Origin of the sequence: Algoriphagus aquimarinus (genome assembly GCF_900112005.1) — a bacterium.
In the GTDB taxonomy this organism is placed as follows: Bacteria; Bacteroidota; Bacteroidia; order Cytophagales; family Cyclobacteriaceae; genus Algoriphagus; species Algoriphagus aquimarinus.
Genome location: NZ_FOKK01000007.1, coordinates 115,344 through 173,014, shown reverse-complemented (window position 1 = coordinate 173,014; position 57,671 = coordinate 115,344). Strand labels below are relative to the sequence as shown.

Sequence of the window (57,671 nt, the reverse complement as noted above, 5' to 3'; positions counted from 1 at the left end):
CGCTTTGACTTCAAGGAATATAAATTCAGGAAAAATCAGATGGACCACAAATCTGATATTCACTACCTTAAAAAATGAGGTTACTGATTTAGGTGGAATTGAAAGAATTGTTACTGGTAGTGCTGGAGCGACTAGTCAAATCGCAATCATTGAGGAAGGAATTCCTCTGGAATCATTCTATGGATACGAAGTGCTAGGTATCTGGCAGACTGGTGATGATTTTAGTTCTACGCTGGATAATGTCAAGCCTGGTGACATAAAATATAGAGATATAAATGGGGATGGTAAAGTCAACACTGAGGATAGGACAATACTTGGCAATTCCTTTCCAAAATTTATCTGGTCTGTAGGCAATACAGTAAGCTACAAAGGGTTTGATCTTTATGTCTTTATTGAAGGAGTGGAAGGTGCGAAAATGCTCAATAATGGGTTAATCGATACATACTTTCCAGCCGGTGTTAGAAGAAACAGGTATGCAGAACCTCTGTTAAACAGATGGACACCTGAAAACCCTTCTAACGAATATCCATCTTTTGTAAATACAAGTAGTCAAGGTGAAAAACGTGTGAACAGTATCACTGTGGAAGACGCATCTTATTTGAGACTTAATACAGTTAAGCTTAGCTATCATTTTCCAGCTAAAAGTGGAATTTTTAGTGCAGCTACCATCAACTTAACTGGCCAGAATTTATTCACCATCACTAATTATAGTGGTATGGATCCAGCGATTAACCCTAATGGTGGTGCCAATTTTAGAATTGATTGGAATGCATTTCCAGTGTCAAGGACATTTTTGGCAGGAATCAGTTTCACACTATAATTTATTGAAATCATGAAAATCAAGAATATATATAAATATTTTGCTGTTACGATGACCACATTGTTGACAGTAGGGTGCTCAGATTACTTGGAAGAAAAGCCCTTTTCTCAGTTAGCACCGGAGAATTTCCTAAAAACCAAGGAAGGAATAGAGTCATTAATGGGAGCTGCTTATGCGAATGCTTCCAACATGGTTTCCAATAATTCAATCTATGTTTTCGCTGCTGATGAGTGGATCACTGATTTTGCTTATCAATCCGGAGATGGAGTCAATGCAACTGCCTTACAGTATATCAATTTCACATGGGATGCGTCAATTGGTCTGTTGCAAGGTGAAAATTGGGACTATCCATACAGAGCCATTAGAGATGCAAATTTAGTATTAGAAAATTTGGATGCCTTGGAAGTTTCTGAAAGTCAAAAGACTATATATAAAGCAGAGGCTCGCTTTATCAGGGCCACATGTTACATTAAATTGTTTTGGAAATTTGGGCCCGTTCCCTTACGAACATCAACTGAAGATGAGGTACAATTACCAAGAGCTTCAACCGAAGAACTTTCCAGCTTCATTGAAACAGAATTGATCGCGGCCTTAGCAGATTTACCTGCTCCTGGACAAGAAGCAAATTATGCTAGAGCTCATAAAGCGGCAGCACAGGGCTGGTTGTCCAACTTTTACTTAAATAATAAGGATTGGCAAAAATCCGCTGACTTTGCAAAGCAAATCATGGATCAATGGAATTATGATTTGTTTCCAGTGTATGAAGATTTGTTTAAAGTGGAAAACGAACGAAACAGTGAATACATCTGGGTTCGACCAGCTAAGACTAGTGCTGATAGAAGAGCATCAAATAGTTGGATGAATACGGCATTTCCTATAGGTTTTGCTAGTGATCCTAGAACAGGTTTGCAGTTCTCAAATGCCTGGAGAAATTGGCCAAATGAATCCAGAATTAGGGATAAGTTTTATTTCTCTTTTGGTGAAAACGATAAGAGAAAGGACCTGATCTTACACGAATATATCAATACAGATGGAAATTTAATTTCGCTGTTAGATGAAGTGGATAATACTCGCTCCTTTAAATATTGGCCGGATCCAGAAGGGGTGAATGCTTCTTTTGGTAATGATATACCTGAAATTAGATTTGCAGAGATTTTACTGAATAGAGCGGAAGCTCTTAATGAGTTAAATGGTCCTAATCAAGAGTCAGTTGATCTAATCAATAGAATCAGAGCTCGTGCTGGTATCGAAACTTCTTTGAAACTAAGTGATTTCGCTTCTAAGGAAGAGCTTAGAATGCAAGTTTTGGACGAAAGAGGCTGGGAGTTTTATTCCGAAGGAAAAAGACGACTGGATTTGATCCGAATGGATAAGTTAATAGAGTTTGCACATGCTAGAGGGGCTACCAACGCTAAACCCTTTCATAGGTTATATCCAATCCCATTTGCTACAATGGATGCGAATCCACTGCTTACTCAAAATGAAGGATATTAAATTACTTGATAGATTGGGTAAATTGATTCTTCTGAGCTTTTGTTTCCTTGGCACCTTCTTAGGTGTCAAGGAAACAAAAGTGAGTCTATCCAAGAAGAGTTTAATAACTCTATATTTATTTAATATTAATTTAGTTATACAGTTACTAAATTAATCGGAAACCATTTTGAATGAATTGCCTCATTTTCAAAAAATCAAATGAAGGTCTGGTATAAGACTTACTGTAGTCAAGTAGACTATACCTATACTAAGCGGCATATAAAACTGCTTAATAAATTATCATGCTGCTAATAATTGAAAATCAATTAATGCTAACCCCAAAACCATATTAACATGAATGTAAGACTACCTTATTTTAGGAAGTGTTCATTTGTATTACTACTGCTCATTGGAGTAATGGTATTATCGAATGTTTCCTATGCACAACAGAGCACCGTCAAAGGAACGGTGATTACAGCGGATGATCCTATGGGGCTTCCAGGAGTGAATGTTTTGCTGAAAGGCACAACAGTAGGTACAGTTACCGATATTGATGGTAACTATTCAATTAATGTTCCTAATGGTAATGGGATATTGGTTTTTTCAATGATTGGATTTGAAAAGCAAGAAGCTGAAGTCGGAAGCAGAACCATTATTGATATAACATTAGCAGAGGATATTAGTGCTCTTGATGAAGTCGTGGTCGTAGGCTATGGTACGGTCAAGAAAAGTGATCTCACAGGCTCTGTTGGAGTTTTAAAGAAGGCGGACTTTAACGCAGGTGTTATTACTTCCGCAGAACAACTACTTGCTGGAAAAATACCTGGAGTTCAGGTGGTTCAGAATAGTGCTGAGCCTGGAGGGGCGATCTCAGTAAATATTAGGGGAGTAGGGTCTGTCAATTCTGGGAATTCACCTTTGTATGTAATAGACGGTTTACCCATGGATAATAGTCTTGCTGTTTCGGGCTCTGGATCTAATTTTGATCAAAAAACATCTAGAAATCCACTATCATCCTTAAATCCAGGAGACATAGAATCTATTGAGGTACTAAAAGATGCTTCTTCCACAGCTATCTATGGAGCAAGAGGAGCTAATGGTGTAATATTAATAACAACAAAAAAAGGTTCTACTGGTGCGTTAAAAACTAATTATGATTTTTATTTAGGAGTTCAAAATGTTGCCAAAAAGCTAGATGTTTTAAACCCAACCGAATATCAAAGCATATTGAATAGTATTATTGAAGACGGAGGTGGTTCTGAGAGTGAAAGAGTCAAAGATTTGCAGGGGACTGGCACGAATTGGCAAGATCAGGTTTATCAAGATAATGCATTGGTTCAAAGTCATAATCTTTCCTTCACAGGAGGGAATGACAAAACACAATTCTATGCCGGTTTAAATTATTTTGATCAAGATGGAGTTGTCAAAAACTCTTCTTACGAGAGGTTTGGGTTTAGGCTTAACCTTGAACATAAGGTTACAGATAAATTTGTACTAGGTACAGCACTAAACAGTACTTACACAAAGGATACGTATTTCCCTTCAGGTTTTAGCATAAATGAAGGGGCTGGAGTCTTGTACTCTGCTTATAATTACGACCCTACTATCAGCCCATACAATGCAGATGGATCATATAATCGTTCATCATTTATGACCATGGATAGCCCTTTGGCTTTAATCAATGGAAAGACAAGTTCATCCAACGGATATAGGACATTTGGTACTTTTTATATGCAATATTTCTTAACCAAAGAGTTGTCCTTTCGAGTGAATTTGGGTGGGGATATAAATAGCCAGCAACGTGACACTTTTGTGGATAGATCTACAATAGATGGTTCTGCAAACGGAGGGATAGCCTCAGTTTTAACAGGTAGTAGAAGTAATTATCTTTTTGAAGGATTACTAAATTATAATAAGGTTGTAGGAGAACACTCCATTAGTAGTGTTTTTGGGGCAACAACACAAAGATTTGTTTCAACTAATTTCAATGGGACTGCCAGAGGTTTTCCTTCTGATGTTCTTAAAACCAATAACTTAAGCCTGGGGGATCCGCTTCTTTATACGTTGTCAAATTCTAGATCCTCTAACCAACTTTTATCTTATTTAGGAAGGGTGAATTATATTTATAAGAATAAATATTTATTAACTGCTAGTATTCGAGCAGATGGTTCCTCTCGATTTGGTGCTAATAACAGGTTTGGTTATTTCCCTTCAATCGCAGCAAGTTGGAAGATTAATGAGGAAGCTTTCTTCTCCGGTATTGAAGAAACGGTAAGTACATTGAAATTGAGAACCAGCTGGGGTAGAACTGGTAATCAGGAGATTGGGAATTATCAAGCAATTACAACTTTCGGCAATGGTCCAATTGCAGTAATGGATGATAAACAAGTCAAAACGTTAGACCCTACACGTATAGGTAATGAAGATTTGGTTTGGGAGACGACCGAGCAATTTAATGTCGGAATTGACTATGGTTTTTTTCAGGATAGGCTTCAGGGTAGCATAGACTATTACAAGAAAAACACATTTAATATGTTGTTGAATCTCCCTATACCTACAGAAACTGGATTTACTACTCAGACTCGAAATGTAGGAAGTGTTCAAAATTCGGGATTTGAATTTGGATTGACTTCTACCAATATAAATAGTAACAGTTTCAAATGGACCACAAATCTCCTCTTTAATGCGTTAGAAAATGAAGTTACTGACTTAGGAGGTATTCCTAGAATTGTCACTGGTAGTGCAGGGTTTTCCAATCAAATATCTGTAATAGAAGAGGGGCTTCCTCTCAATAGTTTCTATGGTTATGAAATCCTTGGGATTTGGCAAGAAGGAGATGATTTTGATCTTACGAATGATAATGTGGCCCCAGGAGACTTTAAATACAGAGATGTAGATGGTAATGGAGTAGTTAATTCAGATGACAGAGTAATTCTGGGTAATTCATTTCCAAAATTTATTTGGTCAATTGGAAATACATTGACTTATAAAGGGTTTGAATTGTATGCATTTTTTGAAGGACAGGAGGGATTGCAGATGTATAATGGGAACTTGGCTGAAACCTATTTTCCAATTAGTTTCCGGAGAAATAAATTAGCAGAACCCATGCAAAATAGATGGACTGCTGAAAATCCTTCTAATGTTTATCCTTCCTTTATAAATCCATTAGGACAAGGTCAGAAATCAGTTAATAGCTACACGGTAGAAGATGCCTCTTATGTACGATTAAACACAGTCAGATTAAGTTATAATTTAAATGTGAAATCGAAACTTATCAATTCTGCTAAGGTGTATGTAACAGGGCAGAATTTGGTAACCTGGACTAGTTACAGTGGTTTAGACCCTGCAGTTAATCCCAATGGTGGAGCAAATCTTAGAATAGACTTTAATGCCTATCCTATTGCTAGAACCTTTATGGGTGGAGTTATTTTACAATTTTAATCAGGCCTACTATGAAAACGATATATATTAAAAATTTGATAGTTGTGATGTTGGCTTTTAATATGACATCCTGTGTAGATATGCTTGATGAGCCAGTATATTCTCAACTTGCTCCAGATAACCTACTTACTACTGAAGAGGGGATTAAAAATGTGCTCTATTCAGCTTATGCTCACACAGCAAATATGAGTGGAGCGAGCTCTAAAGCTGTAATTGCCATGGAAGAATGGCAAACTGATTTGATGTGGCAAACAGGCGGAGGAGAAAATGGAACTGCAGTTCAGTTTATTAATTTTACTTTAGATCCTGGACTAGGAATATTGTTTAGTGATCTATGGGCTCCAAACTATAGAGCTATAAGAAACGCCAATATTATATTGGAAAATATAAATAATTTAAAGTTATCAGATCAAAAGAAAAATGAATATAGTGCAGAAGCTCGTTTTATAAGAGCAATAAGTTATATCAAACTTTATAACTCATTTGGACCTGTTCCAATTCGGCGAAGTACTACTGATGAGTTGGAGGTTAGTCGACCTTCAATTGATGAGATGAAGTTGTTTATTGAGGAAGATCTTCTGTTTGGACTAAATTTTCTTCCACAGCCTGGGTCGGAAGATGAGTTTGGAAGAGCGAATAAGGGGGCTGCTTTAGCATTTTTAAGCAAGTTTTATCTTCAAGAAAAGAATTGGCAAAAAGTTGTTGATTACACTAATCAGCTTGTTGCTCTGGGCTACTATTCCCTTTATCCTGTATATCAGGAAATGTTCAAGGTAGAGAATGAAAGAAATTCAGAAATGATATGGGTGAGACCGGCTTATGCTGATGCTACTAGATCTTCTGCTAATGATTGGATGAATGGTGCATTTCCAGTAGGTTTTCAAAAGGATCCTGTATCTGGACTTGAATTTCAATCTAATTGGGTGGTTTTCGCTTCAGAATATAGGATGAGGGATCAGTTTTATAACACATTTTCTGAAGATGATAAGCGAAAAGATTTAATTATTACCTCTTTTATTAATAAAGCAGGTGATACTATTCAATTATTAGGGGATGATAATACCAGATCTTTCAAATATTGGCCTGATCCAAATGCAATACAACAGGCGCATGGGACGGATATACCTGTCATTCGATATGCTGACATCCTGTTATCAAAAGCAGAAGCATTAAATGAGATTTCAGGACCCAACGAAGAAGCATTAAATTTAATTAATCAAGTTAGAGAACGGGCTGGACTGAACGATTCTCCATTAGCATTATCAAATTTCCCGTCAAAAGAATCTCTTCGCGAGCATATTTTGAAAGAAAGAGGTTGGGAATTTTACTCTGAGGCAACAAGGCGATTGGATATGATTCGTATGGGCGTATTGATTAGCGATGCCCAAAAAAGAGGGATCTCCAATGCACAGGGTTTTCAAACTCTCTTGCCAATTCCACAGCAAGCAATTGATTCAAACCCTGTATTAATTCAAAATGAAGGATATTAAATTACTTGATAGATTGGGTAAATTGATTCTTCTGACCTTTTGTTTCCTTGGCACCTACTTAGGTGTCAAGGGCAAAAGTGAGTTTGTACAAGAAGAGTATATTAAGCCAAATATCCTTTTAATTTATGTCGACGATTTAGGTTATGGTGATATAGCGTCGTTTCCTGGGGGTCAAGGAAAATCTATTGCCGAGACCCCTAATATTGACCTATTAATCAAATCGGGGATGAGCTTTACCAATGCATATTCATCCGCACCTCTATGTTCCCCTGCTAGGGCGGCACTTTTAACGGGAAAATCTCCAGCCAGACTTGGATTTGAATTTGTAACCAAGTTTGAAAAAGACACCTTGGATTGGGATGATGAAAAATGGATTGCACTGTTCGAGAATAAAAAACTAATCTCTCCACCAATCACACTTAATCTTCCATTAGAAGAAGTGACTATAGCAGAGGGGCTTAAAGAGCTAGGGTATGAAACTGGTTTGGTGGGGAAATGGCACGTAGCAACACACCATAAAGTCTATAAAGGTTGGAGTCTTACTCATGGGCCAGCACAGCAGGGCTTTGACACAGCTAAGGAAACCTTTGGATCCCACCCATATAATGGAATTCAGTTTTCACCTGAACTAAATTATGGAGAATATCCAAATGACTTACTTACTAATGAAGCAGTAAGTTTCATCAAGAAAGAGCATAATGATCCTTTCTTTTTAATGGTAAGCCATTATTATGTTCATACCCCACATTTGAAAGGGATGCAATGGATAGAAGATAAATACAGAGCCAAATCAAAGGGTGAGCTCAGTGATGAGATGATTCGTTATGCCGCAAACATAGAATTATTGGATCATTATGTAGGTCAGGTATTAGATGCACTTGATGAATCAGGACTTAGAGAGAAAACTATGGTAATTTTTACTTCTGACAATGGGGGGCATCCTTCTTACGCACATCACGCTCCATTCAGAGGTAGTAAGTGGAATCTTTATGAAGCAGGAATTAGAATTCCTATGGTGGTTTCTTGGCCTGGTGTGGTGGCAGCTAATAGTATAAAAGAGGTGCCGGTAATTCAGACCGACTTTTTCCCCACTTTTATGGATATAGCAGGTGATGAAGAAATAGATATTAGTGAACTCGATGGACAGTCTATTCTGCCCTTATTGCTAGGGGGTGAAATTGACAGGTTTAAATCCTTATTCTGGTATTTCCCTTACTATCACCCAGAAGGCAAAGCATACGATGAAGCGCTCGTAGATATTGGGGTTGAAGATGGTGCAACAAGTCAGACTCGGCCTCAAGCAGCATTACGTCAAGACGCTTTAAAATTGATTTATTATTTTGATACTGATCGCTTTGAATTATACGATCTCAATTATGACCCAAGTGAATCAATCGATCTTAGTTCTTCTCGTCCTTGGGATGCCAAGCTTATGAAGGAAGAGCTCATGGAACGATTGTATTCTTCAAAAGCTAGATTCCCAAGAATAAACCCTAAAATAGATTGACCTTATGAAAAAAATCACAGCACTATTAATTTGCATGTTTATCTGTGTTTATGTGACTGCTCAGCAGTATGAAGATAGAAAGGTGCCAGGAAATGTGGTAGCATATAGTCCAGCGTCCTCTGGGAAGTATATAGGATCTCCAAGTTTGGCTATACTTCCTAATGGAGATTATGTAGCTTCTCATGATTTATTCGGTCCCGAATCTAATGAGCATGTAAGAGCTACTTCCAAGATATATACTTCGAAGAATAAGGGTAAATCTTGGGATGAGATAGCAGAGATTGATGGCGCATTTTGGTCAAAATTATTTGTGCGTCAAGGGAAATTATGGTTTATAGGTACAGATAGGCATCATGGTAATACGCTTGTAAGGCTTTCTGAAGATGGAGGAAAATCTTGGACGAGTCCTACGAATGGTTCTAATGGATTAATTCTAGCAGGTGAGTATCACTGCGCTCCTATGCCGATCATTGAGCATGATGGAAGGATTTGGAGAGCTATGGAAAGTGCTATGGGTCCAATTAAAAAATGGGGTAAGCGATATGGTGCGTTTATGCTTTCAGCTCCTATAGATGCGGATTTGTTAAATGCAAATAGTTGGACTTCCAGTAATATCCTCTACTATGATTCTACCTATCTGGATGGGAACTTTGGTGGCTGGCTAGAAGGGAATGCAGTGGTGGACAAGAATGGGCAGATGTGGGACATGTTGCGTGTTGATGATCGATCTACTTTAGAGGAAAAAGCAGCTCGAGTTAAGATAAGCGATGATGGTAAAACTGCGACATTTGATCCTCTGACAGGCTTTATAGCTTTTCCGGGTGGGAGTAAAAAATTCACTATCAGATATGATGAAACTACCGGGCTATATTGGACTATTGCCAATGTGATCCCGGAAGAGATAAAATTAGCTAATGAAGGGAAAAACCCTGCAGGAATCAGGAATACACAAGCTTTGTTTTCCTCTCCTGATTTGACTACTTGGGATCAAAGAAAAGTGCTTCTACAACATCCCGATGTTGTTAAACATGGATTTCAATATGTGGATTGGGTTTTTAACGGAAAGGATATTCTGTTTTTATCGAGAACAGCTTATGAGGACGGAATGGGAGGAGCTCATAATAATCACGATGCCAACTTCCTGACTTTTCATCGGATTAAGAAGTTTAGAAACCTACTTTAAGATAAGCTACTGTGAAATTATTACATAAAATTGGGAAGAAGTGGATTTTAGTATCCCTGTTATTAAGTGGTCTGGTTTCCCTAACCTTCGCCCAATCAAAAAAGCCTAATATTCTTTTTATCTATACAGATGATCAAGCCTATTGGACATTGGGTGCATCTGGAAACAAACAAGCATTTTCGCCTAATTTGGACCAGCTCGCTTCTCAGGGAGCATTCTTTGAGAATGCTTTTGTGACTACACCTGTATGTAGTCCTTCCAGGGTAAGTTTGATGACCGGTCAATATGCATCGGAGTATGGAGTATTGGACTTTATCGCACAGCCAGGACATAAGCTTTATGATCCAGAAAATCCAATTGGTCTAGATCCAGAAAGCATCACATTTCCTGAGGTGCTTGCTCAAGCTGGCTACCAAACAGGTTTAGTGGGTAAGTGGCATTTAGGCGATTGGACCGGAAAAGATTCAGATCATCGATATCATCCTACCAATCAGGGCTACGAGTATTTTATGGGTATTACTGGGGGGGGAGAATCACCGATTGATCCCATGCTTGAAGAGGATGGGGTTGTTAAGAAATTTGATGGTTTGACTGTTGATATTTTGACAGATAGGGCTATGAAATTTTTGGAGAGTAATCAGGAGAAACCTTTTCTTTTGAGCCTCCATTATCGATCTCCACACGGTAAATGGTTGCCTGTAGCTGATGAAGACTGGGCTCCCTATGAAGATATGGATATGCAGGTTCCGCATCCGGACTATCCTGATCTGGATATACCTAGAGTCAAGTCCAAAATGAAGGAGTATATGGCGAGCTCTTCTGGAGTGGATAGGAATGTAGGGAAGTTACTTAAGCGCTTGGAGGATTTGAGTTTGTCTGAAAACACAATTGTTATTTTTACCTCTGACCATGGCTATAATATGGGGCACAATGGAATTGAGCATAAGGGGAATGGGTATTGGATCACTAAGCAAGATCATCCGGCAACTGAAAACCTCGCCATAAATTCCCGACCAAATCTTTATGATCAATCGCTTCATGTCCCTGTAATAGTTCGATGGCCCGGTGTCATCAAAGCTGGTTTACGTGTAAAAGAAACCTTTACTAATATGGACTGGTACCCAACTGTGCTGGAAATGACGGATGCACCGATTCCCTCAGGTAAAATACTACGTGGTAGGAGCGTGCTACCTATTCTAAAAGGAGAGCGGGTGATAAATTGGAACAATGACCTCTATACGGAGTATAGCATGATCAATTATAGTACAGCCTTAATGCGTTCTTATCGCACAGCAGAATGGAAGTTGGTTAAGGATTTTCAGGATTCAAGTCGTGATGAGCTTTATCATTTGGCAGTGGATCCTGAAGAAAAAGTGAATCTTATTGATGGAAATTCATCTGATATAAAATTGATAATCAAAGAATTAACTGAAAGTATATATAATAAAATGAAAGAAGTCGAAGATCCTTTATTGGCTTCTTTTTCAAATAATTAACCCTAATAACATGAAACAACTTATTCCTAGTGCCATAATTCTAAGTTTTTTTGCCTTTGGGGCTTGCTCAAATAAAAAGGATTCTTCAGCTACTCAGGTAGCTACCCCAAAAGATTTTGAGATTGTAAAATACAACAACCCAAACACCACCTCTTTTTTAGGAGTAGGCCTTTGGGCTTGGCCTCTACCTATGGATTACGATGGGGATGGAGATATGGATATGCTGGTTTCCTGTCCCGACAAGCCGTTCAATGGGCTTTACTTTTTTGAAAACACTACGGGGGATGATTTTCCTGATTTCGCAGCTCCAGTTCGTATAGGGGATGCGATCAAGAATGTGCAGATTTCCCACATCGATGAAGGGATGAGGGTAAATGTCCCGGGAGTAGAGTTGGTGGATTTCAAGACTAAGTTGGCAAGTAATGAGCGGGTACTTTTTGATGCAGAGGAACTGAAGAAAGGCTTTGAGAAGGTTCGTTTCAACCAATGGAAAATGGTTGATTACGAGGGTGACGGAGACCTGGATGTGGTTGTCGGTATTGACGATTGGGCAGATTATGGATGGGACAATGCGTTTAATGACTCTGGTGTTTGGATCAATGGTCCTCTACATGGCTTTGTATTTTTGCTTGAAAATCAAAATGGTACCTATGTAAATAAAGGAAGGATTGAGGCAGGCGGGAAAATGCTCGATGTCTATGGAGCGCCATCACCTAATTTTGCGGATTTTGATGGAGACGGTGATCTGGATCTGATCTGTGGGGAATTTTTGGACCGGATGACTTATTTCGAAAATACAGGAACGAGACAGAATCCTGTTTACAAAGAAGGTGTTTTTCTGAAAAATGATGCTGGCCTGATCAAAATGGATCTGGAGATGATTATTCCAGTTGCGGTGGATTGGGACAAAGATGGTCATGTAGATCTGGTCGTCGGAGACGAAGATGGACGTGTTGCTTTAGTGAGGAACACGGGAAAACAAATAGGAAATGTCCCTCAATTTGAATCCCCAAGATACTTTCGCCAGCAGTCTGATAACCTGAAGTTCGGTGCTCTGGCTACGCCAGTAAGCGTGGATTGGGACAATGACGGGGATGAGGATATCATTACTGGGAATTCAGCGGGTTATTTTGCTTTTATAGAGAACATTGGTGGAGGTGAGAACCCAAGTTGGAATGAACCCAAACTTCTGGAAGTGGGAGGGAAGCCTATCCGTATTCAGGCAGATGAAAACGGATCTATTCAAGGTCCGGCCGAAGCCAAATGGGGTTATACCACGCTATCAGTGGCAGACTGGGATGGCGATGGGAATCAGGATATTATTTTTAACTCCATCTGGGGAAAGATAGAATGGATCAGAAACACAGGTTCGGGATTAGAAGCGCCCAAACCTATCCAAGTCAATCGAGGCAACGAAGTGGCTACTTCTCCCGCTTGGAACTGGTGGAAATCAGCGCAAAATGAATTGGTCACTCAGTGGAGAACCACTCCCTATGCGATAGACTGGGACAAGGACGGCGTGATGGATTTAGTCATGCTGGATTTTGAAGGATATCTGGCCTTTTATAAAGGAGTAAATGAAAATGGTCAGCAAGCTATTCTTCCAGGTCAGCGGATATTCTATGGAGACAAAGTTTCTGTTTATACGAATAGGGACAAAGCTGAAAATGACGAAGGTGGCCCGCTACGTCTGAACAACGCCGAAGCTGGAGGAAGTGGTAGACGAAAAATTTCTTTCGTGGACTGGGACAACGACGGTGATCTGGATCTGCTCGTGAATAGTGTGAATGTGACACTGTTTGAAAATATCAGTGAAGAATCAGGCAAAGTTACCTTCAGTCACAAAGGCCCACTATCAGAAAAAATATTGGCTGGACATACCACCAGCCCTACATTTGTCGATTGGAACAAGGATGGTGTCTGGGAGATTTTTGTAGGCGCGGAAGACGGTCATTTCTATCATTTTCAGAGATGATTTTTGACTGCAATGATTAAAAAATTAAAAGATTGGGAGTTGGGTTCCAGGGCATTTGGCTATGTATTGCTGAGTGGGCTGTGTTTTTCGATGATACATTGTAATCCCAGAAACTCAAACGTGAATAACATAAAAGAATCTCTTGATACAATAAAAACTGTGGAAATTCAGCTTACCAGTGATCCTTCAGGGCATTTTTTAAATCAACGTCAGGCATTTTCTCCCGACGATAAACTTCTTGTTTTCGACAATAGAAACGATGATTCCAAAATTGGGGAAAATGCCTCTATCCAAGTGGTGGATGTGGAAACACAGGAAGTTAAAACCATCTACCAATTGGAAAATCAAACTGTTTTCGGCCCTGGTACAGGTGCCGTAAGTTTTCATCCCTCAAGGAATGAAGTGGTTTTTATTCATGGTTTGATGAATGCTTCCCAGGAGAAGCCCTACGGATTTACGGCTAGGGTTGCCATGCAAGTTAGCTTGGATGAATCGAATAAATCTGAAGCTATGGAAGCTCGGGATGTGCAGGTTCCATTCACTAAAGGCGCACTGCGTGGAGGTTCACATGCTTATTCCTACAGTTCAGATGGGCGGTTTGTGAGCTTTACTTACAATGACCAAGTTCTGGAGCGTGAATCACTAGTAAATCCGACAATCAAAGACCTTCGAACGGTCGGTGCTTTTATCTTGGGAGAGCGAGTAGCTATCACTAGAAGAGTAGATGAGGAAAACTTTGATGGGACGAGTTTTGCAGTCCTGTTGGCAGAAGTGACTGCTGATCCTAAGCCAGGATCTGATCAGATTAACAAAGCATATGAAGAATGCTGGGTAGGTAATGCAGGCTATACCAAACTAGATGGCACTCAGCAAAACCAAGCATTGGCTTTTTTGGGGGATGTGATGTCTGAGACTGGGGAGAAGGTTACAGAGGTATTTATCGCTGATATTTCTTCCAGCATTTCTGAACTTATCTCGTCAGTAGATGGGGGAAGTCTTACCTCTTTGCCTGCTATTCCAGCCGGAGTCAACCAACGCAGGTTGACTTTTACAGCTGACCGGAAATATCCAGGAGTGCAAGGGCCAAGACAATGGTTACGCTCATCACCTGACGGGAATTCGATCTATTTCTATCAAAAAGATGAGGCAGGAATAGTACAGATTTATACAGTTTCTCCAAATGGTGGAGAGATCAAAGCGATCACTAAAAATACATTTTCCCCTGATACCAGTTTCAGCTTGAGCTCCGACGGGAAATACTTGGCCTATGGAGCAAAAGAAGCTATTTATATCACAGGAATCAGTGATGGTATAACTCAGCAGGTTTTAGCTTCTCCGGATAATGCAAGCACAAATCTTAGCAATATTAACTGGTCCAATACAGGGCACACACTAGCATACAATAGGAAAGTGGACTTAGCGGGTAAGTCTTACTTCCAAATTTTTACAATAAACCTATCAAGCGTAGTTGACAAATAACTTATGACATTACTTACTACTTCAAAAGAACCTCTGAGAGGGATAGTTCCTCCTATGATTACACCACTTCATGCCGATGGATCTCTGGATTCAGCAAGTGTAGAAAAACTAATTGAGCACTTGATTGCGGGAGGCGTCCATGGCATCTTTATACTGGGTACCACGGGTGAGTTTTCTGGTTTGAGTTATCAAACGCGTAGAGATTTGATCACGCAGACTTGCAGTCAGGTTGGTGATAGAGTGCCGGTATTGGTGGGAGTTACCGATGTGTCCATCGAAGAAAGCATAGCCTTGGCAGAGTTTTCAGCAAATGCTGGAGCCTATGCCGTAGTGGTGGCACCTCCATTTTACAATAACATTGACCAAAAGGAATTGACGCACTTTTACCTTCAATTGGCTGACGCGATCTCACTTCCGATGTTTCTTTACAATATGCCTTCACACACCAAACTGGTGATTGAAGTAGATACCGTGATAGAGCTTTCAGCCCATGAACGTATTATTGGCTTGAAGGATAGCTCGGCACACGCGGTTTATTTTCAGTCTTTATGCCATGCGTTCAGAAATCAGCCAAACTTTGTATTGATGGTAGGTCCGGAGGAAATGATGGCTGAAACAGTACTGATGGGAGGATTTGGAGGAGTTTGTGGCGGTGCCAATCTTTTCCCGGAGCTGTATGTAGCGCTGTATGTAGCGGCTGAAAATAAGGATTTTGAGACGATGAAGGTCTGTCAGGGAGCTGTGATGGAGATCAGCAGAAACATTTATCAGGTAGGACAATATAAGTCCAGCTACATGAAAGGTTTGAAAACTTCTATGTCGTTTTTAGGACTTTGCGAGGCGCAGTTTGCTTCTCCGCTTTATCCTTTTTCTGACTCAGAGGTCGAAGAGCTTAGGTCTCGTTTTGAGGTGATCGCAGCAGACCTGACCCAACTTTCTCTCTAAGAGAGAATAGTTATTAGGTAAAAATTAAAATCTCCACAACCCAACATACCCAAGAATTAATGGATTTACCTTTAATTGATTTAGTAGTTTTTCTTGTTTACATGGCTGCGATCGTGGCTTTCGGGATTTCATTTTCCTTTCGGAAAAGGACTGCCTTAGAGTATACCACAGGTGGTGGAAGGCTGCCAAGTTGGGCTATTGGCATGTCCATCTTTGCGACTTTTGTAAGTAGTATCAGCTTTTTGGCTCTTCCGGGAAATGCCTATCTGTCCAATTGGAACGGCTTTGTGTTTAGTCTATCCATTCCGTTGGCGGCTTGGATTGCGGTCAGGTATTTTGTGCCTCTTTACAGAAATCTGAAAAGCGAATCGGCCTATTACTATTTAGAAACACGTTTTGGCCCTTGGGCCAGAACCTATGCTTCTATCTGTTACCTACTGACGCAGCTGGCCAGAATGGGAGCAATTATGTACTTGCTTGCTTTGCCGATGAATGCACTATTTGGCTGGAGCATTCCTTTGATCATCATTTGCACAGGAATAAGCGTGGTCGTCTACGCTATGCTTGGAGGTATTGAAGCGGTGATCTGGACAGATGCTATACAAGGAATTGTGTTGATTGGCGGAGCATTGGTTTGTCTCTTGGTAATTATGTTTTCCATGCCCAATGGACCTGGAGAAGTGTTTACCATAGCAGCAGAGGCCGATAAATTCAGTTTGGGAAGTTTCGAGTTCAATTTTGTCGAGTCCACCTTTTGGATGATTCTGGTTTACGGCCTATTTATCAACCTTCAGAATTTTGGTATTGATCAAAGTTATATCCAGCGTTATATCACGGCTAGGACAGAGAAAGAAGCCGTTCGATCTACTTGGTTTGGAAGCTTGTTGTATGTGCCTGTTTCGCTTTTGTTTTTCTTCATCGGAACAGCCTTGTTTTCTTATTATCAGGCCTTTCCGGATTTGTTGCCTGCTGAATTGCAATTGACAGAGAATGCGGATAAGGTGTTTCCATACTTCATCGTGTCTGGGCTTCCTACAGGGGTGACTGGAATTTTGATTGCCTCCATTTTTGCGGCAGGAATGAGTACAGTTTCCACTAGTATCAATAGCTCGGCGACTGTTTTTCTGTCTGATCACTACCGAAAGTATATCAATAAAAATACAACAGAAAAGCAATCCATGCGGGTGCTTTTGATCGCCTCTTTCGTCATGGGAGGATTGAGTATCGTGGTTGGTTTGGCGTTCAACGGAGTTACCAGTGCTTTGGAATCATGGTGGGCACTTTCATCTATCTTCAGTGGCGGAATCCTGGGGTTATTTTTACTAGCTTTTGTAGTGAAAAAAGCTCCAAGTAAAGCGGCTGCTATCGGTGTGCTGTGCGGAGTAGTAGTAATTGGTTGGATGAGCCTATCACCAGTCTTGCTGACAGGAACTCCAATGGAAGGGTTTAAAAACACCCTGCATACTAATTTGACAATTGTGATGGGTACGCTTACTATTTTTATTGTAGGCTTTCTACTTACAGGTCTTTTTTCCAATCAAAAAAAACAGAGTATATGACATATGTTATTGGTTTAGATTATGGTACGGATTCCGTTCGTGCATTATTAGTAAAAGCTGAAAATGGAGAAATTGTCGCGACCTCTGTATTTACCTATCCAAGATGGGAGAAGGGTCTGTTTTGCGATCCGGCCAAAAATCAATTCAGGCAACACCCCTTGGATCATCTAGAGGGATTGGAAAACACGATAGCTGAGGTAGTGCGAGAGTCAGGGATAGCTAAAAGCCAGATCAAAGGAATTTGTGTTGATACTACTGGATCTTCCCCAATGGCTGTTGATCAAAATGGAGAATCTCTAGCGTTTAGCGAAGGCTTTCAAGAAAATCCAAATGCCATGATGGTGCTTTGGAAGGATCATACAGCAATTAAGGAAGCTGCTGAAATTACTGAGTTGTCAAGAACCTGGGGAGGGGAGGACTTTACTAAATATTCGGGGGGAATTTATTCTTCAGAATGGTTCTGGTCTAAAATCCTTTCTATTCATAGAAAAGATAAAGGAGTGGCAAATGCTACATTTTCCTGGATGGAGCATTGTGATTACATCACAGGAGTTCTTACTGGAATAGATCCTGTAAATCTGAAACGAAGCAGATGTGCAGCAGGGCATAAGGCATTGTGGCATCAAGACTGGGATGGTCTTCCTCCGGAGAGTTTTTTGAGTCAACTCGATAGCTCATTAGCTGGTCTTCGCAAAAACCTGTTTGCTAAATCCTATGCCTCCAATGAGGTGGCAGGTAAAATCAGTAAGCATTGGGCTTTGAAGCTTGGACTTTCAGAAGATACGCTGGTAGCGGTAGGGACAATCGATGCGCATGCGGGAGCGGTTGGCGCAGGGATTGTCGAGCATTCCTTAGTGAAGGTGATCGGTACATCTACCTGTGATATTTTGGTAGCTGCAACGGATGAAATTGGTAAAAATCTGATCAAAGGCATATGCGGACAAGTGGACGGCTCTGTTTTGCCAGGTTGTACTGGATTAGAAGCCGGTCAGGCAGGTTTTGGAGATGTATTAGCTTGGTTTAGCAAACTACTTTTAACTCCTTCCATTCAGCTTATCCAAAGCACTGATTTTTTAGATACCCACACGAAGGAGAATTTGATCCAGGAAATGAAGGATGGTATGCTGATTAATTTGTCTGAAGAAGCAAGCAAATTATCAATGGAGGATTGCAAGCTTGTTTCCTTGGATTGGATAAATGGACGACGCTCTCCCGATGTGGATGAATCTTTGGAAGGGGCAGTTATGGGCCTGAATATGGGCACTTCATCTGCGCATATTTTCAGAAGTTTGGTAGAATCTCTTTGTTTTGGTTCGAAATGTATAATTGATCGATTTGAGGAAGAGGGACTAAGGATTGATGAAGTAATCGCAATTGGTGGTGTAGCTAATAAATCCCATTTGGTGATGCAGACCATGGCTGATGTGTTAGGGAGAACCATTAAGATCACAGCATCTACTCAGACTCCTGCTTTAGGAGCCGCGATGTATGCAGCGGTTGCTGCGGGTGTTTTTGAAAATATGGAAATGGCTATTAAAGCAATGGGAGCTGGGTTTTGCCAAGTTTATATTCCGAACTTAGCACTTAAGAAAGATTATCAGGAGAAATATCAGCAGTATAGATTGTTAGGAGAGGTGTCTCACGAATTTAAGCACAGAAATAATTGATTTTTTAAATTGATAATTTGAGTATGTAATGGTAATTCAGTTATTTCAACGATTACCTGTTTTTAACAAATATACATGCGTTGAAAATCTTCAACTTTTTAGAGAAATAGTTTTTGATTTCATTTTAAAGTTAGACTCAACAAAAGAGATTAGAACAAAATGAAGATCTATCTGATAATGCTTGTTAACTGATATGTAAGAATGGGCTATAGATTAATGTTTTTTTAATAAATTGAGTCTAAACAACACCCAAAATGAAATCATAAAATGAATACAGAACCATCAAGAAGAAGCTTCATTAAAAAAACCGCAATTGCAGGTACAGCTGCACTTGTACTTCCTACCATCATTCCCGCTTCAGCTTTTGGAGCAAATGACAGAATTAACGCTGCTGTATTGGGGATCAACGGTAGAGGTAATAGCCATATTCAAGGCTTTATGGCGCAGAAAGATGTTCAGGTGACCACGCTTTGCGATCCGGACATGAACCTGTTGACAGCTGGTAAAAAGACATTCAAAGAGAAATACAATACAGATGTGGCCTTGGAGCAAGACCTACGAAAGGTGTTTGATAACAAGGATATTGATGTAGTAAGTCTAGCGACTCCTAATCACTGGCATGCATTAGCGACTATCTGGGCCTGTCAGGCGGGTAAGGATGTTTATGTAGAAAAGCCAGGTTCTCATAATATCTCTGAAGGACGAAAGATGATAGAGGCAGCCGATAAGTATGACCGTATCGTTCAGCACGGAGTGCAATTGAGAAGCTCCCCGTCCGTTCAGCAGGCGATAAAATTGATGCGTGAAGGCTACATCGGTAGAGTGTATATGGCGCGTGGCCTTGTGTTTAGAATGCGAGGAGACATTGGTGACAAAGGAGTTTCTCCAGTTCCTGAGGGATTGGATTACGACTTATGGACTGGTCCAGCACCTAAAAGGCCCTTTACACGTAACCTAGTACATTATAACTGGCATTGGAACTGGGACTATGGCAATGGAGATGTGGGCAACCAAGGAATCCATGAAACGGATCTTTGTATGTGGGGACTGGATGTTGGTTTCCCGACAAAGATTACTTCGATGGGTGGCAAATACCTTTGGAATGATAGCAAGGAAGTTCCCGAGGTGCTTACTTCTATCTATAATTATCCAGACGAAAATAAGATCATACAATTTGAAGTTCGCCCTTGGTATACCAATTCGGAAGGTGGAGCTACTGTAGGAAATATCTTCTATGGGGACAAGGGGTATCTTGTTGTTGATGGTTACGATAAGTTCCAGACTTTCTTAGGTGAAAAGGGAACTCCAGGTATCTCTGGAGATGATGGAGCAGCAGCATCTTCGGGTATGGATAGAGGAGCAGGCGGTACAGATGGACACTTTGCCAACTTCATCGATGCAGTTCGCAAGCATGACAAGTCAATCTTGAACGGACCTGTGGAAACAGCGCACCTTTCTTCCGGTTTGGCTCACTTGGGAAACATTTCTTATAGACTGGGACGAGTTTTAGACTTTGATCCAAAATCCGAGACTTTTGTCAATGATCCTGAAGCGGATAAAATGTTAACACGTGACTATAGACCAGGATTTGAAGTTCCTGATCAAGTTTAGAGTAATAGATATTGGGGTTAAACAATAGCTCCAGAATTTTTAGAGTATAAGGCAGTGGCCGTACTTGATGTGATCCTGTAGAATCAGGAGAATTGATAGTAGGGTCACTGCTTTAATTTTTTAGGCGAATTAGACATTCCATAGATTACCTACGAACCTTAAGAAGGTTGCTGTTGTTAATTTTGTCTGTCCCAAGTTTATCATCCTAGCGACTAATGTCTAGGACAAGGCTACCAGCCAATTTCCAACAAACATTCCAAGCTCGCTTGAGTAGACTTACGAAATTCTTAATTTGGCCTCGGCAGAGCGCCCAAGGCCTGAAAAAAGTTGGAATATCTAAGCCATTTGAAAAAGGGTTTTGGACAAGGCAATGCTAACTACAGAGTAAAGTATTTTATTCTGACATTATTGAAAAAATCAAACTTACTACCAAATCAGTCTATTATCGATGAAGATTTCTGAAGATAAAAAAATGCTAACCTTCGTTTCAGAGGTTTTGGAAAACATGCCTTCTGCATGGCTTAATCTAACGACCCATAGACTGGATATTTATGATGAGTCTTTGGCCAAAACTCAATTCTTAGATCAGTTTGAGAGCTTGTTCAATGAAAGTGTTGATTCCTCAGCTATTCCGCTCAGAACCTCGCTTAGTGAATTGCCAACTGCTTATGACTATATCCGACTTGGTCATCCTTTGTCCTGTGTGCTAGAATGGGTAATAGGAAATTTAGACCAGGTAAAATCAGAAAATGTAATCAGTTTTTCGTCTAAGACTGCTCCAGTTTTGGCTATTCTAAGAAAGAACTTGTTTGCCAATAAGAATACCCAAATCAATTATTCGGGTGACTTGTCAGCTTGTTTTGATGCTGAAGTACTCAGGAATGTTTATGGGTATAAGTTCGAATTAAAGCATGTTGAAAAAGCTTCAACAGTTTCCGAGTTTGACGGCAGTACTATATTCATATCAGAGAGAAATGAAATTGGTCGTTTTGATCTTATTCAAAACATCGATTTTTACATTGGTCTTCACCCTTCCCTAGGAAGTGTTTTGCTCGTAAATGGTGAAGAGAATGAAAGTTATATCTCAGAAATTCAACATGTAAGGAGAAGAGAGACTATCGCCATGACACCGGCTAATTGCCTTGCAGCTTTAAAGTCTCTAGTAGGGCAGTTATCTGAGTCCGCTCATAAAAGTCCTCAAAGCAATGGGGATGTGAAGACTAATAAATCTTTGGTCTTAGAGTCGATAGCGACTATTACAGGTTCGAATACAAAGGCACTTGTTGGTTCTAGTGGATTATCCATTCAGTATGCGATTATGATGGGGCTTGTGCATGATGCACAAGAAAATCATAAAGGAAAGGCTATCAAATTTGTGGTTCCTCCGAATTGTTATGGCGGTACAAATGATCAAGCAAGACGAGTAGCTGCTTGCTTGGATAATGTAGAGGTAGTGGACCTACCCGTGGATGGCGGAAACGACATGAATAGAAGTATTGATATCATACTCGATAAAATTGCTGGAGAGGATGCTATTCCGTATATCATCGCTGAAATCCCAACCAACCCTAGAGTGGAAGTGCCTGACCTGATACAATTGAAGGCAGTTTTGAGTAAAGTTCGTAAAACCAGTAGTGGCGAAGTTGCGACAGATCCAGTATTTATCTTGGATCAAACCTTTTGTCCGAATGTCCTCTTTTTGGGAGAAGGAGAAATACTCTCAACCGTAAGAACCATCTCATTTGCCAGCGGCTCAAAATTCCCAAGTGGCGGGCTATGCACGGCTGGGTACTGCGTAGGCAATACCAAAACGAAGGAGTTGATGGAGAAAATAGAGCGGCATCTAAACCTTTGCGACAATGAGGCTACAGCTCTGCAGTATGAAATATTAGCTAAGCAATTACCGTCAATGAACCAGAGAATTATTGATGCTTACCTTAATACCCGTGAGTTTGTAAACTTCATCCACGAAGTTTTGCCAGACGCGAAAATCAATTTTGTATCAGAAGAATTGGCACAGCAAGGATTTACGCCTTCTGTGTTTTCATTGGATCTTCCCACTAAGGGGGATTCAGACGAAGAAAAGGAATCCTATAAAAGAGCGCTGAATCATAAGTTGATCAACTTGATGATTACCCAAATCCCTAATGAGAGTAAGTATTGTGTGAGTTATGGACAGTTGAAAGGTTGCTATTGGACTATCCCTGCCACTTCTACTCAAGGCACCACTAAGGAAGGGGACAAGGATTACATAGCTAGGGTAGCACTTTCTGCTAACATGGATCTTGAACATCATAAAAAAGTCTTTTTAGATTTTGTAGAATCTATTTAAACAAATGGGGAGGCGATAAGAGCCTCCCTTTTTTTATGATCGAGTCGATTTTTAGAACTTTCTACATTCAAAATTTCCCTAGCTGAACTAAGTGCGCTGTCAGAAAAGATTGTTGCTGTTTTTAGATCTTGCAAATAAGTTTTCGCGCAGTTTATTAACTAGAGAAGCAAGCCTTTTCTCAAATGCAAAGGGCTATGTATTTTGGAATCTATAGGTTTGTCATTGAGGATTTTCATTCTGGTAAGGTGTTAGATGTCTAAAATTTTAAAAGAGATGGATTATGATAGTTTCTAAGAATTCTGAGGGGTGGAAAATATATTTTCATAAAGCACATGCTTTACTTGCTATGGATATTGGGTTAAGTATTGATCATCAGAATTGGCCGATCCGTAAATACCTAGCAGGAGGGCTAGAGAGTATTGGGGAACATGACAACGGACAGCCTAGGTGGAATGCGAGTGACAATTTAAACAGCTTAGGTGCACCATTGGATTATCGTGATCGAAAGGAGGTTGATCTAGAGCAAGCCCAATCTGTAGTCAGGAGTGCTCAGTATAAATCTTCTTTTATCGCCATCATGGTTTCCATGCACTGCCACAAGCTCTATTCAGACTCACAGGATGCTAAGGTCCAATCTTTTCTGTCTGAACAAGCTACCATGAGGGAGGGTTACATGAAACTTAATTCATTGAGTTCCAAAGTGATTTCCCAGTGTTATCAATTTCTTCGCTTTTGTGATGACCTTTCGTTAGCTCTTTGTCAAGATGAGTCGTGCAATAAAAAGGTAGTGTCTATTGATCCTATTCTAGGTGAGGAAGAAGTAAAATTGAGTCGAAACGATGATGGGAGTTATTCCTTGGATCCTTGGATATTCTATGAGGACAAGCTCATTTTTCCAATAGAGTATTTTCAAACTTCAAAAAAGGTATATAAAGATGATGAAGACCTGAAGAAGGATATAGATATCCTGAGGCCGTATAGGTCTGAATTTGTATTTGTCAGATAGCGTCTGATTTGCCTTGGTTAACCTGTTTCCATTACTGAATTTGTTTTTCCAGAAAAATGCCTCTTGACTGATTTTTGATTGGTATTTAATGATACAGATTGAGGATAATTATCCCTATAATTTACAGGTCCAAATTAGTTAAACTTCTGAATTTTAATTGAAATAGGCAGTTTTACTCCATTCAATTCGCCTTGGTATATATGGCTAACTTATTGGTTTCTGCTTAGGAAAGTGGAGATGGAAATGACTAGTCATATATCTTTAAAACATGAATGCATAGAGGCGCTCAAGGCTTGCATACAGAATTGCCTTGTGGTGATCGAAAGGCATAAGTCCGAGGAGGAGATGAGGCCAAGCGTAAAGCTATGCGAGCTCTGTATTGCTGCATGTGAAGACTGTATTGTTGCCTTTGAATCAGTTCAGGCTAATCGAGGCCCATTCATGCAGGTATGCGTGGAAATTAGTCATGCATGTATTGCAAATTATGAAAATCATATAAGCTTGGTGTTTCAAAAATTGGCTAAAGTGACCAATGATTGCGTGCCTGCTCTAATGACTAACAAACACTTGGGAATTCATAAATCAGCTTCTGTTCGAACTGATAAAATATTAGTCTGAATTTATAAGGCACAAAAAAAGCCTTTGAACTTAGTCAAAGGCTTTTGATGTCGGGGTGGCAGTCCCGATAGCTACCTTAGGTTTGATAGGTTGAAAAGTGTAAGGTTTTGAAGTATAATTGAAGCCCTGTCAGCGACCCAGCGATAGCTTTAGATGTCATAGATCTAACCCGATATTTGGGACTGACAGGTTTCAAGAACCAAGACCTGTATAAGATATCAGTCAAACCTGTTAAGGTTATTAGGTAACGGTTCTTTACTTCAATTATCTAACAACGAAAGTATGCAATTTGAATTATTTATTGGAATCGATGTAAGCAAATTAACCTTGGATATTGCTTTTCGAAACCAAGATGCAGAAGTGGAGAGTTTCAAAATTGAAAACAAACCAGTATCAATCAAGCGGTTTTTTAAAAAATTATCCAAGCAATTAAACCTAGAAAACGCCTTAGTTTGCGCAGAATTCACCGGACATTATTGCTATCCTTTACGTAAAGTATGTCTGGAAGAAGGCTATTCTCTATGGCTGGAAAGTGGCGCTGAAATCAAGCAACGCTCCGGAGTAACCAGGTACAAGAATGATAAGGTGGATGCCATCAGGATTGCTGATTATGCAAGAAGACATCAGGACAAAGCGAAAGTTCAAAGAATAGAGGATTACACGCTAGAGTCAGTCAGAGCACTATCTGCTGAGCGAGAGCTATTTATCAAAGAAAGAGCAAAGTATAAGTCCCAAATCAAAGACCTGAAGGGATTCATGGATGAAGCACTTTACAAGGCCAGAAGTAAGCGTTTAACGAAACAAGTAGAATCCTTGACCAAGCTGATCAAGGAAATCGATCAGCAGATCAAATTGCTATTGGAATCCAGCGAAAAACTGACAAACCAAAAAGCCATACTCACTTCAATAGACGGAATCGGTGACCAAGTTGCTATCCACACCATTCTAGCGACCAGTGCCTTTACTAAATTCAATTCAGGTAGAAAATTCGCCTGTCATGCAGGAGTTGCTCCCTTTTCTTTTGAATCAGGAACCAGCCAAAGATCCAGACGCAAAGTTTCACACAGAGCAAACATGGAGCTTAAGAAACTATTCCATATGGCGGCACTCTCAGCGATACAAATGAAAGGTGAATTCAAGGACTATTTTGACAGGAAAGTGGCAGAAGGCAAGAATAAAATGACAGTTATCAATGCGGTCAGAGCTAAACTGATCAACAGAATTTTTGCCTTAATCCGTGACAACAGAATTAATGAGAAAAACTATCTAATAACCCTTGCCTAATCCATAAGAATATCGGGAGAATCTACGACTTCTTTTTAATATTTTGAATTTTAAAATAAAGGCACAAAAAAAAGCCTTTGAACTTAATCAAAGGCTTTTGATGTCGGGGTGGCAGGATTCGAACCTACGACCTCCTCGTCCCAAACGAGGCGCGATACCGGGCTACGCTACACCCCGAGGTGTTATTTTTTCAATCTTTTGACCCCTGACTTGCTCATGAATCGGTTGCAAATGTAGCAAAATTTATTTCCGACAAACACTTTTTTTGAAATGATTATGAAAAAAATCGAGAATATTTTAGCTCCTTTTTGAAGCGTGTTGAAAATGAGTTGGATAGCTTTTTACAGATTTGTTTTACGAAAGAAATAATTGACGAATCGAGTAAAACCTTTGAGTAAGGAATGGAAGAGGTTTTCTTAATTGACGATTAACAGATCCAGTGTTAAATGAGGATTATTAGGATCAGAGGTATCCAGATTGAGTTTGTAAGTATAATAGCCTTTAGAAAGTGGAGTTTCGCCTACATAATCATAAGGCTGCATTCTTAATTCCTTTCCATTAGCTAGTAAGCTTACGAAGCCGTAGCGATAGGCTGATTCAAATTCTTTGTAATCAGATCTCTGTCCAGCAGAAATGTCTCCAAATTCTATGGGAGTAGATCCTGAGCTAATCAAGATATCCTTGAAATCTACTGCCGAGCCATTTTCCACTCGAATAAGAACGCCTTCAGGACTATTGTCCTCAGTACATGAAGTGATAAGGAATACTGTTAAAAAGAGGGTGAATAGATTTTTCATAAAGTCAAAATAAAAGGTGTTTAAAAGACGAAAACAGTTTAAGTAACGCTACTAATTTGATTTGTTATTTCTTTAGAATTCCTTCTCACCAAACTCACTCTTGATAAACTTGGAGTTGTTTTTCAATTTATTGAACGTATAGCTGATGTTGAACTGGATTATATCTACCTCATATACATAGTTTGTGGTAGTGTAGAACTCTCCGTCTCTCCAGGTGGTGATTCGTTGCTCATTCGTAGGAAGTAGACCCATATCGATGTTTAGCCATTGAAGTGTAGTGCTCAACCTTCCGTCAAGGAAGCTCTTTTTGATATTCAGATTGGGAGAAAGAAAGCTTGAATCTTCGCCCTGTGCGGTGTTGGTAGGAGAAATATAGTTCACTGCCAACTGAGCTTCCCAGTTTTTGCCAAAGCTAAAGCTGGTGTTTGCATTGATGGAGTATATCCAGCTTTGGGTATTGATAGGTTTGTCATCAAACTCACCGGAAATTGCATAATTATACACATTTGCGCCAGCAAAAACTTGCCACCAATCGGTTGGGTTTAACTCCAATCCTGCTTCCAAACCTATAGACTTTCCTGTGCCGACATTGGAATAAATTCGATTTAAAATGGTGTCGTTAAAGACTGTGTTCACTCGATTGACTAGGTTCTGTACATTTCTAAAGTAGGTAGTGGCAGTAAAAGAATTGTTGTTGAAATTTTTCACCAAGCCGACTTCCACCAGGTCTACAAATTCTGGTAGCAGGGTAGGATCACCTTGTTCCAAGGTTTCGGAGTGCTCTCTTTCTGGGAAGGGATTCATCTTAAAAGTAGTCGTTCTTTCTACTCTTTTGGAGTAAGATGTTTTGATTTGAAGGTCATCGTTTACCGAATATTGTAAACTTGCCGAAGGGTACAATTTCACAAAATCATATAGGTAAGTAGTATCAACTGTCCCGGCTTTGTCAGTCAGATCGAGCGTTCTATCCATGATCTCCATCCTTGCGCCAGCTGAATAGCTCCATTGCCCCTTCTTACCGCTCAATTGTCCATATCCTGAATGCAGAGATCTACTTAAATCCACGGCGCTTGAAAACTCTGGGATCAGCTCAAATACGCCTGTCTCGTTGTTTTTTCGCTCATAGACAAAATCTCCAGTATGGTTGAGATACCTGTACTGATAGCCAAATTCCAAGATTCCAAATGGTTTTGGAGCAGCCTTGTAGTCCACTTGTACTCTAGTGCCATGAAGCGGATTGTCGTTGGTATTGTACTCGTCCTGATAGATGAAGCTAGTGTTTGGATAGCCCAAATTCCTGTTGGTTGTAGGCCCACCCAGCATAGTGTATTCATATAAAAACGAGCCTGAGAGCTGGGACTTGTTTTGGAAAGTATGCTTGTAATCCAAGCTTCCCAATACGAAATCACCACGTCGAATTCTAAGGTTCTCGTTGTAATACTGCATGGTGTAAAGACGCTCTCCATTTACCTCAGCACGGTTGTCATTATAAAGGATGTCAGCAGTTCTGTCAGCAGTCTTTTTGCCGGCATAGAAACCCAAACTGAAGTCATTGGATTCATTCGGAGCATAGCCAAGCGTAAATCTGCCAGAGTAGGTTTTAGCATCTGTACTTCTTTCTCCGTCTGAAGGGAAATAGGTGGTGGTATCTCCACTTATGGTATAGACATTTCCTTCTCTTCTACCGTTGATGTCACTTCTTTGGAAGCTTCCACCGAGGGAAAGATCCCATTTGCCCTTTTTGTGATTGATAGTGAAGTCAGCTCCATAGCGCTGAGGGTTGTCCTTATTGTCATAAGGCTCTATACTCGGCATGCCGATCTTGGTATTCACTTGCACAAATGTGCCATCAGTCACCCCTTTCTTCATGATGATATTGATGATTCCAGCCTTTCCTTCTGGGTCGTATTTAGCAGATGGAGATGTGACCAACTCTATTTTTTCTACTGCATTCGCTGGAAGTTGTGAAAGCAAAGCTTCTGGGCTGGATTGGGTTGGTTTGCCATTTACCATCACCACAAAACCTGTAGTTCCCCTTACTGATATTTCACCTTGGGCATTGATGCTGACTGAAGGAAGGTTTCTCAACACATCGGTGGCTGTACCTCCTTGACTTGTCAGGAAATTCTCAGAATTGTAAACCTGTCGATCTACTTGATTCATGGTTGTGAATTTCCTGCCGGAGACTTCTACCTCAGCTAGTAATTTTTGATCTGGACTTAGAAAAATAGTGCCGAGATCCTGTATTTGATTCTTTAATATTACAATGTCTGAAATGACCTTGGTGTCATATCCTAAAAACTGCGCTAGTAGATAGTAATCTCCTGATTTTAAGTTGTCTAAAGCAAATGCGCCATCTTGATCGGTCACTACGCCAGCTACTAATGAACTGTCTTTAACTTGGTAAATGGCCACACTGGCATATTCCAACGGGTTGTTTTCGGACTTGTCAATTAGTTTCCCCTTTACGCCAGTTTGAGAAAAAGCTGTTCCGGTGAAAAAAGTAAGGAAAATCAGAGATAGTAATCGATTCATTTGAGGTTTGTTAATTTGTCACAAAGAACTAGTGCTTTTGTACTATTTTACGGTAGGAAAATACCAATAATGGTATAATCAGACTTTTATTTTGGATCTATACTCTAGCGGAGTCAGGTTAGTCTGTTGCTTGAAGAACTTCACGAAATTTGATGAATCAGTGAAATTCAGTGAATAAGCTATTTCTGTTACTTGATTATTGGTATGAGTAAGCAAGTTCTTAGCTTCTATCAAAATGCGTTCTTTGATGACTTCCCGTGCATTAGTATGTAGGGTAGTTTTGCAAATGGTATTTAGCTTTCTCACAGAAATTTTCATGAGATCGGCATATTCTTGTACATTTTTTAGCTGCGCAAAATGCTCGTTGATCAATCGTTTGAAAAGTGCCAGTTGGTCAATGACTGTAGAATCTAATTTCGGTGAGGAAGAAGGCAGGTTTAGCGTAGTTAGAATTAGAAGATTGAGATGAGCTGCTAGGACATGTAGAGAACTTCCTTTTTTATATTCTTTTTGAAACGTTTCTAATTGTGCAAATATCTGCTGTTCCGTGTCTGCTATTTCAAAAGTTTTAGTCAATTGAAAAAGGCTGTTGACGGCATTGGGGTATTGGGACAGGACTTCTTCTTTGAATAGAATTACATAGCCATCTGGGATTTTACTGAAATCCCAGCAATGAACCTCGCTAAGGCCGAGGTAATAACCTGTATTAGGAGTCACGTCAAATTTTTCATCTCCGATTGTATGAGAGCCAGCACCTTTCGAAAGAAAAATTAACTCATGGTAGCCAGCATGCCTATGAGGAATAGTCGGTTTGATGACAGGTTTCATCCGCGAGACTTTTAGAAGTGCCTCACTTTCAAGCTTTGACTTTACTCCAATTGACATGTCGATTTGGTGAACAGGGGGTTTTTGTGTGCAAAAATTGTAAAAAAGCAATAGATATGGGTTGCCTTTTAAATAATAAGCAATAGAAATAGCCGGATAAAAGAAAAAAAATATTTTTTAAAAGGTTTAAAGTCCATCTATAAAAAAATAAAGGAAGTGGCTTCATTAAAGTAAAGGAGCTTATTCGATAGTTGTACGGGCTTATATGCCTCATTTTATGCGGGAAATGGCGTTTATTGGGAAATAAGATAGATTTAATATGGGAATTAAAGCTTTTTGGATTGAGTCTGAATAGGAAAATCAGACGGTTTGGGAAGAAATAATTTTGTTATTTTAGGGTTAGAAGGATTGAGTTGTGTTAATACTAGAAATCGACCTCTCTTTTTAAAATTGAATCAGATCAATAAAGCAAATTCTATCTAATGAGTTTTCAAATCAAAAATTCCGGTGAAGCCTACGATGTTATTATTGTTGGTTCCGGAGCTGGGGGAGGCATGGCCTCCAAAATTCTATCCGAGGCAGGTCTTTCCGTAGCTGTTGTTGAAGCAGGTGGTGATTTTGATCCAGCCAAGGAAGAAGATCGGACACAACTTAGACCGCCATGGGAATCTCCTCGAAGAGGTGCAGGAACACAAATCCGTCCCTTTGGCGACTTTGATGCAGCTATTGGTGGCTGGGATATTGACGGTGAACCTTACACTAGAAAAAATGGAACTGAATTCGATTGGTTTCGCTCTAGAATGGTCGGCGGAAGAACAAATCACTGGGGAAGAATTTCACTTCGATTTGGGCCTAATGATTTCAAACGTGCCAGCATTGATGGATTAGGTCATAACTGGCCTATTGGATACGATGATCTAAAGCCGTATTACGACAAAGTTGATAAGCTAATTGGTGTTTTTGGCACCAAAGAAGGTATATATAATGAGCCGGATGGATTTTTCCTACCTCCTCCAAAGCCTCGACTGCATGAGCTTTACATGAAAAAAGGTGCGGACAAAATGGGTATCCCAATGATTCCTTCGCGTCTATCCATGCTTACCCGTCCTATTAATAAGGAAAGAGGAGTATGCTTCTTCTGTAGCCAGTGTAATAGAGCTTGCCAAGTCCATGCAGATTTCTCCGCTGGAACTGTCTTGGTTCACCCTGCTATGAAAAAAGGTAAAGTAGACCTTTACACGCACTCTATGGTTAGAAAAGTAACTACAGACGAAAGTGGTAAAGCAACTGGAGTTTCTTTTGTGAGCAAAATGGACATGAAAGAATACAAGCTCAAATCAAGAGTGGTTGTCTTAGGAGCCTCAGCTTGTGAGTCTGCAAGAATCATGATGAACTCCAAGTCTAAATCACATCCTGATGGGATTGGAAATAGCTCAGGAATGGTAGGTAGATACCTACATGATTCTACGGGAACAGATCGTATGGCAATTATGCCTAGCATGATGGATCGTGAGCGCTACAATGAAGATGGAGTAGGTGGTTTGCACATGTACACACCATGGTGGGGAGATAATAAGAAATTGAATTTTGCCAGAGGATACCATATCGAATACTGGGGAGGAATGGGCCAGCCAGCCTATGGAACCGGCGGAAGTATGGATTCGATGAGAAAATATATCACAGATGAATTTGGTGCGCCAAGTCCAAATGGAGGCTACGGAGCAGGTCTTAAAAAAGACATTAGAAAAATCTACGGTTCTACCATGGGTATGTCTGGCAGAGGTGAAAGTGTACCTATGTATGACAACTACTGTGAAATTGACCCAAATACAGTGGATAAATTCGGTATTCCAGTTCTAAGATTTAATTACAACTGGACAGATCAAGAAGTCAATCAGGCGAAACACATGCATGATACCTTTGAAGAAATCTTGACTGAATCCGGAGGAATTTTACTGGGTTCTAAGCCAGGTCCTGAGACCAAATATGGTCTTTTGGCTCCAGGAAGAATCATTCACGAAGTAGGAACCACCCGTATGGGAGATAATCCTGCTACTTCAGTATTGAATTCAAATTGCCAAGCACATGATTGCGATAATCTATTCGTAGTAGATGCTGGTCCATTTGTTTCTCAAGCTGATAAAAACCCAACTTGGACCATTTTGGCCTTGGCTTGGAGAACTTCCGATTACATTGTTTCTGAATTGAATAAGAAAAATATCTAAACCATGAACAGAAGAGAAAATCTCAAATTGCTCTTTACCGGCTCGGTCGGTACAGGTTTATTAATGACAGGCTGTTCACCAGAGCAGCAAAAATTACCAGCCAAAGATGTCTTGACTGGTGGTACTATCGGTGGTAGAACTGAAGAAGAAAAACAACGTGATCAAGCGTTGCTTTCAGATACGTTTTTCACAGATGAGGAGCGCAAAAAGCTAAGCACTTTGGTAGATATCATCATGCCAAAAGATGATGAGTCACCTGCAGCTACCGAACTCGGGGTTGTCGATTTCATGGAGTTTATGATGAAAGACCAGCCAGGCAATCAGACACGTATGCGTGGTGGCTTGATGTGGTTGGATTTCGAAGCTGATGAGAAATTCAGCAAATCATTCAATGAATTGAGCGAGTCTGAAGTGATCACTATAGTGGATGAGGTAGCTTGGCCAGATAAAGCAAAACCTGAATATGAAGGTGCTGTTCGTTGGTTTAATATGCTTCGTAATCTTACTTGCTCAGGTTATTTCTCTACCCCAGAAGGGTGGAAGTATATGGGCTACGTAGGTAATACTCCAAATGCCTGGGATGGAATTCCTCAGCAGGTAATGGACAAGCACGGCGTCAAACTAGAAGAAAAATACATCCCACAATACCTCAAGATGGAGGATCGTGGTACTATCATCGAATGGGATGATGATGCAAACATAATTGGCTAATTAATTAGCTTCAGTTAAGAAGAATATAAAAAACCAATGGGTGTAAGCTCATTGGTTTTTTTATTGGTATAAGTGAATTAATGCCATTTTCAGGGTAGAGCAGGAGACTGAAGTGATTTTTTAAAGTAAACTTATCATTTCGAATTCAGAAAATTTGTGCTGCATTCAAACCCCATCTACCCATGAAAACCCTAAAACTTTTATTAAGTCTGCTATTGATAAGTTTTGCAGTAGATTCTACGAGTTCTTTTGCACAAAACAACAATTCTGCAAGTTCTCCAAATATTGTTTTTATAGCGAGTGATGATTTAAATGATTGGATTGGGGTATTGAATGGTCATCCGCAGGTGAAGACTCCAAATATTGATAGACTAGCAAATAGAGGAACATTATTCACTAATGCACATGCACAAGCACCGCTTTGTAACCCTTCTCGGGTAAGTATTCTAACTGGTTTAAGGCCTACTACCACTGGGATTTACGGTTTGTCTCCTAGGCATCGGGAAGTAGAAAGGACAAAGGACGTCGTGACCTTGTCTCAGTACTTTGCTCAGAATGGGTATAGAACATTGTCTACAGGCAAGATTCTTCACGGTGGAATTACTGCTGCAGAGCGAGCCACAGAGTTTCAACAATGGGGTCCTAATGGAGGTCATAATCCTAGACCCTCGACCAAGTTGATGACAACTCCATTAGATATGGTAAACAATCCATTGATTGACTGGGGTGTTTATCCTGTAGCGCATGATTCGGTTATGGATGATTATAAGGTGGCTTCATGGGCTGTAGAACAATTGAATGTGTTTGGCAAAGAGAAGGGAGATGTGGATCCATTTTTTCTAGCTGTAGGGTTTAATAAGCCGCATGTTCCACTGTATGCCACTCAAAAATGGTTTGATCTTTATCCAAAAGATGAGCTTATTTTACCACTTGCTCCAAAGGGGGATCGTATGGATATTCCCGATTTTGCTTGGAATTTACATTGGTATCTTCCAGAGCCTCGACTCTCGTGGGTGATTGAGAATAAAGAGTGGGAAAATAAAGTAAGAGCTTATCTGGCAACCATAAGTTTCATGGATGCCCAGGTGGGAAGAGTTCTAGATGCCCTAGATGCTAATGGTTTAACAGAAAATACAATCATCGTCTTTTGGTCAGATCATGGATATCATTTGGGGGAAAAGGATATTACGGGTAAAAATTCCCTTTGGGAACGATCCACACATGTTCCATTGATTTTTGCGGGGCCGGGAGTTTCAGTTGGAGCGAAGTCTTCCCAGCCTGCTGAGCTATTAGATATTTACCCGACTTTACTTGATTTGGCAGGTCTAGCTGAGAATACTGAGGTGGAAGGGATCAGTTTAATTCCTCAGTTGGAAAATGCAAATACGCCAAGAGCTAGGCCTGCAATTACTACCCATAACCCAGGAAATAATTCTGTAAGGACAGAACGATGGAGATATATTAGGTATGCTGATGGCTCCGAAGAACTATACGATCACTACCGAGATGCTGGAGAGTGGTCAAACTTAGCTCAGGTGGCGGAATATAGTGAAGTAAAAGCTGAACTCGCAAACTGGATACCCCTTCAAAGTACCCCACATGCGGTAGGTAGTAAACATAGAGTTTTGTATCAAAAAGATGGGGTTTGGTACTGGGAAGACGAGCCTATAGTTTTGGAGAAATTGATAAAATAGAATAGTTGCATTTGGATAAGCTTTGTCCTTATTTTTTCATAGTCAAAAGACTTCAAGTCACATTAAGCAACTGACAAACACGGGGTAAAACTTTAAGAAATACAATTCAATAAATGATAAGATTTTAGACTGCGGCACTTTCCTCCAAGGGGTGATGATTTTTATAGGAAAGCGGTTAAATCTACTTTTTCCGCAGCAATTCAAGCGTAAAAGTGAAGTTTTATACTGTTAATATTCTTGTTTCAGGTTTCTGGAAAAATATTTTAGAATATTATGGGGTCATTTCGCTTGTTAACTTACTCTTAATTTTAGAAAGGAGAAGGAATTCCAATTTTCAATGAACAGAAACCCAAAAGAACAGCCCAATTCCACCTTTATCCCTTCAAAGCATTTAGAAACTGTCAAGGTTTTCGAAGAAAAATCTGATTGCGATATCTGGAATGCTTTTAATAAGGGGGATGAAATGGCATTTAATTATTTGTACAGAACCTATGTGCATGAACTCTACCAATTTGGTAGTCAATACTCCCGTGACTCAAGTTTGGTCAAAGACAGCATACAGAATCTCTTTATTTACCTGAGGAAAAAGAGAGGAGATTTGAAAGAGGTGACGAATATTAAAGGTTACTTATTCAGATCTATTCAACGGGAAATAATTAAAAACATTAAGGCTAATACATCAATAGAAGGGTTTGAGGAGAGTTTTCTCGATTCACATTTTCAGATAGTGGTGTCTCCAGAAGTTAGTTTCATCAAAAGTGAGTCAGAAACTGAGCGAAAAATACAGCTTCAGCGTGGCTTGAGCCAGTTGACAACTAAGCAAAGAAAAGCCATCCTTCTATTCTATGAAGAGGAGTTGAGCTACAAGGAAATTGCTGAAATCATGAACTTCAGTGAAGTAAAAACTGCCAGAAAATTGATCTATCGAGCCTTAGCTAGTCTTAAAGAATTTATTAAACCAACGAGTTATTAAAGCAATGTCTAATTATACAGATCATAAAAAATATGAGGACTACGAGTTCGAAGACTTTCTCTCTGATGAGTTTTTCGTACAGTGGGTGAAATCCCCTAGCGAGAATACCTTACATTTTTGGGAAAAGTGGTTGATTTCCAATCCCCAGAAAAGAGAGATGGTGACAGAAGCGGCAAGTTTCGTCAGGTCTATCCAATACAAAGAGAATTTTGAGTTTACTGATGAAGCATATATCCAGGTCTTTGAGAATATCTTAAAAGCAGACTTGGAAGTGCCAAGTCATAATACGATACCATCTAAGATGGATACATGGTATTCATTTTTTTCGGTTCGTAGGGCTGCAGCTATTTTATTGATTGGTTTTTCGTGCTGGGCCCTTTATGAGACGCAAAATTTTTCAGACTCAGAGAAAGCATCGATTGAATGGATTACCAAAGTGAATGAAGCAGGAAAGAAAACTGTCCTTCATTTGAATGACGGGACCGTTATTCACCTCAATTCAAACTCCAAAATATCCTATCCGAAGACGTTTACTGAATTTTCTCGCGTGATTTCTATGGAAGGAGAGGCTTTTTTTGATGTTAAGAAAGAAGGCCGACCATTCATAGTAGAAGTCAAGGATGCTAAAGTAGAGGTATTAGGCACGAGCTTCAATGTCAATAGCATTGTGAAGGGAAAGCTAGAAGTAGCGCTGGTGTCAGGTAAAGTGAAAGTTAACGACAAGCTTGGAAATCAAGTTATGCTGGCTCCTATGGAGATGATTGTGTTGGAGGATAACGGGAAAATACACAAGCAGGATTTTGATGTAAGATCGGTCACTGGCTGGAAGGATAAGTACTTAGTCTTTACTGACGATGACTTCGATACAGTGGTGCAGAAAATTGAAACTTGGTATGGAGTAGAGATCAATACTACTGGAAAGTTCAATGCTCAATGGGCCTACACAGGGCAATATTATGATGAGACCTTGGAAAATGTATTGGAAGGAATCGCTCAGACGTCAAAAATCAACTATAAAATCAAAGGTAAAGAAGTAGAAATAACTCATTAACCCAAAAAAACCATGGATATGATACATAGTCCTTAAAAAAAGGCAGAAGAAATTCTGGGGAGAATTCCTAACTGCCTAATTCAACTTGCCTGTAGTAGCGCTAACCATTTCAGGCAAAAATTCAAGCGAATCATCACTTAAACCATTACAATAGTATGAAAAAAAATATACGGGGACAACTCATTATGTTATCTAAAAGATTACTCTACGGGTTCATTCTTCAGCTGATTTTCTGCACTGTATTGCTCGCTAATACCGGCAATGCACAGCGAAAAAACATCGAAAAGATAAGTGTAGGCATGAGTGTGGAAAACACTCCTCTTGAGAAAGTATTTAAGGAAGTAGAGAAACAGACTGGTTTAGCTTTTACCTATAATACAGGAAATGTAGATGTAAAGCAGAAGGTGACTTTAGCAGTACAGAATAAAACTGTTTATGATCTTTTATTGGGTTTGAGCAAGGATACTGGCCTTAGGTTTATTCAAATCAATGATAATATCCATGTCAGACCATATCAATCTGGTACTACCAAGGGAGTGAGCATAGAAGATGCTAATGCAATTGAAGTGACAGGAAAGGTTATTGATCAAAGTGGCATTGGTATTCCTGGTGTAACGATCATTGTGGAAGGCACTACCAAAGGTACGGTGACGGATATCGATGGTAATTATTCAGTAGCTGCAGAGGAAGGTAGTGTATTGGTTTTTTCATTTATAGGGTATAAAAACCAAAAAGTGAGTATACAGAATCAAAGCACTGTGAATGTAACTCTACTTGAAGACGAGAAAGCACTAGATGAGATTGTAGTTGTAGGATATGGCGAGCAGAAGAAAGCTGATGTAATCGGCGCTGTGTCTCAGTTGTCTTCTAAAAACATCGAGAACAGACAGGTGACAAACACTTCCAGTATACTTACAGGACAAGTTCCTGGGGTAACTGTGATCCAACGAGGCGGCCGGCCTGGGGCAAGTGGTGGTACCATTAATATTAGGGGAGTAGGCTCGTTTGGAGCAGGTACGAATCCATTGATACTTATAGATGGAATCCCTACTAATAGCTTCAACGATATTAATCCAAACGATATAGAGTCTATCTCTGTACTGAAAGACGCCTCTTCCGCTGCAATTTATGGAGCAAGAGCTGCGAATGGAGTAATACTGGTGACTACAAAAACAGGAGGAAGTGAGAAAGTACAAATAACCTATAATGGCTATGTAGGCTTTCAGCGTGCGACAGAATATCCTGAATTTGTTAATTCATGGGAATTTGCTGCGCTATATAATGAAGCAGATGGTAATCAGGTTTATTCCGAAGCAGATATTCAGAAATATAGAGATGGATCGGATTTGGACAATTATCCAAATTCTGATTTCATAGGACAGATATTGACTGAAACTCCAGTTCAGACCTCAAGCAATTTTACTATTAATGGAGGCTCCAAAACAAGTAAGTATAATTTGTCTTTTGGCTACCTATATCAAGATGGGTTGGTGATCAAGAATGATTACTCTAGATACAATGTGCGCTTGAACATGGAGAATGATCTAAGTTCAAAATTGAAATTGACTTCAAGAGTATCGCTTATCAACTCGGTTACTAATGAGCCTTCGGCTCCTGCTACGCTTGATATTACAGATATGCTAGGCATAATAGGTCAATCAATCAGATTTCCATCTATTTACGTAGACAGGTACAGTAATGGAGACTATGGTTTAGGTGTAGTGGGTAAAGGAACACCAGTTTCTTACCTTAACAATGACTCTTTTTTTAAAGCTAAGAACATTGATATAAATACAAATCTTAAGTTGGATTACCAGCTTGCAAAGTCTTTCAAGATTTCTTTGATAGGAGCATATAACCAAACTTCATCGGATGATAAGCGTTTGCTGGCAACTCAAGTATTAAATCCGAATATTACTTTAGGCCCAAATGAGCTAAGTATAAATAGCGATAACAATTATTACAAGACTATTCAACTAGTAGCTAACTACGATAAGGTTTTTGGTCTTCATAAGCTGAGTGTTCTGGGTGGGTATTCCTATGAAGATAATTTGTATGAATTCACTTATGCGTACAGAAATAATCTAGCTAACAATGACCTGACCCAGCTTAATGTAGGTGCGCCTGATAATCAAAAAAACAATGGTAGTGCTTCAGAGTGGGCTTTGATGTCAGTTTTTGGTAGAATTAAGTACGACTTTGTAGAGAAATACTTATTTGAAGCTACCATGAGATACGATGGTTCTTCCCGCTTTCCTACAGATGAAAAATTCGCATTTTTCCCTTCAGCAGCAGTAGGTTGGAGAATATCCGAAGAAGGATTTTTAAAGGATAAAGCTTCTTGGCTCGATGATTTGAAATTGAAAGCCTCCTTTGGTATTCTAGGAAACCAGAATATTGGTAATTATCCTTATCAAAACACACTAAATCTTGGTCAGAATTACCCTTTTGGTGGAGTGATCAATACTGGAGTTACTCGTAACGTAATAACGGATCCTACATTACACTGGGAAAGTACTCGTACCACGGATGTCGGTTTGGATATGAGTTTGCTTCAAGGCAAGATCAATTTCGGAGCGACGTATTTCAATCGCTTTACCTATGATATTCTTAATAGTCCAAGCTCAAGTGTTTCTAGTATAGTTGGCTTTGGTTTGTCCCAGCAGAATTCTGGTGAACTGAGAAACTCAGGTCTTGAGTTGGTGCTGGATTATCGTCACTCAGGAAATGATTTTAATTTCCGAGCAGGAGGTAATCTTACTATAGTAAACAACGAGGTGATAGATCTAGGTGTTGGGAACATCGATCAGCCTAATGGGCTAGTAGGAAATGGAAGCTCGCTCTTTATTGGTCACCCAATGAATATCTATTATGGTTATCAAGCGGATGGATTGTTTGTAGATGCAGAGGACGTGGCAAATTGGGCTGACATGAAGTCTATCAATCCAAATACAAAACCTGGAGATATTAGATACAAAGATATTAGTGGCCCTGATGGTGTGCCTGATGGAATAGTAAATGCAACCTATGACCGAACTGTGCTGGGTAGTCAGATTCCTAAATTCAATTTTGGATTAAACCTTGGCGCTGATTTCAAAGGCTTTGATTTCAGTATGCTTATTCAGGGAGTTGCAGGAGTTAAAGGAAATCTTTCTGGTGATGCGGGGTATGCTTTTAATAACCAAGGAGGCGTACAGAAATGGCAAATGGAAGAGCGCTGGACTACTGAAAATCCTGACAGAAATGCTGGTTATCCAAGACTTGAGTTTATATCAAATTCGGGTACTCCTAACACGCTATTATCTTCATTCTGGACATTGGACGGTTCATACGTCAAGCTTAGAAACGTGCAATTGGGCTATAGTCTACCGCAGCCGGCACTGGATAGACTTAAGATATCTAGACTCAGAATGTATGTAAGTGCTGAGAATATTTTCACGTACAGCAATTACCGAAAAGGCTGGGATCCTGAGGTTAATACTGCCAGAGCGTATTATCCAATACTTGGAAATTACACCTTCGGCGTCAACCTACAGTTTTAACTTAAATACTAATCGTAATGAATAACATTAATTATATATATAGATATATCAGTTGCATTCTGCTTAGTAGCGTTCTGTTTTCTTGTGTAGATCAATTGGATAAGTCTCCCTTAGATAGCTTTGATAATGCTACATTTTGGAGTAATGAAGGTAATGCTGAATTAGCGTTAACCGGAGTGTATAGAGGTGGGATCGTCCAAAATGGTACCTCAGTAAATCCATCCAACTGGTGGGCTTATGATGGTTTGTTGTTTATGGAATTTGCTTCTGATAACGCGTACGATCGTCGAGGAGATAATTCTGCTTTTCACAGGTTATCCAACGGAACTCTAACTTCCAGTATCAATATTTTGAACTCTTACTGGTCTTCATCTTACAAAAATATCGCGAATTGTAACTTTTTCTTGGAGAACGTAGATCAAGTGCCAATGGATGATTTGAAAAAGGAGAGGATGAAATCTGAAGTTCGATTCCTTAGAGCAGCTCAATACTATTACATGTCCCAGTTTTGGGGCTCTGTTCCATTGGTCGAAAAAACGTTGAGTCCAGCTGAAGCAAATTCCGTTAAAAAGGCTTCTAAAGCTGAAATAGTTGCATTCGTAATGAAAGAGTTTGGTGAGATCGTAGATTATCTTCCGAGCCATGCTGGATTGCCATCTGCACAGAGAGGCAGAGTTACTCAGCAAACAGTGTTAGCTTTTACAGGAAGATTACAATTGTCAGAAAAGAAGTTCAGTGAGGCGGCAAAAACCTATGCGGAGATCATAGAAATGGGAGAGAATATCATCGATCCAGATTATGCAGGTCTTTTTCTCAAAACCAATGAAAATAGTGATGAAATCATTTTCAGCACTCAGTATATTGATAATCTCGCAGCTAATGGAATGTTACAGCACTTCTTTCCTGCGATTGCTGGAGGTTGGCACTTGTTCAATCCTCTCGGCAGCATGGTAGAAGCCTATGATTTTACAGATGGCTCGAAGTTTTCTTTTGATAGCCCTCAATATGATCCTAAGAATGTCAGTAAAAATAGAGATCCGCGTTTGAAAGCATCAGTTTTATTTGATGGATCTACATTCAAAGGCACATATGTCACTCATCCGGATTCGTCATCTTCTCCTGATCAATTAGGAGCGGGTAAGCAGACAACCCAAACTGGTTTTGGACTTAAGAAATTTGCTGACGAAAGCTTTTCTGGCAACCTAACAAATTATGGTGGTAACCTTCCAATCATACGCTATGCAGAGATTTTGCTCAGCTACTTGGAAGCTAAATTGGAAGCAGGCCAAGCAATCACTCAAGCTGATTTGGATCAAACTATAAATAAGGTAAGGGCAAGGGCTTCTGTAGGAATGCCTGCTATCACTACAACGGACCCCTCTGCTTTAAGAGAAATTCTTCGTAAAGAAAGAAGGGTTGAGCTAGCTTTTGAGGGTATCCGCTATTGGGATTTGCTAAGATGGGATATAGCCAAAGAGGTGCTTAACGCAGATTTTTATGGCGCATCATTTCCGGGTGCCAAAAAGCAACGACTAAAAGGTGGACAGGCAGATTCAAAAAGTAGATGGTATGTGACTTCAAGAAAATTTCGTGATGGCGTTGATAATACTTGGCCAATTCCACAGAGTGAAGTGAATATTAACCCTTCGCTTGAGTAGTTTTTATAAGCAATTCATTTACCATTTTTTCCTTTCAAGACAAAGCTGTTCCGTTTAGCTTTGTCTTGAAAGGCTTTAATGGATATCTAATCCATCTTTAAATTCCTTAACCACCTCTTATACTATGAAACGCAGATCCGCTGTAAAGGCTATGGCCTTAACTTCTTTTTCGACTCCTTTTTTCTTTTCACAAGGATTCACAAGTATCAAAAAGCTGCTTGCTACGGCTGATTCAGGCTTCAAAAGTAACTGGGGAAATTGGCCGGATATGAAGTGGGTTGGCCCTGAGTTTTGGGGAAATAGATTGCAGGATTGGGAAATCATAGGAGGTAAAGCAGTCTGCAATATTTCAGGCCCAAATAGAGCCTTGCATATTCTTACGCATCAGCTGGGAACTGAGAATAAAGATTTTCAGCAGTCGGTAAGCATAGCATGGGACAATAAAGAATTGATTGGGAATGCCGCTGCCTATGCTGGTTTTAGGCTTGGGGCAAAAGGCATTTTTGATGACTATCGCTCTGCTGCAGTTTTCGGCAAAGGATTGGATGTCGGGATTACTGGGTCTGGGCAATTGATGATCGGGGAGAAACTGAGTGATCAGAAGCTGGATTTAACCAAACCACTTACATTAACCTTGAAAGGTTCGTTTAAGCAAAGCAAGTACAGCTTGACGCTTTCTGCTTCAAATACCAAAACTGACAAGAATCCAATTACCCTAACTGCAGAAGGAATCGCTCCTCAGGATTTGCAAGGTAACCTAGCCTTGGTAGCTAATTGCCCAAAGAAGGAAGAGACCACGAGCAGTATGGTCGCATTTTCAGATTGGGTTTTTCAAGGAGATAAAATTGTCGAAAAAGCCGATCAGGTCTTTGGGCCGATCTTCTTTGCGCAATATACCCTGCACAAAAACACACTTAAATTAACAGCACAGCTTGCACCACTTGAGTTGATTTCAACTATGAAGGTGGAGCTTCAGCTCAAAAAAGGATCCGGCTGGGAGACAGTTCAGACCTCTGAGCTAGATCCAAATGGAAGAATAGCTAAGTTTAGAATAGATGGTTGGAAGCATGAGGAAATGATCCCATATCGGGTACATGTGAATGTTCCACTGAAGGATAAATCTCAGGAATTCTTTTACCACGGAGAGATCGCTGCACAGCCAAAATCTACTGATAACTTGAAAGTAGCAGTTTTTAGCTGCAATGCTGACCATGGTTTTCCAGATCAGGAAGTAGCTATTCATGTTGCAAAGCACAAACCTGAAATGGCCTTATTCCTCGGAGATCAGTTCTATGAGGGTACGGGTGGATTTGGGATTCAAACCAGCCCGCTGGAAAAATCCTATCTGGATTACCTGCACAAATGGTATATGTTTGGCTGGTCGTACCGCGATATTTTCAGAACGATTCCTGCAGCAATTATCCCAGATGATCATGACGTGTATCATGGAAATGTCTGGGGAGAAGGTGGCAAGCATGCACCCTCTGATGAGGGTTGGGGCTATGTAGCTCAAGATCAAGGTGGCTATAAAATGCCTCCGGAATGGGTGAACATGATTCAGGATTGTCAGACAAGTCACTTACCTGATGCGTTTGACCCAACTCCTGTAAAGCAAGGAATCAATGTCTATTACACGGATTGGGAGTATGGAGGAGTGAGTTTCGCGATTTTAGAAGATAGAAAATTCAAATCAGCTCCACAGAATGTCCTTCCAAAAGAAGCGAAAGTCATGAATGGCTTTATTCAAAACCCGGATTTTGACATCAAAAAGCATTACGATATTGAAGCTGAGCTACTAGGAAAAAGACAACTTAATTTCTTGGAAAACTGGTCAGCTAAGTGGAATCCAGGAGTACAGATGAAAGCTGTTTTGTCTCAGACGAACTTCTGTACTGTAGCCACTTTGCCAGAAGGAAGTATTATTGATAGCATGGTGCCTAGCTTACCTACTCCTGAGAAAGGTGAGTATGTGGATGGCGATGCGCCGACTACAGATATGGATTCGAATGGCTGGCCTCAAAAGGGACGCGATGAAGCTGTACGAATTATACGTAAATCATTTGCATTGCATATCGCGGGGGATCAGCATTTGGCAAGTACAGTGCAATATGGCGTGGAGGAATTCCGCGATTCTGGTTTTGCCTTTGCCGGTCCGGCATTGAATAATCTCTGGCCTAGACGCTGGTGGCCAAAAGTACCTGAAGGCCATGAGCCTTTTCCTGGTGGGACCAAAAATACCGGGGATTTTGAAGATGGCTTTGGTAATAAAATGACGATTATGGCTGTGGCCAATCCATACAAATCAGGTTTTGAACCGTCCAGAATATATGATAGAGGTACCGGTTATGGGATTATTACTTTTGACAAGGAGGAACGTACGATGAAGATCGAATGCTGGCCAAGAAATGTAGATCCTATTTCCAATCCAGCAGGACAATATGAAGGTTGGCCATTGACAGTTTCCCAAAAAGATAATTATGCGAGAAAAGCTGTTGGCTATCTAAATACCTTGAATTTGGAAGGAGTGGAAAACCCACTAGTTTCTGTCTATAATGAGTCCACTGGTGAACTTGAGTATGCTATACCTGTAAACACTGCTAGTTTTCAGCCAAAAGTGTTCTCGGCTGATAAGCACCGAGTGGAAGTCCGTGATCAGAATAAGGGATTGATGAAGACGTATGCTGGCCTTACGATGGTAAGCAGTCATCCAGAAATAATAGAAGTGAATCTTGCGGAGTAGCTTAAAAAGTTGAAATATCAGATGAGGCCCATTTGATTATTCATTATTGGGTATTCATCATTCATCATTTGAAATTTTATTGAAGGTCGAATGATGGATTAAGAATGTCGAAGTTTTAAGATTAATAAGGATAAATAAAAACATAAAATCATGAGTTTTAAGAGTAAACTTTTACTTGGATTGACAGGAGTATCCCTGTTTTTTAACTGCAGCTCCCCTAAGGAGGAAGTGGCTGATTCAGAGGTGAAAAAGCCTAATATCGTCATCATCTATATGGATGATTTGGGGTATGGCGATTTGAGTTCCTATGGAGCTACTGAGCTTTCTACTCCGAACATGGACAAATTGGCAAATGGTGGAATTCGATTTACCAATGGCTATGCCTCTTCTGCTACTTGTACACCGAGTAGGTATGCGTTGCTTACGGGTGTTTATCCATGGAGAAATGCAGATGCAAAGATCCTTCCAGGTACAGCACCTTTGCTGATTAGTACTTCTCAGATGACTGTTCCTAAAATGCTAAAAGGACAAGGCTATGAAACTGGTGTGGTAGGAAAATGGCACTTGGGTCTTGGCAACGGAGATGTTGATTGGAATCAGCACATCAGCCCAAGTCCAAATGAAGTTGGCTTTGACTACAGCTACATCATGGCTGCTACTCAAGATCGTGTGCCTACGGTCTATATAGAAAATGGAAATGTGGTCAATTTGGATCCAAATGATCCTATCGAAGTGAGCTATGACAAAAACTTCGAGGGTGAACCTACTGGAAAAGACAATCCTGAACTAACCACTACGAAGTGGCACCATGGCCACAATAACAGCATTGTGAATGGCATTCCTAGAATCGGATTTATGAAAGGCGGAGAAGCTGCAAAGTGGTCGGATGTTGATATGGCGGATCACTTTTTGGAGAAAGCCCAAAGCTATGTGAAGTCACACAAGGAAGGACCCTTCTTTCTTTACTATGCATTTCAGCAGCCACATGTACCGAGAACTCCACATCCTAGGTTTGAAGGTAAATCTGAAATGGGACCAAGAGGTGATGTAATTCTGGAGGCTGACTGGATGGTAGGTGAGTTTATGAAAACCTTGGAAGATGAAGGCTTGCTAGAGAATACATTGATCATTTTTACTTCTGATAATGGCCCGGTATTGAATGATGGCTACTATGATGATGCAGTAGAGAAAATAGGTAATCATACTCCTGCAGGTGCTTTGAGAGGCGGTAAATACAGTCTTTTCGAAGCTGGAACCCGAGTGCCATTTATGGTTTATTGGAAAGGAAAAATTCAGCCTCAGGTATCAGATGCCTTGGTTTGTCAAGTTGATTTTCTAAGCTCATTAGCTTCCCTTACTGGAAGTACAGATACGGCTCAGGATAGCGAAAATCTATTGTCAGCCTTTATGGGAGAGGATAAAGTAGGTAGATCTGATTTGATTCTCGAAGCTACGGGTAGAACAGCCTTGAGAAAAGACGAGTGGATTATGATTCCTCCATACAATGGCGCCGCTAAAATAGCCTCAGTTAATATTGAAATCGGAAATGATAAAAACTATCAGCTTTACAATCTTTCCAAGGACATTGGTCAAGCCGATAATCTAGCTGAATCCAATCCTGAGAAATTGGAAGAAATGATCGCTGCCTACACGGCTATTCGCGGAGATGTGAATAGTAAAGAGGAGGATGTTGTATTGAAATAATTATAGATTTTAGGGCAAACAGGCAATAGCAATTTTTATATTGTTATTGCCTGTTTGTGTTTATAGGTGAAAGTGTTTCCAAATTATCCATGATGAATATGAAAATGACTAGACTGTTTGCTGTAGTGGCACTTCTCATTTCTGCCCTGTTTTATTCTTGCAATTCGGGCGAAAAAGAAACTCCAGCGAAGCGTCCAAACATTCTCTTTGCAATAATGGATGATGCTTCTTTTCCTCATATGGGAGCTTATGGAACCAAATGGGTGAATACACCTGCTTTTGACTATGTAGCGAAAGAGGGGCTACTATTTATGAATGCATACACACCAAATGCAAAGTGTGCGCCATCTCGCGCCGCTATTTTGACTGGTCGTAACTCCTGGCAACTGGAGGAAGCGGCAAATCACTCACCTGATTTTCCTGCAAAGTTTACCACGTTTATGGAGCAACTGATCAGCTCTGGTTATCATGGTGGATTTACTGCCAAAGGTTGGGCACCTGGCAATCCCGGTGAGGTAGGTGGAAAACCCAGGGAATTGACTGGGCCTGCTTATAATAAGTTTAAGATGGAGGCTCCAACTCCTCAAATAAGCTCGAATGATTATGCTAAAAACTTTGCCGATTTCTTAAACAGTAAAGAGGAGGATGAGCCCTTTGTCTTTTGGTATGGTTCTACTGAACCACATCGTGCCTATGAATTTCAGTCTGGCTTAACCAAAGGGAACAAGAAACTGGGCGATATAGATGAGGTGCCGCCATTCTGGCCAGACACGGATTCAGTTCGTGCAGATATGCTGGATTATGCCTACGAAATTGAATATTTCGATCAGCATCTTCAAAAGATGATAGATGAACTGGAAAGACGTGGGGAATTATCCAATACGATCATAGTCGTAACTGCAGATAATGGAATGCCTTTTCCGAGAATCAAAGGTCAGGAATATGAGTATTCCAACCATCTTCCGCTCGCGGTCATGTGGCAAGAAGGAATTACTAAATCGGGTAGGGTGATTGAGGACTTTATCAGCTTCATTGATTTCACGCCTACTTTTTTAGAAGCAGCTCAAGTACCTACAGACTCTGTGAAAATGGCTGCCATTACAGGCCGAAGTTTCATGGATATTTTTAAAAGTGAAAATTCCGGACAAGTAGATCCAGTAAGAAATCATGTGCTCATAGGAAAAGAACGTCACGATGTAGGAAGGCCGGATGATCAAGGATATCCTATTCGTGGTATAGTCACGACTGACTATGTGTATTTACACAATTTTGAAACAGACAGATGGCCAGCAGGGAATCCTGAAACAGGCTATTTGAATACGGATGGAAGTCCAACTAAAACTCAGATTCTAAATGATCGGAGAGCTAATAAAACTTCTAAGAACTGGGATTTGGCTTTTGGAAAAAGACAGACAGAAGAGCTTTTCAAGCGAATTTCAGATCCCTTTGCTATGCAAAATCTGGCAATCCATCCAGAATATCAAGTGATCAAAGAGCAGTTGAAAGAGCGTTTGTTTCAAGAGTTAAAACAGCAAAAGGATCCTAGAATGTTTGGCAAGGGATATATTTTTGATGAGTATCCGTATTCGGGCGCGGCTTCCAATGATTTTTACAATCGCTTCATGAATGGTGAAAAAATGAACGCTGGCTGGGTGAATGAGACAGATTTTGAAAAGAATTTCCCTGAAAAGTACTGACTCTTGAAAGTCATATATTTATAATAAATTAATATGTATATCCGCTTTTCTACCAGTTAAGAGGGAAAAGCACTCTAGAATATGTTCAAATTTATAATTGAGGTCACTTCGGTCTTCGGTCATCGGTCTTCCGACCAGATAAACAAAGAATCTAAGGCAACTGGCATCATTGCGGATAATCACATAAATTAAATTTCTTAACGATACTAACTATTAACCCTATCTCATTTTATGAAAAATTCCATTTTTTGCTTCCCATTACTGCTAGTTTTATTCTTTTCATCCACACAGCTTTTCGCCCAAAACACAAAAGAAACCAAACCCAACTTCATCATCATTTTCACAGATGATCAGGGCTATGGAGACTTGGGTACATTTGGTCATCCCACGATCAAGACTCCGTATATCGATCAAATGGCAGTGGAAGGACAGAAATGGACGAGTTTCTACGTGGCAGCGAATGTATGTACTCCGAGCAGGTCAGCGATCTTAACAGGTAGACTTCCTGTACGTACAGGGATGTACAGCAATAAGCGAAGGGTTTTATTTCCGGATTCTGATGGAGGTTTACCTGCCTATGAGAATACAATTGCAAAGCTTCTGAAAGGAGCTGGTTACTCCACTGCCGCAATTGGAAAATGGCATTTGGGGCACCTGCCGCAATACTTACCTACTAGTCATGGCTTCGATTCCTACTTTGGAATTCCTTATAGCAATGACATGGATCGCGTAAATGACGTGACTCACCAGCAAGCTTTTCTTGAGTCTAAATTTGAGTATTTCAACGTGCCTCTGATGAGAAATACCGAAGTCATAGAGCGGCCTGCAGATCAAAACACCATCACCAAAAGATATGCTGCCGAGGCGGTAGAATTTATTTCCTCCAATAAAGACAAGCCATTCTTTCTGTATTTAGCTCATTCTCTTCCTCATGTACCGCTTTTTGCTTCTGGAGATTTCTTGGGGAAAAGCGAACGGGGATTGTACGGGGATGTGATCGAGGAGATAGATTGGTCTGTGGGAGAGATTCTTGGAGCTCTAAAGGATAATGGGCTGGATAAGAATACCTATGTGATTTTTACTTCTGATAATGGCCCTTGGCTAGTTTACAATGAGCAGGGCGGTAGTTCTGGCTCTCTTTACGGCGGAAAAGGAACTAGCTATGAAGGTGGAGTTCGTGTTCCTACTGTAATTTGGGGACCAGGAAATGTAAAACCAGGCGTGATCTCAAAAATGGGAAGTACACTTGACTTATTACCTACGATTACCACACTTGCTGGCGCAAAAATGCCTCAAGATCGTGTCTATGATGGCTTTGATTTAAGTCCGGTTTTTAGAGGGGAAAATGCGACTCCTAGGGATGAAATGTTCTATTACCACGGAGATAGACTTTTCGCAGTGAGAAAAGGTGATTTCAAACTTTATTTCTACAGTAATAATCCTGCTGGGTATCCGGAAAAGCTTGCCAAGCTGGAAAAGCTAACTCTTTACAACCTAGGACATGATCCTTCAGAGCGCTTTGATCTGGCAGACCAGAATCCAGAGATAGTTAAAGAAATCGAAGAAATTGCCAAAAAGCATTCGGCAGAAATGGTGTTCGGAGCAACGCAGCTAGAGAAGAGAATTGTTAGTGCCCAATAAGAATGATTTAATCACTGCGTCCCTTAGAAGGGACGCAGTGATTAAATTAAAATGAAATAGTTACTCCCAAGGTGACATTGTTGAAAAGTTTGTCGATTGGAACAACTGGATTTGGATCGTAGATATTTTGATAGATAAAGGACAAGCCTAACACTTCTGTGAACTTGTAAGTCACTCGGGAGCTACTTGCTAGTCTTGGCGAGGAGAAAAGCTCATCGAATCGAGCTTGATGATACAAACTGATATCAACAAATATCTTTTCAAATGGGGCATATTTTAAACTTGCATAGGATCCCAGTTTTATGTTTTCATTTATAATAGGCACGGGACCTACAGGTATGGAAACGTCATCCGACACACCTTTGTAATTCCATCGTTCATTTTCATAAAATGGGCCTATACCAAGATAGAAACCAATATTCGGTTTGGTTACCATTCTTAACCTCAGGTTCACTCCTCCGGCATATTTCCACTCCATACCTCGTGCTTCAGCCCAGTGGACTTGGTTATACACCTCTATGGCTATTTTGGTTTCGGTGATTTTTCTATACTCCGCATAGACATATCCTCCGCTTAAAAGTGTTTGATTACCAAATCTGGAGAGTTCAATTTTGTTGGCAAAGGTGACTGCATTCTTTTTGAATTTGATAGATAGATCGGCGGTGTTCTCAAACTCAAAGAGATTCTCTTTTAGGTTTTTAAACTTCAAGTCGGGTACAATACTTCCTTGAACCCGCTTGGTAGAGTCAAGGATTACTGTGAAGCTTTCGGTGTGGAGGATTTGGGCTTTCGATACGTTGAAACTGAAAAGAATCAACAGCGCTGCAAGAAATGGTTTTAAGTGTTGCATATAGCTAGGTCTAATTATATCCCCAAAACACAGTTCTATTGGGAAGCATAACAATACTAAAATGAAATCATTTTTCAAGCTTTTCTCCTAAAAGTGGAAGGAGGGTATTTTTTCTTTATACAGCTAAAGTAAGGAGCGGACTTGTTTTTTAATTGCGCATGAAAGTCTTCCTTGCCCAGTTACCTAATAGGAATATAAATCTATGAACGGAGTTTGGGCTGAGGTTTCTGCTTAGGATGTTTTGTTTTTGACTAATGTTCATTTTGCTCTTGTGTTTATGGGTTTAACACCGAGGATTAATGGTGTGAACTCCCTAAATATTTACTATTATCGGTCTTTAAATAATTATCCATTTCGCCTATATGCTCAACTTCTCTATGAAACGACTTTTTATTCTCTGTCTATTCCTTGTCTTTGCTTTTCAAAATGAGGGAATCTCCCAAGTTAAAAATGCCAAGCATGTGATTCTGATAGGTTTTGATGGACTTGGATCTTATGCTATTCCAAAGGCAACTATGCCAAACTTGAAGAAACTGATGGAAAGCGGTTCACACACCTTGGAAGCGAGAACAGTTTTGCCTTCTTCAAGTGCAGTAAACTGGGCTTCCATGCTCATGGGAGCTGGTCCGACGGCGCATGGATTTACTGAATGGGGAAGTAAAACGCCTGAGATTCCTCCCTATGAAATCACTAAATATGGATTATTTCCTTCTATATTTTCAGTGATCAGAGATCAAAAACCAACTGCTAAAACAGCGGCGATATATACTTGGGACGGAATAGGTTATTTAATTGAGAAGGATGCAATTGATCTGGTGTATAATGGAGAGAAAGAAGAACTTAATATCGCCAAAGCGATAGAGGTTATTCAAGAGGGAGAAACGACCTTTATGTTTTTGCACCTCAGTGAGCCTGATGGAGTAGGGCACAACATCGGTCACGATACACCTGAGTATTATAAGGAACTGGAAGCTGTTGATATTAAAATCGGGAAGTTAGTTGCAGCGGTTGCAGCAGCGGGTCTCGCAGATGAAACGATCATTATGCTTTCATCCGATCATGGTGGAGTGGAGAAAGGGCACGGAGGAAAATCATTGGAAGAAATTTACATCCCTTGGGTTATCTCTGGTCCTGGTGTAAAAGTGAATCATGAGATCAATGACCTGATTATGACCTACGACACGGGTGCAACTATCGCTTGGATATTGGGTTTGGATATGCCAAAAAGCTGGGGAGGAAAACCTGTAGAGGATAGCTTTCAATCGTTTTGAATCCGGTTTAAACCTTATTACTTGTACTAACGAAATCAACAAAAGCCCATCATGAAGTTTTTTAGAGTTATAGTAATCTGTGCCCTATTTATCAGTTTTACCAGTTTTGCGCAGCAACCTAATATCCTCTGGATCACTATAGAAGATACTTCTCCACAGTTTATAGGAAGCTATGGGAATGAAAATGCCAGCACCCCGGTGATGGATAAGTTTACCAAGGAGGGCGTGCAGTTTACCAATGCATTTTCAACGGGTACGGTATGCTCACCAAGTCGTACAGCTATAATCACTGGCGTGAAAACCTATGAGCTTGGGACCGGAAATCACAGAAGTAATTTCTCGATTCCATCAGCGATCAAAGGGTTTCCTTACTATCTGAAGCAAGCTGGTTATTACGTGACTAATAATAGCAAGACGGATTACAACGTAGCCCATGAGAAGGCCTTTATCGCTGAGGCGTGGGATGAGAGTTCGGGTAAAGCAGGTTGGTGGAATAGGGGTGAAGAACAACCGTTTTTTGCAGTCTTCAATTACAACGAATCTCATCAGTCCCGAACTATGACCAATCCCTATGATTGGTATGTGGAGGAAGTGCGGGATAAATTGCCTGAGGAAGATCGAATAGGAGAAAGCGAGTTTGAAATGCCGCCATTCTACAGGGATAGTCCAGCCATGAGAAAGCAGATGGCTAGAGTTTACAATAGCTTAAAACTTACTGATAATCGAATCGGAGAACTTATAGCTAGACTTGAAAAAGATGATCTTTTGGATGAAACCATAATCTTCATTTTTGCAGATCATGGAGAAGGGATGCCCAGAGGCAAAACCAATGGGATCAATTTCGGTTATCGTGTGCCTTTTACCATATGGTTTCCACCCAAATATAAACACCTTTCTCCATGGGGAAAGGCTTCAAGTACTGATGAACTAATCAGCTTCGAAGACTTAGCTCCTACATTGATCAGTCTTGTGGGCGAAGAAATGCCGGAATACCTGAAAGGTAGAATCCTGCTAGGAGTGGATAGGGATGCTGAAGTGGATCAGCTTTTTATTTCCTCAGACCGCTCCGACAATGGAATTGACATGGTACGAACGGTGACTGATGGGAGGTACGTTTATTCAAGAAATTATATGCCGTTTATGCCTGAAGCACGATACATCAGATACATGGAGATCGGGGAGATCAAACAGGTTATGGGGAGAGATTATGAAAATGGAGATTTAGATCCACTACAAAGAAGCCTTTTTGAACCTCGTGCACCTGAGGTACTTTATGATATAGAAAGTGACCTATGGGAAACAAACAATTTAATTGATGATCCTGAGTATAGAGAAAAGGTGGAGAAGATGCGTGCTGCTCTTGATAGACATATAATTGAGCAAAAGGATGTCTTGTACTTACCAGAATATGAATTGGAGAAAATATCCGTCTCATCAACTCCTTATGAATTTAGGCAGGAAAGCTCTCGGTATCCACTGGATGAAATTTATCGAGTAGCAAAGCTTGCAGGATTTCGAAATGAGGCTGTCATGCTTCAACAATTAGAATACTTGAAATCAGAAAATGAACTAGTCCGATACTGGGCGGCGATAGGATTGAGATCTCAAGAGAAGGAGTTGCTCTTACCTTATGCAGATAGGTTAGAAGCAAGTTTGGACGATAATTATCCTCCTAGTACCATCACCATAGCCGCTATCTTGCATGATCTGAATCAGAGTCAGAAAGCTGAGAGATTGTTAAAAAAGTATGTTTTGAGCTCTGATAAGCACTTGGCATTGATGACGATCAATTACCTAATTTACTCTGATCATAAGTCTTCTTTTATTGAAGTTATCGAGAAAGTTTACGCAAGAGAAACAGACGATTACAACACTTCAGCTGCTAGTAAGGACTTTTTGGGTAGTTTGGGATTGGTGCCAAATAACTTTGACTACAAGTAGTGCTTCCAGCAGCTTTGTTTGATTAAAAACTAGTCTTAGCATTTTTTGAAAAGTATAAGGTGATTAACTCACCTCAATCCTCGGTTTTAAAAATCTGAAGCAAGCATTTTTCAACGTGTTATTACTTAAAAATAGGGTAAGAATCAGGAATGATTCTTACCCTTAAATTAGTTATTTCTCAAGCTTTTTTAATAACATTTCAGCTACGAGCTCAGATGAAGCAGGATTTTGTCCGGTGATCAACAAGCCATCTTCTACAGCATAGGAAGCCCAATCATCACTTTTGGAGTAAATTCCTCCATTAGATTTTAGCATATCTTCTACTAAAAATGGGACGATGTCAGTTAATTGTACAGCATCTTCTTCGCCGTTGGTAAATCCAGTTACCTTTTTCCCTTGTACCAAAGGAGTTCCGTCTGCATTTTTAGTATGCTTGAAAATTGCAGGAGCATGACATACTGCACTTACTGGTTTGTTATTTTGGTAGAATGCTTCAATTAGTGCAATTGAATTTTTGTCTTCTGCCAAATCCCACAATGGACCATGACCACCTGGGTAAAATACCGCATCGTAATCGGCCTGATTCGCAGTCTCTAGTTTAATTGTTTTTGACAAGACGTCCTGAGTTTCTTTATCCGCATAATACCTCACCGTAGCAGGAGTTTGAGATTCTGGTGCTGCGCTTTTAGGATCGATTGGAGGCTGCACACCTTTTGGTGATGCAATCGTGATTTCTACTCCTTGATCTTTGAGTAAATAGTAAGGTGCTGCAAATTCTTCAATCCAAAATCCTGTTTTCTCTCCAGTATTTCCTAGCTCATCATGACTGGTTAATACAAATAATACCTTTTTCATAGTTGTGTTTTTTTCTGGTTTAGCCTCAATTTCCTTTTCAACTGTATTGCTGATGTTTGTGTTATTTCCACAAGCTGATAATAGAGCAATGCCTACTATCAGTAAGGATATGTTTTTCATATATGTTATTTATATGAGCAAAAGTAGGGTGTACCCGTATGAGAAAAATTGATGTAGGGTAAGAAAGGATTATTGTGTGATTTCTTTGCGAATTCTACTTAGGCTCTCTGTGGTGATGCCTAAATAAGAGGCGATGTGATAGTTTTTCACACTCTGCTCTATGTTTGGATAGGTACTGATAAAGGAAGTATATCTTTCTCTTGCAGTGAGGGAAAGGCTAAAAAGTATTCTCTTTTGAAAGGCCGAGAAAGCCTTTTCCATTTTTTTTCTAAAGAAAGTTTCCAGTGAAGGTGTCCCTTCATAAAGGCTCTCCATGCTGGTTCGGGACACTTTGTAGACAGTTGCTTCCTGAATGCATTCAATAGTCATAACGGCTTTTGTAGCTGTGAAAAATGCCGTGTAATCACTGATCCACCAATCTTTGATGGCAAACTGTAAGGTATGCTCTTTGCCGGAATTGTCCATAAAGTAGGTGCGTAGGCAACCATCGCTAACGTAATATTGGTTGTACACTACCTCATCAGCATGTAAAAGTGTATCTCCTTTTTTTAGCTTGATTTTCTCAAATTTCCCAGCAATCAAGATACTCTCTTCCCTTGTAAATGGGGTGTCATTGAAAATCTCCCGTAATATGGAGGTGTCGATGCTCATTTAGTTGTATGGTTTTCTGAAACAGAAAGAAATCAGTTCTTTCCTGATCTTGACCAATGTACTGAAGGCCTGTGAATGTTTGATATTGAATGCAAAAGAATTTCAGATCAGATATTTGAAAGTGAGATTCGATTAGCGGAACTGTTTAGGCAAAAGCTTTTGCTGGGCGTTCTCGGCTATTTCCACAATTCGCTTCTGTCTTGTCTCGGCACGCTTGGCAAGTACTATCCATGACAGTTGTATTTTCTGTCGAGATTTGCTCAGACTTTCGAAGTACTCTTTTGCCCCAGGATGTTTAATAAACTCTGCTTTCAGATCATCAGGGATAATAAGTGCTTCTACCGTATCCAATATTATCCAAGATCCATTTTGCTTAGCTATTGCAATACAGTCTAGCCCTGCTTTACTCATCAGGTTTTTCTCAATCAATAATTCGATTTTTTGCTTGTTGATTTTTGACCAGGTACTATTTTTTTTCCGCTTGCTAAAAAACTGTATAAATCGCTCCTCGTCTATCGACTTCCTTACGCTATCAATCCATCCAAAGCAAAGTGCTTCTTCGACTGCATCTGTCCAGCTTAAGTTAAAATTCTCTGACGAGGATTTATAGTAAATAAGCCAAATGGATTCCTTGGATATATGGTTTTGCTCTAGCCATTTTCTCCAGTCTTCTCGATTGGTAGGACAAAAATTATCAGAATGGATATTTGACATTAAAATTTTGAATGTTTAATGGCTGAATTTCTCTCCGTAATAATTCATAATAGGGACGATTGAATAGTAGTTCCTAGTTAAATCAATCTAACTTCTCAACCCGCGTTGGCGTATCTTCTCCGCTGATAATAGTCTTGCTACTGAGCGCGATTGCCTTGATTACCTCGGTCATATTATCCATGTCCAAGGTGCCGATCTCGTCACTTGCCTTGTGGTAATTAGGCTCATTGTTTGGCGCTTCTTCCATTTTGGAAGTAGAGATAGTATGTGCCGGAACTCCCAATTCTGCCAAGGTTCTGTTGTCACTTCGGTAGAATAAGTTCTGCTTAGGATATGGATCTGGCTCAAAATGGAATTTGGAGCCGACTAAATTTCTCTGAAGTATTTCTCCCATGGAGCTCTTTTCAAAGCCTGTGATGTAGGCAGAATTTGGCCCCCACTTACTATCTGTGCCGATCATCTCAATATTGAACATGGCGACAACCTTGTCTGGGTCAAGCTGCTTGCTGAAATAAGTACTTCCAAATCCACCTGATTCTTCTGCAGTAAATGCGACAAAAATCAAGGTGCGCTCATTGTCTTTTAACTTGTTGAAATATTTCCCAAGCATCATGATTGCGGTAGTTCCGGCGGCATTGTCATTAGCTCCGTTGTAAATACTGTCATTGTTTGCATCAGGTCTGCCAATGCCTATGTGATCGTAATGTGCTCCGAAAACCACATATTCATCCTTCTTAGATTTTCCCGGAATTACTCCTACCACATTCTTGAGCGGTTGCTTTGTCACTGTATTTGTAACAGTCAGCGCTAAAGATCTAGGGTTTAAATTTTCTGTAATAATAAACACCTGAGAATAATCAGTTGGGAATTTGGCTCTGCCGGTTGACCTTGCCAATCTTGCAAAGTTACTCGCATGCGAAGGGTCGATTAGCACCACTACATTCTTTTCGCTACGCAAAAGGGGGGAAACTAACTGAGTGAAATTTGCATCCTTGGCTACCTTGACCAGTTCATAATCCGTAAGAGAATTTACTTTTACTGATTCTGAGGTAGAATTCACCATCACATTGCTGCCGCTTAACGCTTCCTGATCCAGATTTCCATTGACTTGCGCTGGTGTTGCCAGCAGCATGTTGAAACTCTGCAAATACGAGTCATTTTCACCGAAAAATTCTAAGCCACTTTTCTGGAACTCGCCAGCAATAAAGTCAGCAGCTTTGTCCAATTCTGGACTGAAAAGTTGCCTTCCTTTCATATCATCAGCAGAAAGCACTGTTTCAATACGCTCTACTTCTGAGACATTAATTAGAGAGCCTATTTTCGGTGTACAGGAATACAAAGCTGTACCAAGAATAGTGAGGGAGAGTAATAGTTTTTTCATTTGGGCGAAAAGCTTGAATCTTTATAATTGAGTATAAGGTAAAGATTGTCTTTTTCTACCAGTAATAGAATCCATTTATATAAATGGGATATTTAATCTATTGAGGACGTATTTACGCAATACCTGCCTCGGTCTAGGCCTTTTAGGAGAGTTTTACCGGGCGATTATTTCCTCGATAAAATTTCAGCTAGCTCAATCGCACATCCCCA

38 protein-coding genes and 1 tRNA gene (2 of these 39 cut by a window edge) are annotated in these 57,671 nt (G+C 40.1%); 29 read left to right on the top strand and 10 right to left on the bottom strand.

The window, feature by feature from the left end:
- The 16 genes from BM291_RS11100 to BM291_RS11020 all read left to right on the top strand — a co-directional run.
- Positions 1 to 820: the end of a SusC/RagA family TonB-linked outer membrane protein gene (locus tag BM291_RS11100; RefSeq protein ID WP_092897343.1), read on the top strand. 2,270 nt of this gene lie to the left of the window's left edge; the window shows 820 of its 3,090 coding nt (coding positions 2,271-3,090); the start codon falls outside the window, past its left edge; its stop codon occupies positions 818 to 820.
- 12 nt (positions 821 to 832) lie between these two features.
- Entirely contained in the window at positions 833 to 2,314 is a 1,482-nt protein-coding gene (locus BM291_RS11095; RefSeq protein WP_245786839.1) for a RagB/SusD family nutrient uptake outer membrane protein, read from the top strand.
- A 333-nt stretch (positions 2,315 to 2,647) separates the two neighbouring features.
- On the top strand, positions 2,648 to 5,734 hold the full coding sequence (locus BM291_RS11090; protein WP_092897341.1) for a SusC/RagA family TonB-linked outer membrane protein: 3,087 nt from the start codon (positions 2,648 to 2,650) through the stop codon (positions 5,732 to 5,734).
- Between the two features lie 11 nt (positions 5,735 to 5,745).
- On the top strand, positions 5,746 to 7,224 hold the full coding sequence (locus tag BM291_RS11085; protein WP_092897339.1) for a RagB/SusD family nutrient uptake outer membrane protein: 1,479 nt from the start codon (positions 5,746 to 5,748) through the stop codon (positions 7,222 to 7,224).
- The gene (locus tag BM291_RS11080; RefSeq protein WP_092897337.1) at positions 7,211 to 8,731 is read left to right on the top strand and encodes a sulfatase; all 1,521 of its coding nucleotides are present in this window, start codon (positions 7,211 to 7,213) and stop codon (positions 8,729 to 8,731) included. Before BM291_RS11085 ends, BM291_RS11080 begins: the two co-directional genes overlap by 14 nt.
- Positions 8,732 to 8,735: 4 nt before the next feature.
- A complete protein-coding gene (locus BM291_RS11075; RefSeq protein ID WP_092897335.1) occupies positions 8,736 to 9,914 on the top strand; it encodes a sialidase family protein in 1,179 nt (392 codons plus the stop codon).
- 11 nt (positions 9,915 to 9,925) lie between these two features.
- Positions 9,926 to 11,410 carry a sulfatase family protein gene (locus BM291_RS11070; protein WP_092897333.1) on the top strand — a complete coding sequence of 495 codons (1,485 nt, stop codon included), beginning with the start codon at positions 9,926 to 9,928 and terminating at the stop codon, positions 11,408 to 11,410.
- A gap of 10 nt (positions 11,411 to 11,420) precedes the next feature.
- Positions 11,421 to 13,385, top strand: a complete 1,965-nt coding sequence (locus BM291_RS11065; protein WP_092897331.1) for an FG-GAP repeat domain-containing protein — start codon at positions 11,421 to 11,423, stop codon at positions 13,383 to 13,385.
- Between the two features lie 120 nt (positions 13,386 to 13,505).
- Positions 13,506 to 14,864 (top strand): DUF3748 domain-containing protein, encoded by a 1,359-nt coding sequence (locus BM291_RS11060; RefSeq protein WP_175499684.1) that lies wholly within the window; start codon positions 13,506 to 13,508, stop codon positions 14,862 to 14,864.
- Positions 14,865 to 14,867: 3 nt separating this feature from the next.
- Positions 14,868 to 15,809 carry a dihydrodipicolinate synthase family protein gene (locus BM291_RS11055; RefSeq protein WP_092897327.1) on the top strand — a complete coding sequence of 314 codons (942 nt, stop codon included), beginning with the start codon at positions 14,868 to 14,870 and terminating at the stop codon, positions 15,807 to 15,809.
- 59 nt (positions 15,810 to 15,868) lie between these two features.
- The gene (locus BM291_RS11050; protein WP_092897325.1) at positions 15,869 to 17,368 is read left to right on the top strand and encodes a sodium:solute symporter family protein; all 1,500 of its coding nucleotides are present in this window, start codon (positions 15,869 to 15,871) and stop codon (positions 17,366 to 17,368) included.
- Positions 17,365 to 19,035, top strand: coding sequence for a ribulokinase (locus BM291_RS11045; protein WP_092897323.1), 1,671 nt, complete (start codon positions 17,365 to 17,367; stop codon positions 19,033 to 19,035). The genes BM291_RS11050 and BM291_RS11045 overlap by 4 nt, the downstream gene beginning before the upstream one ends.
- A gap of 267 nt (positions 19,036 to 19,302) precedes the next feature.
- Positions 19,303 to 20,646 (top strand): Gfo/Idh/MocA family protein, encoded by a 1,344-nt coding sequence (locus BM291_RS11040; protein ID WP_092897321.1) that lies wholly within the window; start codon positions 19,303 to 19,305, stop codon positions 20,644 to 20,646.
- Between the two features lie 472 nt (positions 20,647 to 21,118).
- Positions 21,119 to 22,978 (top strand): PLP-dependent aminotransferase family protein, encoded by a 1,860-nt coding sequence (locus tag BM291_RS11035; RefSeq protein WP_139229079.1) that lies wholly within the window; start codon positions 21,119 to 21,121, stop codon positions 22,976 to 22,978.
- 280 nt (positions 22,979 to 23,258) lie between these two features.
- Entirely contained in the window at positions 23,259 to 23,984 is a 726-nt protein-coding gene (locus tag BM291_RS11030; protein ID WP_092897317.1) for a DUF3891 family protein, read from the top strand.
- Positions 23,985 to 24,884: 900 nt separating this feature from the next.
- A complete protein-coding gene (locus BM291_RS11020; protein ID WP_092897313.1) occupies positions 24,885 to 25,886 on the top strand; it encodes an IS110 family RNA-guided transposase in 1,002 nt (333 codons plus the stop codon).
- Between the two features lie 103 nt (positions 25,887 to 25,989).
- Here BM291_RS11020 and BM291_RS11015 read toward each other — a convergent pair.
- From BM291_RS11015 to BM291_RS11000, 4 genes are all read right to left on the bottom strand, one after another.
- Positions 25,990 to 26,063, bottom strand: a tRNA-Pro gene (locus BM291_RS11015).
- Positions 26,064 to 26,302: 239 nt separating this feature from the next.
- Entirely contained in the window at positions 26,303 to 26,683 is a 381-nt protein-coding gene (locus BM291_RS11010; RefSeq protein ID WP_092897311.1) for a hypothetical protein, read from the bottom strand.
- A 72-nt stretch (positions 26,684 to 26,755) separates the two neighbouring features.
- The gene (locus BM291_RS11005) at positions 26,756 to 29,218 is read right to left on the bottom strand and encodes a TonB-dependent receptor (protein ID WP_092897309.1); all 2,463 of its coding nucleotides are present in this window, start codon (positions 29,216 to 29,218) and stop codon (positions 26,756 to 26,758) included.
- 78 nt (positions 29,219 to 29,296) lie between these two features.
- A complete protein-coding gene (locus BM291_RS11000; RefSeq protein ID WP_086502951.1) occupies positions 29,297 to 30,103 on the bottom strand; it encodes an AraC family transcriptional regulator in 807 nt (268 codons plus the stop codon).
- A 422-nt stretch (positions 30,104 to 30,525) separates the two neighbouring features.
- Here BM291_RS11000 and BM291_RS10995 point away from each other — a divergent pair, with 422 nt between their 5' ends.
- From BM291_RS10995 to BM291_RS10945, 11 genes are all read left to right on the top strand, one after another.
- The gene (locus BM291_RS10995) at positions 30,526 to 32,268 is read left to right on the top strand and encodes a GMC oxidoreductase (RefSeq protein WP_086502950.1); all 1,743 of its coding nucleotides are present in this window, start codon (positions 30,526 to 30,528) and stop codon (positions 32,266 to 32,268) included.
- A 3-nt stretch (positions 32,269 to 32,271) separates the two neighbouring features.
- Positions 32,272 to 32,979, top strand: coding sequence for a gluconate 2-dehydrogenase subunit 3 family protein (locus tag BM291_RS10990; RefSeq protein WP_092897307.1), 708 nt, complete (start codon positions 32,272 to 32,274; stop codon positions 32,977 to 32,979).
- A 182-nt stretch (positions 32,980 to 33,161) separates the two neighbouring features.
- Positions 33,162 to 34,673 carry a sulfatase gene (locus BM291_RS10985; protein WP_092897305.1) on the top strand — a complete coding sequence of 504 codons (1,512 nt, stop codon included), beginning with the start codon at positions 33,162 to 33,164 and terminating at the stop codon, positions 34,671 to 34,673.
- 337 nt (positions 34,674 to 35,010) lie between these two features.
- Entirely contained in the window at positions 35,011 to 35,646 is a 636-nt protein-coding gene (locus BM291_RS10980) for an RNA polymerase sigma factor (protein WP_092897303.1), read from the top strand.
- Positions 35,647 to 35,650: 4 nt separating this feature from the next.
- Positions 35,651 to 36,697 carry a FecR family protein gene (locus tag BM291_RS10975; protein WP_092897301.1) on the top strand — a complete coding sequence of 349 codons (1,047 nt, stop codon included), beginning with the start codon at positions 35,651 to 35,653 and terminating at the stop codon, positions 36,695 to 36,697.
- A gap of 155 nt (positions 36,698 to 36,852) precedes the next feature.
- Positions 36,853 to 40,239, top strand: a complete 3,387-nt coding sequence (locus BM291_RS10970; protein WP_245786838.1) for a SusC/RagA family TonB-linked outer membrane protein — start codon at positions 36,853 to 36,855, stop codon at positions 40,237 to 40,239.
- Positions 40,240 to 40,256: 17 nt separating this feature from the next.
- On the top strand, positions 40,257 to 41,897 hold the full coding sequence (locus BM291_RS10965; RefSeq protein ID WP_092897299.1) for a RagB/SusD family nutrient uptake outer membrane protein: 1,641 nt from the start codon (positions 40,257 to 40,259) through the stop codon (positions 41,895 to 41,897).
- 124 nt (positions 41,898 to 42,021) lie between these two features.
- Positions 42,022 to 44,637 carry an alkaline phosphatase D family protein gene (locus BM291_RS10960; protein ID WP_139229078.1) on the top strand — a complete coding sequence of 872 codons (2,616 nt, stop codon included), beginning with the start codon at positions 42,022 to 42,024 and terminating at the stop codon, positions 44,635 to 44,637.
- A gap of 150 nt (positions 44,638 to 44,787) precedes the next feature.
- Positions 44,788 to 46,341 (top strand): sulfatase family protein, encoded by a 1,554-nt coding sequence (locus tag BM291_RS10955; protein WP_092897297.1) that lies wholly within the window; start codon positions 44,788 to 44,790, stop codon positions 46,339 to 46,341.
- Positions 46,342 to 46,430: 89 nt separating this feature from the next.
- The gene (locus BM291_RS10950; RefSeq protein ID WP_092897528.1) at positions 46,431 to 48,038 is read left to right on the top strand and encodes a sulfatase family protein; all 1,608 of its coding nucleotides are present in this window, start codon (positions 46,431 to 46,433) and stop codon (positions 48,036 to 48,038) included.
- Between the two features lie 231 nt (positions 48,039 to 48,269).
- Positions 48,270 to 49,679, top strand: coding sequence for a sulfatase family protein (locus BM291_RS10945; RefSeq protein ID WP_092897295.1), 1,410 nt, complete (start codon positions 48,270 to 48,272; stop codon positions 49,677 to 49,679).
- Between the two features lie 46 nt (positions 49,680 to 49,725).
- On the opposite strand, the gene BM291_RS10940 is transcribed toward BM291_RS10945, so the two are convergent.
- Positions 49,726 to 50,529 carry a hypothetical protein gene (locus BM291_RS10940; RefSeq protein WP_092897293.1) on the bottom strand — a complete coding sequence of 268 codons (804 nt, stop codon included), beginning with the start codon at positions 50,527 to 50,529 and terminating at the stop codon, positions 49,726 to 49,728.
- Between the two features lie 377 nt (positions 50,530 to 50,906).
- Between BM291_RS10940 and BM291_RS10935 the strand changes: the two genes are divergently transcribed.
- The gene (locus BM291_RS10935; protein ID WP_092897526.1) at positions 50,907 to 51,800 is read left to right on the top strand and encodes an alkaline phosphatase family protein; all 894 of its coding nucleotides are present in this window, start codon (positions 50,907 to 50,909) and stop codon (positions 51,798 to 51,800) included.
- A 51-nt stretch (positions 51,801 to 51,851) separates the two neighbouring features.
- A complete protein-coding gene (locus BM291_RS10930; protein WP_092897291.1) occupies positions 51,852 to 53,741 on the top strand; it encodes a sulfatase family protein in 1,890 nt (629 codons plus the stop codon).
- A gap of 171 nt (positions 53,742 to 53,912) precedes the next feature.
- Here the strand turns inward: BM291_RS10930 and BM291_RS10925 are convergent, their stop codons facing one another.
- The 5 genes from BM291_RS10925 to BM291_RS10905 form a co-directional block, all read right to left on the bottom strand.
- Positions 53,913 to 54,596, bottom strand: coding sequence for a type 1 glutamine amidotransferase domain-containing protein (locus tag BM291_RS10925; RefSeq protein WP_217647308.1), 684 nt, complete (start codon positions 54,594 to 54,596; stop codon positions 53,913 to 53,915).
- 189 nt (positions 54,597 to 54,785) lie between these two features.
- A complete protein-coding gene (locus tag BM291_RS10920; RefSeq protein ID WP_092897287.1) occupies positions 54,786 to 55,367 on the bottom strand; it encodes a Crp/Fnr family transcriptional regulator in 582 nt (193 codons plus the stop codon).
- 132 nt (positions 55,368 to 55,499) lie between these two features.
- Positions 55,500 to 56,081: a YdeI/OmpD-associated family protein gene (locus tag BM291_RS10915; RefSeq protein ID WP_092897285.1), complete on the bottom strand. Its 582-nt coding sequence runs from the start codon at positions 56,079 to 56,081 to the stop codon at positions 55,500 to 55,502.
- A gap of 82 nt (positions 56,082 to 56,163) precedes the next feature.
- Entirely contained in the window at positions 56,164 to 57,462 is a 1,299-nt protein-coding gene (locus tag BM291_RS10910; RefSeq protein ID WP_092897283.1) for a M28 family peptidase, read from the bottom strand.
- A gap of 164 nt (positions 57,463 to 57,626) precedes the next feature.
- Positions 57,627 to 57,671: the 3' end of an FAD-dependent oxidoreductase gene (locus BM291_RS10905; RefSeq protein ID WP_092897281.1), read on the bottom strand. 894 nt of this gene lie beyond the right edge of the window; only the last 45 of its 939 coding nucleotides appear in the window; its start codon lies off the right edge, out of view; it ends in the stop codon at positions 57,627 to 57,629.

What these genes read in the sequence shown, in the direction of transcription:
- BM291_RS10945 (WP_092897295.1), top strand. Translation starts at nt 48,270, where the DNA reads ATGAAAAATTCCATTTTTTGCTTCCCATTACTGCTAGTTTTATTCTTT.
- BM291_RS10975 (WP_092897301.1), top strand. Translation starts at nt 35,651, where the DNA reads ATGTCTAATTATACAGATCATAAAAAATATGAGGACTACGAGTTCGAA.
- BM291_RS11010 (WP_092897311.1), bottom strand. Translation starts at nt 26,683, where the DNA reads ATGAAAAATCTATTCACCCTCTTTTTAACAGTATTCCTTATCACTTCA.
- BM291_RS10970 (WP_245786838.1), top strand. Translation starts at nt 36,853, where the DNA reads ATGAAAAAAAATATACGGGGACAACTCATTATGTTATCTAAAAGATTA.
- BM291_RS10915 (WP_092897285.1), bottom strand. Translation starts at nt 56,081, where the DNA reads ATGTCAAATATCCATTCTGATAATTTTTGTCCTACCAATCGAGAAGAC.
- BM291_RS10910 (WP_092897283.1), bottom strand. Translation starts at nt 57,462, where the DNA reads ATGAAAAAACTATTACTCTCCCTCACTATTCTTGGTACAGCTTTGTAT.
- BM291_RS11050 (WP_092897325.1), top strand. Translation starts at nt 15,869, where the DNA reads ATGGATTTACCTTTAATTGATTTAGTAGTTTTTCTTGTTTACATGGCT.
- BM291_RS10935 (WP_092897526.1), top strand. Translation starts at nt 50,907, where the DNA reads ATGAAACGACTTTTTATTCTCTGTCTATTCCTTGTCTTTGCTTTTCAA.
- BM291_RS10985 (WP_092897305.1), top strand. Translation starts at nt 33,162, where the DNA reads ATGAAAACCCTAAAACTTTTATTAAGTCTGCTATTGATAAGTTTTGCA.
- BM291_RS11005 (WP_092897309.1), bottom strand. Translation starts at nt 29,218, where the DNA reads ATGAATCGATTACTATCTCTGATTTTCCTTACTTTTTTCACCGGAACA.
- BM291_RS10920 (WP_092897287.1), bottom strand. Translation starts at nt 55,367, where the DNA reads ATGAGCATCGACACCTCCATATTACGGGAGATTTTCAATGACACCCCA.
- BM291_RS11045 (WP_092897323.1), top strand. Translation starts at nt 17,365, where the DNA reads ATGACATATGTTATTGGTTTAGATTATGGTACGGATTCCGTTCGTGCA.
- BM291_RS10925 (WP_217647308.1), bottom strand. Translation starts at nt 54,596, where the DNA reads ATGAAAAAGGTATTATTTGTATTAACCAGTCATGATGAGCTAGGAAAT.
- BM291_RS11090 (WP_092897341.1), top strand. Translation starts at nt 2,648, where the DNA reads ATGAATGTAAGACTACCTTATTTTAGGAAGTGTTCATTTGTATTACTA.
- BM291_RS11035 (WP_139229079.1), top strand. Translation starts at nt 21,119, where the DNA reads ATGCTAACCTTCGTTTCAGAGGTTTTGGAAAACATGCCTTCTGCATGG.
- BM291_RS11020 (WP_092897313.1), top strand. Translation starts at nt 24,885, where the DNA reads ATGCAATTTGAATTATTTATTGGAATCGATGTAAGCAAATTAACCTTG.
- BM291_RS11040 (WP_092897321.1), top strand. Translation starts at nt 19,303, where the DNA reads ATGAATACAGAACCATCAAGAAGAAGCTTCATTAAAAAAACCGCAATT.
- BM291_RS11055 (WP_092897327.1), top strand. Translation starts at nt 14,868, where the DNA reads ATGACATTACTTACTACTTCAAAAGAACCTCTGAGAGGGATAGTTCCT.
- BM291_RS11095 (WP_245786839.1), top strand. Translation starts at nt 833, where the DNA reads ATGAAAATCAAGAATATATATAAATATTTTGCTGTTACGATGACCACA.
- BM291_RS10930 (WP_092897291.1), top strand. Translation starts at nt 51,852, where the DNA reads ATGAAGTTTTTTAGAGTTATAGTAATCTGTGCCCTATTTATCAGTTTT.
- BM291_RS10960 (WP_139229078.1), top strand. Translation starts at nt 42,022, where the DNA reads ATGAAACGCAGATCCGCTGTAAAGGCTATGGCCTTAACTTCTTTTTCG.
- BM291_RS11080 (WP_092897337.1), top strand. Translation starts at nt 7,211, where the DNA reads ATGAAGGATATTAAATTACTTGATAGATTGGGTAAATTGATTCTTCTG.
- BM291_RS10995 (WP_086502950.1), top strand. Translation starts at nt 30,526, where the DNA reads ATGAGTTTTCAAATCAAAAATTCCGGTGAAGCCTACGATGTTATTATT.
- BM291_RS10980 (WP_092897303.1), top strand. Translation starts at nt 35,011, where the DNA reads ATGAACAGAAACCCAAAAGAACAGCCCAATTCCACCTTTATCCCTTCA.
- BM291_RS10965 (WP_092897299.1), top strand. Translation starts at nt 40,257, where the DNA reads ATGAATAACATTAATTATATATATAGATATATCAGTTGCATTCTGCTT.
- BM291_RS11030 (WP_092897317.1), top strand. Translation starts at nt 23,259, where the DNA reads ATGATAGTTTCTAAGAATTCTGAGGGGTGGAAAATATATTTTCATAAA.
- BM291_RS11065 (WP_092897331.1), top strand. Translation starts at nt 11,421, where the DNA reads ATGAAACAACTTATTCCTAGTGCCATAATTCTAAGTTTTTTTGCCTTT.
- BM291_RS10955 (WP_092897297.1), top strand. Translation starts at nt 44,788, where the DNA reads ATGAGTTTTAAGAGTAAACTTTTACTTGGATTGACAGGAGTATCCCTG.
- BM291_RS10940 (WP_092897293.1), bottom strand. Translation starts at nt 50,529, where the DNA reads ATGCAACACTTAAAACCATTTCTTGCAGCGCTGTTGATTCTTTTCAGT.
- BM291_RS10950 (WP_092897528.1), top strand. Translation starts at nt 46,431, where the DNA reads ATGATGAATATGAAAATGACTAGACTGTTTGCTGTAGTGGCACTTCTC.
- BM291_RS11000 (WP_086502951.1), bottom strand. Translation starts at nt 30,103, where the DNA reads ATGTCAATTGGAGTAAAGTCAAAGCTTGAAAGTGAGGCACTTCTAAAA.
- BM291_RS11075 (WP_092897335.1), top strand. Translation starts at nt 8,736, where the DNA reads ATGAAAAAAATCACAGCACTATTAATTTGCATGTTTATCTGTGTTTAT.
- BM291_RS10990 (WP_092897307.1), top strand. Translation starts at nt 32,272, where the DNA reads ATGAACAGAAGAGAAAATCTCAAATTGCTCTTTACCGGCTCGGTCGGT.
- BM291_RS11085 (WP_092897339.1), top strand. Translation starts at nt 5,746, where the DNA reads ATGAAAACGATATATATTAAAAATTTGATAGTTGTGATGTTGGCTTTT.